Annotated in this window: 46 protein-coding genes, 1 riboswitch and 1 other annotated feature; of the genes, 27 read left to right on the top strand and 19 right to left on the bottom strand. The window is 50.8% G+C overall.

From position 1 onward, the window contains the following. Positions 1-598: 598 nt before the first annotated feature. The 3 genes from ACFPYJ_RS19780 to ACFPYJ_RS19770 form a co-directional block, all read right to left on the bottom strand. On the bottom strand, positions 599-835 hold the full coding sequence (locus ACFPYJ_RS19780) for a hypothetical protein (RefSeq protein WP_379189920.1): 237 nt from the start codon (positions 833-835) through the stop codon (positions 599-601). A 428-nt stretch (positions 836-1,263) separates the two neighbouring features. Beyond that, positions 1,264-2,217 carry an acetylxylan esterase gene (locus tag ACFPYJ_RS19775; protein ID WP_379189919.1) on the bottom strand — a complete coding sequence of 318 codons (954 nt, stop codon included), beginning with the start codon at positions 2,215-2,217 and terminating at the stop codon, positions 1,264-1,266. A 29-nt stretch (positions 2,218-2,246) separates the two neighbouring features. After that, positions 2,247-3,455 carry an MFS transporter gene (locus tag ACFPYJ_RS19770; protein ID WP_379189918.1) on the bottom strand — a complete coding sequence of 403 codons (1,209 nt, stop codon included), beginning with the start codon at positions 3,453-3,455 and terminating at the stop codon, positions 2,247-2,249. Between the two features lie 252 nt (positions 3,456-3,707). Between ACFPYJ_RS19770 and ACFPYJ_RS19765 the strand changes: the two genes are divergently transcribed. Next, a complete protein-coding gene (locus ACFPYJ_RS19765; protein WP_379189923.1) occupies positions 3,708-5,753 on the top strand; it encodes a putative bifunctional diguanylate cyclase/phosphodiesterase in 2,046 nt (681 codons plus the stop codon). Between the two features lie 26 nt (positions 5,754-5,779). Here the strand turns inward: ACFPYJ_RS19765 and ACFPYJ_RS19760 are convergent, their stop codons facing one another. After that, positions 5,780-6,334 carry a GNAT family N-acetyltransferase gene (locus ACFPYJ_RS19760; protein WP_379189916.1) on the bottom strand — a complete coding sequence of 185 codons (555 nt, stop codon included), beginning with the start codon at positions 6,332-6,334 and terminating at the stop codon, positions 5,780-5,782. Between the two features lie 68 nt (positions 6,335-6,402). After that, complete coding sequence (locus ACFPYJ_RS19755) at positions 6,403-10,941, bottom strand: DEAD/DEAH box helicase (protein WP_379189915.1); 4,539 nt, start codon at positions 10,939-10,941, stop codon at positions 6,403-6,405. A gap of 190 nt (positions 10,942-11,131) precedes the next feature. On the opposite strand from ACFPYJ_RS19755, the gene ACFPYJ_RS19750 reads away from it, so the two are divergent. After that, positions 11,132-11,611 carry a hypothetical protein gene (locus ACFPYJ_RS19750; RefSeq protein WP_379189914.1) on the top strand — a complete coding sequence of 160 codons (480 nt, stop codon included), beginning with the start codon at positions 11,132-11,134 and terminating at the stop codon, positions 11,609-11,611. Positions 11,612-11,859: 248 nt separating this feature from the next. Here the strand turns inward: ACFPYJ_RS19750 and ACFPYJ_RS19745 are convergent, their stop codons facing one another. The 3 genes from ACFPYJ_RS19745 to ACFPYJ_RS19735 form a co-directional block, all read right to left on the bottom strand. Beyond that, the gene (locus ACFPYJ_RS19745) at positions 11,860-12,360 is read right to left on the bottom strand and encodes a C40 family peptidase (protein ID WP_379189913.1); all 501 of its coding nucleotides are present in this window, start codon (positions 12,358-12,360) and stop codon (positions 11,860-11,862) included. 4 nt (positions 12,361-12,364) lie between these two features. After that, positions 12,365-12,518, bottom strand: a riboswitch (cyclic di-AMP (ydaO/yuaA leader). A 327-nt stretch (positions 12,519-12,845) separates the two neighbouring features. Beyond that, a complete protein-coding gene (locus ACFPYJ_RS19740) occupies positions 12,846-13,016 on the bottom strand; it encodes a hypothetical protein (protein ID WP_379189912.1) in 171 nt (56 codons plus the stop codon). Positions 13,017-13,191: 175 nt separating this feature from the next. Beyond that, positions 13,192-14,289, bottom strand: a complete 1,098-nt coding sequence (locus ACFPYJ_RS19735) for a CdaR family transcriptional regulator (protein WP_379189911.1) — start codon at positions 14,287-14,289, stop codon at positions 13,192-13,194. 170 nt (positions 14,290-14,459) lie between these two features. On the opposite strand from ACFPYJ_RS19735, the gene ACFPYJ_RS19730 reads away from it, so the two are divergent. The 4 genes from ACFPYJ_RS19730 to ACFPYJ_RS19715 are packed head-to-tail and all read left to right on the top strand — an operon-like array spanning position 14,460 to position 19,164. Then, positions 14,460-15,605 (top strand): glycerate kinase, encoded by a 1,146-nt coding sequence (locus tag ACFPYJ_RS19730; protein ID WP_379189910.1) that lies wholly within the window; start codon positions 14,460-14,462, stop codon positions 15,603-15,605. Positions 15,606-15,643: 38 nt separating this feature from the next. Continuing rightward, the gene (locus ACFPYJ_RS19725) at positions 15,644-16,942 is read left to right on the top strand and encodes an MFS transporter (protein WP_379189909.1); all 1,299 of its coding nucleotides are present in this window, start codon (positions 15,644-15,646) and stop codon (positions 16,940-16,942) included. After that, complete coding sequence (locus ACFPYJ_RS19720; RefSeq protein ID WP_379189908.1) at positions 16,902-18,170, top strand: nickel pincer cofactor-dependent isomerase, group 22; 1,269 nt, start codon at positions 16,902-16,904, stop codon at positions 18,168-18,170. Before ACFPYJ_RS19725 ends, ACFPYJ_RS19720 begins: the two co-directional genes overlap by 41 nt. 22 nt (positions 18,171-18,192) lie before the next feature. Continuing rightward, a complete protein-coding gene (locus tag ACFPYJ_RS19715) occupies positions 18,193-19,164 on the top strand; it encodes an aldo/keto reductase (RefSeq protein WP_379189907.1) in 972 nt (323 codons plus the stop codon). Between the two features lie 276 nt (positions 19,165-19,440). Here the strand turns inward: ACFPYJ_RS19715 and ACFPYJ_RS19710 are convergent, their stop codons facing one another. The 8 genes from ACFPYJ_RS19710 to ACFPYJ_RS19675 form a co-directional block, all read right to left on the bottom strand. Beyond that, positions 19,441-19,632 carry a hypothetical protein gene (locus ACFPYJ_RS19710; RefSeq protein ID WP_379189906.1) on the bottom strand — a complete coding sequence of 64 codons (192 nt, stop codon included), beginning with the start codon at positions 19,630-19,632 and terminating at the stop codon, positions 19,441-19,443. A gap of 196 nt (positions 19,633-19,828) precedes the next feature. Then, positions 19,829-21,418 (bottom strand): extracellular solute-binding protein, encoded by a 1,590-nt coding sequence (locus ACFPYJ_RS19705; RefSeq protein ID WP_379189905.1) that lies wholly within the window; start codon positions 21,416-21,418, stop codon positions 19,829-19,831. 53 nt (positions 21,419-21,471) lie between these two features. Next, positions 21,472-22,359 (bottom strand): carbohydrate ABC transporter permease, encoded by an 888-nt coding sequence (locus tag ACFPYJ_RS19700; RefSeq protein ID WP_379189904.1) that lies wholly within the window; start codon positions 22,357-22,359, stop codon positions 21,472-21,474. Between the two features lie 17 nt (positions 22,360-22,376). Then, entirely contained in the window at positions 22,377-23,291 is a 915-nt protein-coding gene (locus tag ACFPYJ_RS19695; protein ID WP_379189903.1) for an ABC transporter permease, read from the bottom strand. Between the two features lie 51 nt (positions 23,292-23,342). After that, positions 23,343-24,353, bottom strand: coding sequence for a LacI family DNA-binding transcriptional regulator (locus ACFPYJ_RS19690; RefSeq protein ID WP_379189902.1), 1,011 nt, complete (start codon positions 24,351-24,353; stop codon positions 23,343-23,345). Between the two features lie 313 nt (positions 24,354-24,666). Next, positions 24,667-25,680, bottom strand: coding sequence for a LacI family DNA-binding transcriptional regulator (locus ACFPYJ_RS19685; protein ID WP_379189901.1), 1,014 nt, complete (start codon positions 25,678-25,680; stop codon positions 24,667-24,669). Between the two features lie 160 nt (positions 25,681-25,840). Continuing rightward, a complete protein-coding gene (locus tag ACFPYJ_RS19680; protein ID WP_379189900.1) occupies positions 25,841-26,656 on the bottom strand; it encodes a hypothetical protein in 816 nt (271 codons plus the stop codon). A gap of 517 nt (positions 26,657-27,173) precedes the next feature. Then, positions 27,174-29,177, bottom strand: a complete 2,004-nt coding sequence (locus ACFPYJ_RS19675; RefSeq protein ID WP_379189899.1) for a M1 family metallopeptidase — start codon at positions 29,175-29,177, stop codon at positions 27,174-27,176. A gap of 200 nt (positions 29,178-29,377) precedes the next feature. Here ACFPYJ_RS19675 and ACFPYJ_RS19670 point away from each other — a divergent pair, with 200 nt between their 5' ends. After that, positions 29,378-29,872, top strand: coding sequence for a YwhD family protein (locus ACFPYJ_RS19670; RefSeq protein WP_379189922.1), 495 nt, complete (start codon positions 29,378-29,380; stop codon positions 29,870-29,872). Positions 29,873-30,146: 274 nt separating this feature from the next. On the opposite strand, the gene ACFPYJ_RS19665 is transcribed toward ACFPYJ_RS19670, so the two are convergent. Beyond that, a complete protein-coding gene (locus tag ACFPYJ_RS19665; RefSeq protein ID WP_379189898.1) occupies positions 30,147-30,329 on the bottom strand; it encodes a DUF2524 domain-containing protein in 183 nt (60 codons plus the stop codon). A gap of 169 nt (positions 30,330-30,498) precedes the next feature. Between ACFPYJ_RS19665 and ACFPYJ_RS19660 the strand changes: the two genes are divergently transcribed. From ACFPYJ_RS19660 to ACFPYJ_RS19640, 5 genes are all read left to right on the top strand, one after another. Then, complete coding sequence (locus ACFPYJ_RS19660; RefSeq protein ID WP_379189897.1) at positions 30,499-32,265, top strand: ABC transporter ATP-binding protein; 1,767 nt, start codon at positions 30,499-30,501, stop codon at positions 32,263-32,265. Then, entirely contained in the window at positions 32,262-34,040 is a 1,779-nt protein-coding gene (locus tag ACFPYJ_RS19655) for an ABC transporter ATP-binding protein (RefSeq protein ID WP_379189896.1), read from the top strand. Before ACFPYJ_RS19660 ends, ACFPYJ_RS19655 begins: the two co-directional genes overlap by 4 nt. A 155-nt stretch (positions 34,041-34,195) precedes the next feature. After that, positions 34,196-34,471, top strand: a complete 276-nt coding sequence (locus tag ACFPYJ_RS19650) for a CehA/McbA family metallohydrolase domain-containing protein (protein ID WP_379189895.1) — start codon at positions 34,196-34,198, stop codon at positions 34,469-34,471. After that, the gene (locus tag ACFPYJ_RS19645) at positions 34,426-34,935 is read left to right on the top strand and encodes a CehA/McbA family metallohydrolase (protein WP_379189921.1); all 510 of its coding nucleotides are present in this window, start codon (positions 34,426-34,428) and stop codon (positions 34,933-34,935) included. Before ACFPYJ_RS19650 ends, ACFPYJ_RS19645 begins: the two co-directional genes overlap by 46 nt. Beyond that, positions 34,925-35,365, top strand: coding sequence for a hypothetical protein (locus ACFPYJ_RS19640; protein WP_379189894.1), 441 nt, complete (start codon positions 34,925-34,927; stop codon positions 35,363-35,365). The genes ACFPYJ_RS19645 and ACFPYJ_RS19640 overlap by 11 nt, the downstream gene beginning before the upstream one ends. 115 nt (positions 35,366-35,480) lie before the next feature. On the opposite strand, the gene ACFPYJ_RS19635 is transcribed toward ACFPYJ_RS19640, so the two are convergent. Further along, a complete protein-coding gene (locus ACFPYJ_RS19635) occupies positions 35,481-37,577 on the bottom strand; it encodes a transglycosylase domain-containing protein (protein ID WP_379189893.1) in 2,097 nt (698 codons plus the stop codon). A gap of 212 nt (positions 37,578-37,789) precedes the next feature. Here ACFPYJ_RS19635 and speE point away from each other — a divergent pair, with 212 nt between their 5' ends. The 6 genes from speE (at position 37,790) to argS (ending at position 43,413) form a co-directional block, all read left to right on the top strand. Next, positions 37,790-38,617: a polyamine aminopropyltransferase gene (speE, locus tag ACFPYJ_RS19630; RefSeq protein WP_379189892.1), complete on the top strand. Its 828-nt coding sequence runs from the start codon at positions 37,790-37,792 to the stop codon at positions 38,615-38,617. Positions 38,618-38,645: 28 nt separating this feature from the next. Further along, positions 38,646-39,515, top strand: a complete 870-nt coding sequence (gene speB / locus ACFPYJ_RS19625) for an agmatinase (RefSeq protein WP_379189891.1) — start codon at positions 38,646-38,648, stop codon at positions 39,513-39,515. Positions 39,516-39,658: 143 nt separating this feature from the next. Continuing rightward, the gene (locus ACFPYJ_RS19620) at positions 39,659-39,910 is read left to right on the top strand and encodes a DUF7667 family protein (protein ID WP_379189890.1); all 252 of its coding nucleotides are present in this window, start codon (positions 39,659-39,661) and stop codon (positions 39,908-39,910) included. Positions 39,911-40,112: 202 nt separating this feature from the next. Continuing rightward, positions 40,113-40,616, top strand: a complete 504-nt coding sequence (locus ACFPYJ_RS19615; RefSeq protein ID WP_379189889.1) for a DNA-deoxyinosine glycosylase — start codon at positions 40,113-40,115, stop codon at positions 40,614-40,616. Positions 40,617-40,763: 147 nt separating this feature from the next. Further along, positions 40,764-41,026: a binding site (T-box leader), on the top strand. Between the two features lie 125 nt (positions 41,027-41,151). Beyond that, positions 41,152-41,613: a YwiB family protein gene (locus tag ACFPYJ_RS19610; protein WP_379189887.1), complete on the top strand. Its 462-nt coding sequence runs from the start codon at positions 41,152-41,154 to the stop codon at positions 41,611-41,613. A gap of 120 nt (positions 41,614-41,733) precedes the next feature. After that, positions 41,734-43,413 carry an arginine--tRNA ligase gene (gene argS, locus ACFPYJ_RS19605; protein WP_379189886.1) on the top strand — a complete coding sequence of 560 codons (1,680 nt, stop codon included), beginning with the start codon at positions 41,734-41,736 and terminating at the stop codon, positions 43,411-43,413. Between the two features lie 37 nt (positions 43,414-43,450). Here argS and ACFPYJ_RS19600 read toward each other — a convergent pair whose 3' ends face one another. Further along, positions 43,451-44,584, bottom strand: coding sequence for a S8 family peptidase (locus ACFPYJ_RS19600; RefSeq protein ID WP_379189885.1), 1,134 nt, complete (start codon positions 44,582-44,584; stop codon positions 43,451-43,453). A gap of 471 nt (positions 44,585-45,055) precedes the next feature. On the opposite strand from ACFPYJ_RS19600, the gene rpoE reads away from it, so the two are divergent. The 9 genes from rpoE (at position 45,056) to ACFPYJ_RS19555 (ending at position 54,308) form a co-directional block, all read left to right on the top strand. Beyond that, complete coding sequence (rpoE, locus tag ACFPYJ_RS19595) at positions 45,056-45,631, top strand: DNA-directed RNA polymerase subunit delta (RefSeq protein ID WP_379189884.1); 576 nt, start codon at positions 45,056-45,058, stop codon at positions 45,629-45,631. Between the two features lie 218 nt (positions 45,632-45,849). Next, on the top strand, positions 45,850-47,454 hold the full coding sequence (locus ACFPYJ_RS19590) for a CTP synthase (protein ID WP_379189883.1): 1,605 nt from the start codon (positions 45,850-45,852) through the stop codon (positions 47,452-47,454). Positions 47,455-47,613: 159 nt separating this feature from the next. Further along, positions 47,614-48,012, top strand: coding sequence for a response regulator (locus tag ACFPYJ_RS19585; protein WP_379189882.1), 399 nt, complete (start codon positions 47,614-47,616; stop codon positions 48,010-48,012). A 270-nt stretch (positions 48,013-48,282) separates the two neighbouring features. Continuing rightward, positions 48,283-49,137 carry a class II fructose-1,6-bisphosphate aldolase gene (gene fba / locus ACFPYJ_RS19580; RefSeq protein WP_379189881.1) on the top strand — a complete coding sequence of 285 codons (855 nt, stop codon included), beginning with the start codon at positions 48,283-48,285 and terminating at the stop codon, positions 49,135-49,137. Between the two features lie 197 nt (positions 49,138-49,334). Next, complete coding sequence (locus ACFPYJ_RS19575; protein ID WP_379189879.1) at positions 49,335-50,588, top strand: UDP-N-acetylglucosamine 1-carboxyvinyltransferase; 1,254 nt, start codon at positions 49,335-49,337, stop codon at positions 50,586-50,588. 113 nt (positions 50,589-50,701) lie between these two features. Then, positions 50,702-52,036 carry a transcription termination factor Rho gene (gene rho, locus ACFPYJ_RS19570; RefSeq protein WP_379189878.1) on the top strand — a complete coding sequence of 445 codons (1,335 nt, stop codon included), beginning with the start codon at positions 50,702-50,704 and terminating at the stop codon, positions 52,034-52,036. 188 nt (positions 52,037-52,224) lie between these two features. Then, positions 52,225-53,475: a radical SAM family protein gene (locus ACFPYJ_RS19565; RefSeq protein ID WP_379189877.1), complete on the top strand. Its 1,251-nt coding sequence runs from the start codon at positions 52,225-52,227 to the stop codon at positions 53,473-53,475. 101 nt (positions 53,476-53,576) lie between these two features. Beyond that, the gene (rpmE, locus tag ACFPYJ_RS19560) at positions 53,577-53,774 is read left to right on the top strand and encodes a 50S ribosomal protein L31 (protein ID WP_379189876.1); all 198 of its coding nucleotides are present in this window, start codon (positions 53,577-53,579) and stop codon (positions 53,772-53,774) included. Between the two features lie 84 nt (positions 53,775-53,858). Next, positions 53,859-54,308 (top strand): hypothetical protein, encoded by a 450-nt coding sequence (locus ACFPYJ_RS19555; protein WP_379189875.1) that lies wholly within the window; start codon positions 53,859-53,861, stop codon positions 54,306-54,308. Positions 54,309-54,423 lie beyond the last annotated feature (115 nt).

Below are 54,423 nucleotides of genomic sequence, written 5' to 3'. Positions count from 1 at the left end.
CCTCGACCTTTTTATTTTAAGTATACAGGTCTTCCATTAAGGCGTGTCTACTAAATAGTCTAACTGCATATCCAGTTATTACAGCCAAAGTAGGCTCCCTATCAGCCATCGGGGTTGATATAACTGTATGAAATGCAGTATAGCTGCCCTCTAGATTCAAAATCACTCTCTATACTGTATGAAATCCAGTTTAGTTAGCGGCTAGGAGAATATGTGAGGTGTCGTTCGGAGAATCGCACAAGCAGTTCTGCCTGGCACAGGTGACATGGATGGGCATGCCCATCCATTCAGGGCCGCGTCCCCAGAAAGCATTCACAGGCATCTGCCGGAGCCCAACCCGTGACAACGAGTCACGCTGGACTTCGTCTACCGGCATCACCGACTGTTTGCCAGCACCTGAAACAAACGCGTACAAATAGGCATTGGGGCCGGGTTGCCACGGAATTGTATTTCAATGATAGAGGTCTTCCTAGTTTCGCCCATTAAAAAATCCCCTCCAAGTAAACTGTAGTGCGCTTGTTATACGCTGTCTGCTTAAAGGGGATCATTCAGCACTGCCGCGACTTATTTGCACTCTTATTCTACACGAGGAAATCCTTTAACTGCTGGGGTCAGGCTCTGTGAAAGAGAAAGAGACGACGTAGTCGAATAGAATATAGGTTTCTTTGCCGGTATCGCTTGTTAACGTCAGAAAAGTTGGATTAAAAGCATGCAGCAGTCCGTTTGCCATACCGGCTGTCGTCATCACGTCCATCTGCTTACCTTTGTTTCTTTGAAGAAGTGCATGCAGGATGGTCCCCGGTATGACAAGCTTGGAGGTTGACTCCAGTGCCATAGCTTATCCCCTCTCTATTTGTTCTTCTCGGATGCAGGCGGACATACCAAGGCGGCGCAAACGCCAATTCAGTGACAGCCGCCGATTTCGGTTATACTTACTCAGCCGTGCGCAGCGCAAGGTACGCTTGACTTTGTGAATGCGCATACTCCGGGCTAAGGATCGTTTCTTCTCCCAATTCCTCCGCTTATTAACAAGCAAACTTATCGCCTCCCCCAGATAGCTGCTGCTATATCGTATCGCTTCAAGGCAGGAACGAACTAGGGAAGTCCCTATCTTTTAGAAAAATGGTTGTTTGCCTTCACTGTTCAATGGTCTAAGCTGCTGCTCAAACCCACCAAACCCATCAGACGCAAAAAAGCTATCCCCCGCAGCCAGCTGCCGAAGGATAGCTTTTTCATTTCTTGTCCATCACAGGTTTTACAGTCTTACTTGAACAGACTGCTCAGAAACTGGATCCGCTCCCGGTTATGAAACTCGCCGACCTCATGGCCGTTGAACGGATAATCGTAGATTCTCTTATCGGTATTAAGCCGGTTGTAGACGGCATAGATGGTTTCCGGCAGACAGACGGTGTCCTTCCAACCAACAGACATCAGAACTGGAGCATGGATGCGCGGAGCCAGGTTGAGCATATCGAAGTAGGCCAGTGTTTCCAGCACAGGTTCAAGCTGATCGGGATATCGCTTCAGGTGCTGCGCGATTTCCGTCAAGGAGCCGGTTGAATGGAGGACTCCGTAATCCATATGGCACATATTCGGAATGTCGGCGATGATTGCAGCGACACTGCTGTGGAGCGCACCTGCAAGCAAGGCCAGACCGCCGCCTTGGCTGACGCCGAAGACCGCAATTTTATGGCGATCCACCTCTGGAAGCTGTGCGGCAACATCGACGGCTCTGACGGCATCGATCGTAATGGCTTGATAATAGGAATGCTCCTTATCGGCTAAGCCCATCGAGACCCAGCCTTTGGACGAGCCTGCTGCCTCGGGCAGCCGGTTGCCGGTCTCTCCGCCTTGACCCCGAACGTCCACAGCCAGAACCGCATAGCCCAGCAGCAGCCACTCGGCATATCTCTCCGGATAGCCTTTATCTCCGGTATACCCTGGGAGTGTGACGATGCAGGGCAAGCCCTGGCTGTGTTTCTCCGCGGGTACCATATACCAACCGTGGATAGGCGTATGATCATAGCCTTCATAGGTTAGCTTCTGAACGGTAACGGAAGGGAACGGAGAATCCGAAGGTTCCAGCTTCACTTGAAGAGGCTTGTCCTGATAGGCTTGCAAAACAGAATCCCAATAAGCTTCAACTAGTTCCGTTTCGATGGTCAAATCGGGCATATACTGCTCCAAATCACGCTTGCGACGGCTTATAGCATGCATAGGCAACCTTCTTCCTGTTCAATGTATAACTACTGTCCGATACCTACCTCAATGACTTTCACGGCTTTCGTACTGCGGCGGACGGAAGCGCTCGCCCACATCATAACGAGCAGCAGCACCAGCGCTGTCGCAGCGAAGAACCAGCGTACAGCCTCCGGTCCTTGCTGATCCAGCAGCCAGCCTGTACCCTTGGGCAGAAGAGCGCCGCCGATGCCGCCGAATGCCATAAGCAGGCTTGTTGTACGTTCCGTCATGCCGGGCGCTGCGCGATTAGCAAAGACAAGCGCAATGGCGAACATACCTGACATGGACAGCCCGGCCAGGAAAGTGAGCACGAGTGTCGGTGCTGTTCCCGTCATTAAAGTCATCAGCATGAAGAGCACACCTGCAGTTAGGCAGGCGGCAAACAAATAGACGGACCCTCCAACCCGATCGGCAATCTGGCCGGATACCATACGTCCGATAACCATGGCTCCCCAGAAAATGCTTAAGGTGAGCGCGGCCGTGGAATCCGATAAGCCGTTGCCTAGAACGAGAACAGAAGGCAGATAATGAATATAGCTCATCTCCAGCCCTACATAAATGGCGAAGAATAGCGCACAAGCAGCAAGAATCATGAATGTCCGCTGCTTTGGCGGGTGGTCAGCTGAGCGCTTGTCCGGCGTTTCCTTCATCTGCGCCAGTGCCGGACTGTCAAGAATACCCGGCCAGCAAAGTGCCCATAGAATAAGCGTTGCGGTCGACAGTAAGCCGACAATGCCGAATGAGAGCTTCCAGTAGCCGGACTGGATAAGTGCAGCTCCCGCAAAAGGGATAAGCAGCGCGCCGACCCCGAAGAAGGTTTCTACGCGGCTCATCGCCGTATTCGCACGTTCTCCGGAAGCGCCGATAATAAAGGAGCCGACCACCGTCTCCGTCATCCCAATCCCGATTCCGGCAATCGGGGCAATCGTCAGCATAATGCCCCAAGGCGGAAGCAGCGTATACAGAAACTCCGCTGCGGCCATCAATCCCAGCGCCAGAAGCAGAACAAACTTTTTGCCGAATCTCTGAATGCACCAAGGCGCGCAGACAATACCGAATAGTCCGCCTAAAAACTGATTCATAACCAGCTGCCCGCCATCACTGTAATCAATGCCGTAGGCATGTACCATAGGCTCCATAATAGATCCGACAACAAGCTGACCCAGACCGACGATCAAATAAGCAATGCAACCCAAGAAGATAAGCCGGGTCATGATATCCATCTCTCCCCACACGTTAAACTCGGTATTAACTTTATCATAAAATTAGGAGGGATAACGATAATAAAATAATGTTTTGCTCATCCTGATTTGGAATATTTTTATGTTTTAAAATCTCTTATGAAATTGTCGAAAAATAGCGTTTTTTTCTTAGTTTTACTTTTTGTTAAATTATAATGATGAGTGCTGCTTCAAAAAAGAAAAGTTACGATAAAGTCGGTAAAGAAGGTCGTGCAGTTGAATCTTATGAATGGGCATTATAACGGTATGACGGTGCTGCTATCCTTTCTAATTGCAGCAGCGGTCTCATACTCAGCGCTCAGTTTAGCCAATAAAATATCCCGCGAGAGCGGGAAAAGCCAGAGGGCATGGCTGGTCTCAGGCTCCTGCGTTGTAGGCGTGGGGGTGTGGTCCATGCATTTTGTCGGTATGCTCTCCTTTCATATGAGAGTGGCCGTGGATTATAATCCGCTGATTACGCTGCTATCGATAGCTGCAGGTATTACGGCTTCCTTTATTGCTTTCCGCTTTACGACCGTCTCAGAGGCAAGCATCCGCCGTGTTATTCCTGCGGGCTTTTTTATGGGCAGCGCAATATTGGCTATGCATTATTTCGGGACGGCAGCGATTAAACCGCCCATTCTAGTCTCCTACCGTTATCAGGATATTCCTCCTGCTATCCTCATAGCTTATGCCGCTTGCTATGGTACCCTCTATCTGTTCCGGCGGGCCCGGAATACACCAAGTATTCATATGCCAATGAAGATGCTATATGCGAGTATGCTGGGGCTGACGATATGCGGCATTCATTATCTGGCGCTGGAAGCGACTGAATTTCGGCTTGATCAGACGAATGGTCCGCAAATGTTAGATTATATGGCGGAATCCGAGCCGTTCCTGCTCGTCGGTGTCGCCATAGCGACCTTTGTGCTGCTGGCGATCTCATCCGGTGTTATTTTCTTTGACCGTAATGTGCTTGAACGGATGGCGTATACCGACTCGCTTACCAGCTTGCCTAACCGTCATCATCTGACCCGGTATTTCGAGTCCTCTTTCCCGGGAAAAGAAAGCGGGTTTCTGCTGTTTATCGACCTGGACCGCTTCAAAACCATTAATGATACGCTGGGACATGACGCCGGTGATTTATTGATTAAAGAGGTTGCCATCCGGCTCAAAGAAGCTTCATCCGGCGATCAAACCGTATTTCGGCTCGGCGGCGATGAATTTCTGATCGCCTCGGCCAAGGGGAGAGAGCCGGAAGCATCCGCGCTTGCCGATGTCATCATTGCAGGTATCAAACGGCCGTATTCGATTCTTGGGAACGAAATTTATGTGACCTCCAGCATAGGCATAAGCTTGGCGCCTGAGCATGGCATGAACCGGACGATGCTGCTGAAGGCGGCCGATATGGCGATGTACCGGGCGAAGGGTGCGGGCAAGAATCAATATAAGCTCTTTGATAAAGAGACGGACCGGCTGCTTGTCCGCAAAATGGAGCTCGAGCGGGACCTGCGCAAAGCGCTTGTGAATGAGGAGCTGGAGGTTTATTATCAGCCCAAATGGGATGCGGAGAGTAATCATGTATCCGGCATGGAAGCATTGATACGCTGGAATCATCCCCGGCTTGGCGTGGTTATGCCGTCTGAGTTCATCCCAATCGCAGAGGAAACCGGGTTGATCGTAGCGATGACCCGGTGGATGATTCACGAAGTATGCAGGCAAAATACAGCATGGCAGTCTCTTGATCTTCTGCATATCTGCATTTCTGTTAATATGTCGATTCGCGTCTTTGAGAGCGGCTTACTCGGCGAGATGGTTGAAGAAGCTCTTCAAGAAACCGGAATAAAGCCAGACAACCTTGAGCTGGAAATCACCGAAACGATTGCCATGTATGACCTGCAGGATACGATTAAACAGCTTAAGCAGCTCAAGCAGCTCGGCGTGCGAATCTCGATGGATGATTTTGGGACGGGATACTCCTCGCTGGGAAGTCTGGATGAACTGCCGATCGATGCCTTGAAGATTGACCGATTATTTATCCGGCAAAGTGATTTGACCTCCAAGCAAGCCATTATTAGCGCTATTATTACGATAGCAGGGCAGTTGAATTTGGAGGTCATCGCCGAAGGCGTGGAAACAGAGGAGCAAATGAGCTTCCTGAAGTCGCGCGGCTGCCGTGTCATGCAGGGTTATTATTACGGGAAGCCGATGAATGCCAAGGACATTGAGAAGTGGCTGGAGCAGCCCGATAACTCGAAGCAAATCAAGCAAATACAACTGTCGGATCAATGAGGATGCGCCGTATGACGGCAGATGAGTTAGATGGATTTAGTCATAAGGATTTCGAGAGGCTCATGATCGAGCAGCAGGCATCCGGCATCAAGGTAGCCTAATTTTCTGTAAAAGTGCTGAGCCTCTTCACTCGCCAAGGTAGAGGTCATGACGCGCTTACAGCCTTTTTCCTTCATTTCATTCTCCCACCATAAAACGACTTTTGTTCCAATGCCTTTGCCCCGGCAGCGTTCATCCATCCAAATCATATTCATAAAAGGCGTGTTGTCCCAGAAATATCCAAACCTCATAAAACCGAGATAGATCCCTTCTTGGTCACGGATGATGGCTATTTCTTTTTCTGTTATTTTCCTGCCAATTAAGTCCGACATTATATGGTGATCCTGCTTGGCGATGTAGTCAAAATCCAGCTCCGTTGCGTAGTCAATTTCATTAGGGTAACCGCTCCTTTTAAGAACAATATAACGAAGTGAAGTCCCTGAAGATAGCAGCAGACCGATCAGGGTTATTTGCTGCGCAAAAAGCCTGCTGAGCAGTCTCTCAGGCGAGCTATATGCATTTATGCCACATAGACTTTGCATAGAACGAATCACACGATTCCTGATCGGTTTATCCTCTATATACGGCTTCCTCTTTCTTTCTCCCACCTTTATTGGAGCTGACTTGGCCACAGCACGAGACTGCGGTTATCCCGCTCTGCGCCGATGGCCAGCAGGGGGTTAGCCGCGGTGGATTCGATGACAGGCTCCCCGTTCCAAAATTCGATTTTGATCTTGCTGAGGTGCTGCTGCCGGAGTACGGTACCGAAAATATGTTTGAGACGCTTCTGATGATCTGTACCCGGGGCATCCTTATGCGCGGCAGCGGGATTGATTTCCACGATTTTACGCCCCTTATTCTCGATCCAAAAGCGCCACTCCCCTTGGTATAACACCAAATAGTTGCCGCTCTTGCGCGAGAAGGATGCACCTGCCGCGGATGGCCAGTCGATGGCCAGCCCATAGGGATTGGCCGGATCGACAGCGGCAACCAGCGTAACGGCTTCTTCGTCTTGGCCTGGAAAAGGCTGACGCACCGCGGCAATTTGCTCGCGCCGCGCAAACTGAAGCGTCGGTACGCCGCGGAGAAATAACCCTCTTGTAACGACCCCCCAATGCTCCAGCTGCTTAAGAACAGGAAGCAGCTCCTCCCAGCTGAAGGGAGACAGCTGGGCGATCAAATCCTTGGACAGAATGTCGTAGCTGTCCAGCAAATGCTGCGTCCAGTGAAGCGCAGATTCCGGCAGATCCGTCTGCTTCAATCCGGCAAAAGCAGAAGCCGCTGCGGAGACCGCACCACCGGCTGCGGTTGGTTCCTCCCTCTCGCCGGACCTGGACGGATGCTCATCAAGCGATCCCGTCCAATACCATCGTCCAAGCCCGGATCCGGTCCTGGCCAGCTGTTTGCCTTTGGTTGCCAGCTGCAGCCGGAGCGGTGCGAACTGATCGTTCGAGACGCGGCCTTCCCAGATAAGATCGAGCAGGTCGGTCAGCAGCTCGGACGGCAGCTTGCCATAGTCGCGGCTCAGCCTGGTGAGGAAGCTTGCGCCTCCTTCTTGGAGAAGCTTGAGCAGCGCAGGATGCTTGGAAGCGGCCCCCTCTAATGAACGGTTAATATAAGGCGAGTAGAGGGGTTTCGAATCGGTAAGGAAGAAGGCGATTTTGCCTTCCTTCTCACTCTCTTCCTTACGGCCCAGCCAGATGACCTCGCCCGAGGCGCACAGCAGATCCAGATCCTCCTTGCGGTAACCCGTCAATCTGGCGGGGAAGACGATGGACTCCCAGTGCGATGCGGGCAAATAAAAGCCCTGCAGCTTGCCGATAATCGTCCGCAGTCCGTCAATTCCGCTCAGCTGCGTACCGGGTAGTGCATGCTGAAGCATCGACATATGGGCGCACCAACGGATCGGCTCGATCGGCTCGGCCTGCTTGCGGGCTTGCTCAATGGTAAGACGGATAAGCCGCTTCGCTACATTCCGGCTGGTCCAGATCCGTTCGTCATCATTTGCGGCGAACGGGGCCTGCTCAATGCGGTCCAAATCAAGCAGCAGCTGAATAATACGCCCGGCAACGGCAGCTGTAACAAAAGGATAGCGGCTGCAAAGCTCATCTTCGGTAAAGGAAAGCCGGTGCTCCGCGAACCGCCCGGCAACAAAGGCAATTGCGCTGTCCTTCGCGGGAAAATCCTCATACATCTCTTGTTCATCCACGCATATCCATCTCCCTGAATACCGCTCCTTCTGAAGCTGAACCACCCGTTCCTGCTGCTGAAGGGCAATGAGCCAGGAGTGGACATCTTCTCCCGCAATGCCGGCCAATTCCTCCGTGCTCAAATCCCCCCGATGCTTAAGCAGTGTATAGAGTTCATTGGCAGTTGCAGGGGGAGCGCTGCCGATCTCCAGCCGCTCTGCTTCCTTGCGTGCAATAACTGGGTCGATAGCCTGTCTCACCGCCTCCACGCTAAACAGCTCGCTTGCAGCCGATTTACTAAGGCTCATAAGCTGGAGCTGTGTGGTCTCGCTTAAGCCGTCGCCCTCATAAAGCTGAGCGGTGGCATAATCAGATAAGAACTGGACGGCAAATGGAGAGGGGGTCTTCGTTTCCTTCACGACGATCTCGATCTGGCCGGAGGAGACCGCCTCAAGCACCTGCTTCAGGCCGCTTGAATCCATAAACTGGTGCAGGCATTCCCGCATCGCTTCATGCAAATAGGGAAAATGCTCCGCATAGGGAAGGGCCTGCTTCAGAAGCTCTTCGGAGCGGAACCGCTTCTGCCACATTGGCGTTCTCGTGAAGCTGCGGGATAACAGCAGCGAGGTTTCCGCAATGCGGCGGAAGGCAACGCCGAGCAGCGGTGATCCGGTAATCGCTTCTGTAAGCAGCGGTTCCACGCTGCCTGGCGTAATATGCCACAGCGTCTGCAGCCAAGAGGCGTCCCAGTCGGGAATAACGAGATCAATGCCGTTATCCTTGGCATTTCCGAACATTTTATAAGGCAGAGCATCAAACTGCCGCTCAATCGCAAGCAGCCATGACCGGTTCACCCGCCTTCCGAACGGATTGTGAATAATGACATGGGTATGATTCATGAGGTCCTGATAATGCTCGATAACGATACGCTTGTCAGTCGGCAGGCCAATTGCCCGGTGCTGCGCCTCTACAAGCTCGATGAGTGCTTCGGAAGCGACCCGATCAACCCCGTAATCGGCATCCAGCCAATCCGAGGCGGCTTGCTCCGTCTGCTTGGAGGGGACTTCTCCGCCGGATTGACCGGCGGTTAATCCGAGCTTATCGGAGAGCTGACTCAAGAACCGCCCGAGCTTGCGGCCAAGCTCATAGCTGCGTCCGCCGGGCTCGGCATTCCAAAAAGGGATTTCGCTGAAGCGGTTCGGCGCTTCCTTCACATATACACGGTCGTTCTCGATGCTGCTGATCATCCATGAGCTGGTTCCGAGCTGGAACACATCGCCGACGCGGCTTTCCCCGATGTATTCCTCATCGAGTTCTCCAAGGTGGATGCGGCTCTGTGCATGGTGAACGGGATAGGCTGAGGTTTGCGGGATGGTGCCCGCGCCTGTAACGGCTGCCATCGCGGTGTTGGCTCTCTTCGACAGCAGGCCGCTCTTGCGGTCCCACTCGATAAGCGGTCTGGCAAAAGGGTAAAAGCCAGCCAGTACCTTCAGCGCTGCATCCAGGCGTTCCCGGGGAAAACGCCGGTAACATTCACTGCGAAGCAGCCGTGCATAAAGCTCGTCTGCGGTGATCGTTTCAGCTGCAGCCATTGCGGTTATCTGCTGTGACAGCACGTCCAGCGGCTCATGCGGCAGTGTGATCTCTTCGATATCACGAAGCGCAATGCTGCGGCATAAAACGGCCGATTCGGGCAAGTCGCCCCGGTGGCGGGCGACGATGAAGCCGCGGCTGACGTCGCCCACGGCATGGCCCGCGCGCCCGATGCGCTGGATACCGGCAGCGGCCGCCTTCGGCGAGTCCACTTGAATGACCACATCGATGTGACCGACATCGATGCCAAGCTCCAGGGAAGAGGTGGCGACCAAGCAGCGCAGCTCGCCTGCTTTGAGCATGCGCTCGACCTCAAGCCGGCGCTCGCGGGACAAGCTGCCATGGTGGGCGCGCGCCATTTCGCCGCCCGCATGCTCATTTAAGCGCAGGACGAGCCGCTCACACAGGCGGCGGCTGTTTACGAACAGCAGCGCAGACCGGCAGCCGTCCATCAGCTGCATGAGCCGCTCGACAATCGGCACCCACACGCCTTCACGCGTCATAGCGGGCTTGCTGAGGTCAGGCATGGTGACGCGAACCTGGATGTTCTTGTTCATGGCACTCTCCACAATTTCGACCGGGCGGGGGGAATAGCCTAGTGGATGGGGCTGCTGCTGGCCGCCCGCTTGAGGAGGCGTCGAGGATGCTGAACCGGAATCCCAGCCTCCCAAGAACAGGGCGACGCGTTCGAGCGGTTTCTGCGTGGCCGATACACCGATTCGCTGGACCGGCTGCTCAGCCAGTGCGGTTAAACGCTCAAGTGTGAGCGACAGATGGGCGCCCCGTTTATCACCGGCCAGACTGTGAATTTCATCAACAATGACGGTTTCCACCGTTTGGAGCATCTTGCGTCCTTTATCCGAGGTAAGCAGCAGGTACAGGGATTCGGGTGTCGTGACGAGTACGTCCGGCGGCCGCCTTAGCATTTTGGCACGTTCATGGGAAGGGGTATCTCCCGTCCGCACAGCAGAACGGATGCCAGGCCAATCGGGCATGGATTGGGATTGCAGGGGAGCTTGGGAGGAATGACGCTCGAGCGCTTCAATAAACCCAACCAGATGATACTGGATGTCATTGTTCAGCGCCTTCAGCGGGGTGACGTAGAGTACACGCACACCCGGTGTCCAGGTGCGGCTGCGGTGCTGAGCGGCAGTAATTTTGTCATTGGCCAGCTTATCCAGGCAGGGCAGCAATGCGGCTAGTGTTTTGCCTGAACCGGTAGGCGCGGCAATTAAGGTATGCCGGTTATCCCTGATCGAGGCCCATGCTTCAAGCTGGACGGGCGTCGGGTCGCCGAAGGTTTCGAAGAACCAGCCGGCGAGCGTGGGATGGAAGGCGGCTAGGGCCGGAGAAAGCCGTGAGGACATGATTCAACAGCTCCTTTATATGGGTGAGAGATGTATCGGAATGGGTGAGGCCGGCTGTACGCAATACGAAGGGACAGGAACGACCCTCTTGTGGTTTATTATACCTGTTTCTGGTCAGTTTGCGAGCGGAGCGGCATAGGTATAGAACAAGATACACAGCAGCAGGAATGCATCACACGGGAGGTAGGCTATGGTGGGATTGAAGGAGAGCTTGGATCAGAGATGGAGCGAGTGGAAGCGGGTCGAATATGCCGTGACCAAGACATTAGCAGGCAGAAACGTGCTTCGCGTTTCCGGGCCGCGAACGCCGCGGATTACGACACCGGCTGTCAAAATGGTGCGTTCATCCGAGCTGACGAGCGTTGCGGGCTCTTTTGAAGCGGGGCTTGCGTGCTTTTGCTTAGGAGAGCTTGCGCCTGATGAGAGGTCCGCTTTCCTGGAAGCTTGGCATGATCGCCTGCGTACGGGAGCTACGGTCGTGATTGCAGACCGCCGCGGTGAAGGCTGCGGGACTGCATATGAGCTCCATGAACTGCTCAACCCGCTCGGTGTGCAGCTCGATGTCCAGATCGGACGCGCCTTCTGGTGGGCCCGCTACCAACTGCGCCCGCAGTCTGATCATGAAAAGCGGAAATCGGGCATTCCCAATCCTCATCGCGGAGGTGCATGAACCGATAATAGGCTGCCGCCCTTAAGTATGGGCGGCAGCCTATTATAATTCCGCGGCGTTTAATCGCCTCAAATGCGCGCAAATGGTTTGAACAGAGGTCTTTTCGGTGTATATAAATACAAGGAGCACACTCTGCCCTTCTATTGTCTAAGCCGGCGCACAAAATAATAAAGCCGCAGGCATTCGTCCCAAAAGGGACGAGCACCTGCGGCCCACCTGCACATCGCGGCAGCGATGCGGAGCAGTTTTTAATCGGAGTCGCCTCCGCCGTCCAGCTCATCAGACGGGTCATCTGCATATTTCTCGTAACTGGTTTGGCTCATAACACGGCGCGCAGTAACATAACGTTTAACGTAGTAGGAGTCACTGAGTGCGCTGATTGTTACGCCTTTGCTGGAGGATGCATGTGCAAACTTGCCGTCTCCAACATAAATGCCTACGTGGGAAATACTTTTGCCGTTCGTATTGAAGAATACGAGATCGCCAGCAATCAAATCGCTCTTCGCGACTTTTTTGCCTAGACCTGCTTGCGACCGGGAAGCGTGCGGGATGGAGACGCCGAGTTTATTAAACACGTACATCGTAAATCCAGAACAATCGAATCCTCTTGTGGTCGTGCCGGCTGTTGCATAAGGTGTTCCGATTAGATCGGTAACGACGCCGTCCAGCTTGGAGTCTGCAAAAACGCTCCCGGCTTGGAAAACAAGCAACATCGCTAAACCGATCAGTGCTGCAGAGATCTTTTTCAAAACAGGAAACTCCTTCCGGTGCCTACGAGGTTAGCTGTGGGGTTCGGTTGAAGGCTCCCTATGATCGCCTCTGGCGTCCGTGCTAGCGGACGTCGGGATCAATTCACCCAAAATGGTTCCCCCGTTTCCCAATGGCGGGAATTCGGCAAATTTTTCATTCTGGCTACTTATTCGTGTTTTTCCACGATTATCCTTCCAAGTTCACAACTTGTTCACAAATTAGAATTCTAAGAGTGAAACTTTTTGACAAGATCATTCGTTATACGGGCTGCAATTACAGAGGAAGCGATCCAATTCCACTACAATCTGCTTGCGGGAAATCACTATGCTTGTCTGATTATGAAGTGAAAGGGGCGGAAGAGCAGGATATGTTGTTTCGCTGAATTGAGCGTAGTCGCAAAGACACCCATCAAAAATCCCTGCCCCTTGCTCAAGCAAAGGAACAGGGATTTTATTGCGCGTTCAGTCCTATGAAGGAATACCTATTACGGCTTGAATGGCTCATACATAATCCAGAAATCGATACCGGCCACATAACCGCTCGGGTTAGCGGTCCCTTGAGGCGTCTTCGTTGATTTCTCCAGCAGCGATTGAAGGGTCGACGCATAGGTTTCGATCTGTTTGGGCGGGATCGGCGATTTTGAACTCGGCCACATACAGGTCAGGTGTCTCCATCGACCACAGCTGGTTTGCTTTTTTTATTTAATTGGATGAGCTTATGGGGATAGATTACAAGTGGATGAGATGGAAATTGAAGCATTAGAAGAATCAGGGGTTATAAAGAGGTAAGCGATAAAGCCGTAGAATTTGCAATCCAATCAAAAAATATATTTATTTCTTTCTCATGGTATATATCCATACGGCTAGCTGCAGAGAAACGGCATCTTGGAACAATTGCGGATTATAGCCTGTATCCTCTTTGATTTTCTTGATGCGGTAAATCAGCGAATTACGATGAATATACATCGCTTTTGCCGTCTCGCTGATGTTGAGATTGTTTGCAAAGAAACATTCCAGAGTCTCTACCATCTTATCGGGCATCTGCTGCAGTATGCGTTCGAGATATTGCTGCTTAATGCGAGCATCGACCCTTTCAATAAGCGCTTTCGTTTCAATCTCCGCATAAGCAATAAGTTTCTGTTCTCCGTTTCCGAGCAGCAAGGAGATTTCGGATTCTTCAAGGGAATAGCGGATCAATGCAGGGTTTTTAACGGAAGACCCAAGTCCGATCCGGAATGCGATATTCATTCGCTGCAGCAAGTCCATGGCCTGATTTAACTTTCTTTTGAAAACTCCCTCCGTGATCCCCAGTGCGAGAAGGAATAAACGGTTCACGTTCAAAGATCCGATCATGACGCGTTTTTCATTAAAGATTTCTTCGAGCTTTCGAATCAATTCTCGATTCATCAGGGGTCGATCGGAATTGTCGATCTCCAGCAGTCCAACCTGGCAGGGGGTCCCTACTTTCATGCCGAGCAGGTTGAGTCTTTGTTTTACCGTTTCAAGGTTAGGCTCCTCCTGGACCCATTCATCGAAGATGAGTTCTTTCAATCGGTGCCTCCACTCTTCCTGTGCAGTCAAGAAAGACTGGTTTATCATCATTTCGGTGATCATCTTAACCAGTGCGCCAAACTCTTCAATTTCCTCCGGGTTTCCGGTAATGCCAATTACGCCGATCATCTGACCCTGGAATTGAATCGGCAAATTAATTCCCGGCAGAGCCCCTTTCCAGTGCTGCTTATTCTTTTTCGTTACGGTAATCGGTTTTCCGGTGCGCAGTACGTCCAATGCTCCTTCATGAAGCTGGTTGATCCGATCCGGGTCTCCCGACGCGATAATGGTTCCGTCATGGTCCATAATATTAATATTCCGATTTAATCGGGTCATCGTTTGTTTAATAATTTCACCAGCAATTTCTTTCGTTAACATAATATAGGTAAACATCCTTATATTGTAGAATTTATATTATTATTTATGCACAGAAAATGATCCTGATTTCAATAGAATTTTTGTTTATTATAACCGATGTGTGGGAGGAGTTAAATAAAATATAATTAATCTATAGAAATGGAAAGCGGTTTCAAGGAGATGAAAGTGCAATGAAGGTTGTGATCGCACCCGATTCATTCAAAGGGAGCTTGTCGGCTTTGGAAGCGTCTGAAGCCATTGAAAGAGGAATAAGGAAAGTCATGCCGGAAGCGAGTACGGTTTTAGTGCCGGTTGCAGACGGTGGAGAAGGGACGATGGACAGCTTGGTTTCCGCAACAGGCGGAAGAAGGATGGAGGTGATAGTAACAGGACCGCTTGCATCTCCGGTTCAGGCATCATATGGCATACTTGGCGATAACAAAACTTGCGTCATTGAAATGGCCAGCGCTTCGGGCTTGTATTTGATCCGAGCGGAGCAGCGGAATCCGATGCTAACGACGACATTCGGCACTGGACAATTAATTAAACATGCGTTGGATGAAGGGTGCCGACAGTTTATTCTTGCCATTGGCGGAAGCGCTACTAACGATGGAGGCATCGGTATGCTTCAGGCGCTCGGGATGAGATTGTTGGATGCCGAGGGAAACGACGTCGGTTTTGGAGGAGGCGAGCTGCGCCGAATTGTGGAGCTGGACGTTCGGAACTTTGACCCGAGGGTGGCTGAAGCTGATTTTCTGATTGCATCCGATGTTCAAAATCCGTTAATCGGACCGCAAGGGGCATCTCACGTATTCGGCCCTCAAAAAGGGGCAACCGAAGAAATGGCGAACAAGTTAGACGAATATGTAAGGCATTGGGCTGATCTGATCGAAAGAAAAACGGGAATTCATTTGCACGACAGACCGGGAGCGGGTGCTGCTGGTGGAATCGGCGGAGCATTCCAGGCGTTCTTTCCAACGAAGATGAATCGCGGCATCGATGTTGTGATCGAGTACACAAAGCTTACGGACAATCTTGAGGGAGCGGACCTAGTCATTACCGGGGAAGGCCGGATTGATTCCCAAACCGCTTCGGGGAAGACGCCGATGGGTGTCGCGCAGGAAGCGCAAAAGAAAGGAATTCCCGTTATTGTTCTTGCAGGTTCAATCGGCAGAGGGATCGAGACGTTGTATCAATATGGAATACACAGTTTTCACAGCATTGTAAGCGCTCCTATGACGCTTGAAGAAGCGATGGAACAGGGATCTGAATTGCTTGAGCTTGCGGCGGAGCAAGTATTCCGCACATATACAGCATCATACAGTCAGAATTGTTAGCGTCTACACAAAATTTTAAATAGAAAGATGGAGAGCGTATGAGTTCCTCAAAATGGCTGAAAATCATTCCCGTAGCCTTTATCATGTACATGTTGGCGTACATGGACCGTATCAATGTCGGTATCTTGATCCCTTACATTCAAGAGGATTTAAATTTGAACGCTTCGGCGGTCGGCGATATTGCAGGGATCTTCTTCTGGGGCTACATGCTCCTGCAAATTCCCGGCGGGCTGCTTGCCAGCAAATGGTCGGCGAGAAAAGTCATTTTTATTCTGATGGTATTGTGGGGAGTTGCTGCCATTGCATGCGGCTTTGTGCAAACCGAAGCGCAGTTAAGAATCGCGCGTTTCTTTCTCGGCGTGGCCGAGGGCGGCGTTTGGCCTGCGGTATTGGTATTGTTGGCAAGATGGTTTACACTAAAAGAGCGGGCGCGGGCAAACGCTTTCTGGATGGCTTGCCTTCCGGTATCCGCTGTGCTAATGGCTCCTTTGTCGGGAATATTGCTGCAGCATTTTGACTGGCACACGGTGTTGGTTATTGAAGGATTTCCACCGCTGATCTGGGCGTTCGTTTGGTTGTTCGTCGTGAAGGACACTCCGGAGCAAGCCTCTTGGATGAGTGCGGAAGAACGTGAAAGACTGGACAACGAGTTAGTGGAAGAGCAGAAGAAAGCGGTTAAATCCAAAGGCTACGGGGCTGCATTCAAGAACAAAACCGTTTGGGGTCTGGTTGTCATGTATTTCTTCTGGATGACCGGCTTTTACGGATATACGCTTTGGGTGCCGAGTGTTGTAAGAACATTTACTGAAGATCCTGCAGCTATGGGCTGGTTAACGGCGATTCCTTTTACCTGCGCATTGATAGGTATGGTTCTTAATTCTTATTGGTCCGACCGCCGTATGAATCGGCAGCAGCATGTCATTATTCCGTTGTTAATCGCCGCAGCCAGTATGGTCGCCGGACAGTTCGTTACTGATCCTTACTTGCAAATGGTGCTGCTTTCCATTACCGCGATCGGGGTATACGCTCCTTACGGACCTTTATGGGCGATTCCTACGGCGGTTGTGCCGGCCAGTATCGTCGGCGCCGCTCTAGGCTTGCAGAATGCCATCGGAAATTTGGGCGGCTATTACGGTCCTAAGTTTGTAGGTGTATTGAAAGATGCGACAGGCGACTTTCATGCGGGTTTTTATTTCTTGGCATCGTCCTTAGTATTGGCCGCTATTATGACCTATATTATAAGCTTAACCATGCGAAGCAGCGCATCGCCGAGCACTAGAACGGAGGGAAATCGAAATGAAATTGCCTCGTATGGCAAAAGTAAGACAATCGTTTGAAGGACCTGTTGTTACAGATATCGAAGCTGAAGTATTCGCCCAATTGGATAAAGCGGGAATTCAAGACAAGATCAAACCAGGAATGAAGGTAGCGATAACTGCCGGCAGCAGAGGAGTTGCCAACATCGCCGTCATCATTCGTTCTATAGCGAGTCGATTGAAGGCGTGGGAGGCGGAGCCGATTATCGTTCCGACCATGGGAAGCCATGGAGGCGCGACGGCCGAGGGGCAAGTCGAAGTGCTGCATAGTTTCGGCATTACGGAGGAGTTCTGCGGGGCGCCGGTCGTCTCTTCCATGGATGTGGAACAAATCGGCGAAACTCCCGCCGGCTTGCCCGTATATACCGATAAGAACGCGCTCTCGGCCGATGCGATCATACTGGTAGGACGCATCAAAGTGCACACCGATTTCAAGTCGCCGATCGGCATCGAAAGCGGCTTGATGAAGATGGCGGCCATCGGCCTCGGAAAGCATAAACAGGCGCTTCTGCTGCACAGCTACGGCGTTCATGGAATTCGTGATATCATGCCGGAAGTAGCCCGTGTAATGCTGGAGAAGCTGAATATTTTGTGCGGAGTGGGCATCGTGGAGAATGCTTTCGAGGAAACCGCCGTTATCGAGGCGATTCCCACTGCCAATATTCCTGAGCGAGAAGCGGAGCTGCTCCGTTTCTCGGCATCCTTGATGCCTAAGCTGCCGGTAGAGGATATTGATGTTCTGGTGGTTGATGAGATCGGCAAAAACTACAGCGGTACAGGCATGGATACGAATATTATCGGCAGAATTCGAATTCTTGGCGTCGAGGAGCCTGAAAGTCCAAGCGTCAAGTACATTGTCGCGAGCGATCTTAGCGAGGAATCGCACGGCAATTCGCTCGGAATCGGCTTGGCAGATTTAACCACGAAGCGATTATATGAAAAAATAGATTTGCAGAAAATGAACGAGAATGTCGTCACCAGTACGTTCCTTAGCAGAGCTATGATTCCGATTGTGTTGGAGAACGATAAAGAAGCCCTTCATGCCGCGCTTCGATCGAACTGGGGCGTGGCAGCCGAACAGGCGAAAATCGTCCGAATTCCCAATACGCTTCATCTGGAATATTTGTATGTCTCGGAATCCTTGCTGCCTGAAGTTATGAAACTTCCACATGTGGAAGTCATCGAGAAGCTTGCGGACATGACATTTGATTCTGAAGGATATTTGAAGAAATCCGATTTTACCCACTAAAGATATAGAGAGGAACCGCTGAATGAATTACAGAACCGTTGGCAAAACAGGAATCAAAGTGTCTCCCTTGTGCTTCGGCACTATGACGTTCGGAAGCGCTGCGGACGCCGAAACTTCCAAAGCGATGTTCAACAGCTGCAGGGAACTAGGAATTAACTTCTTCGATACGGCCAATGTTTATAACGGAGGCAAATCGGAAGAAATTCTCGGCGGTTTGATCGCCGATTGCCGGGATGAGCTCGTCTTGACAACGAAAGTATGTTTGCCCACGGGGTCAGATGTGAACGCGCGCGGATTATCGCGCAGACACATTATGCTCAGCGTGGAAGAAAGCCTACAACGTTTGGGTACCGACCGCATCGAATTTTATTTCGTACACCATTTCGATTCAGACACAGCGATGGAAGAAACGCTGCGCGCTTTGGACGATTTGCAGCAGCAGGGCAAAATCTTATATCCGGCCGTCAGCAATTGGGCGGCATGGCAGATTGCGAAGGCACAGGGCATCTCCTCAAAAGAAGGGCTTGCCCGCTTCGAGATGATTCAGCCAATGTATAATCTAGTAAAACGCCAAGCCGAAGTGGAAATTTTACCTATGGCGGAAGCGGAGCAAATCGGAGTAATTTCGTACAGTCCTTTAGGCGGAGGCTTGCTCAGCGGAAAGTACAGCGCGGGCGAAAAATCGAGTGGAGGCCGATTGGTAGAACAAGAGATGTACTCGCGGAGGTATGGCGAGGAGTTGTATTTCGATATCGCTCAACGTTTTACCGAATACGCCAATTCGAAAGGAATGCACCCCGCTACACTCGCTGTCGCATGGGTCATGTCTCATCCCGGCATTACGGCTCCCATTATCGGGGCACGCAATCTGGATCAGCTGAAGCCTTCCTTGGATGCGCTTGAGCTGGTGATGACGCCAGAATTGAGGGATGAAATTACCGCTTTATCCGTTACCCCTCCTCCGGCAACCGACCGCAGCGAGGAAATCAAGTAAATATAAACTCGTAGAGGGCTGTCCTTGAAGTCTTAAATGACTAAGGGTAGCCCTTCTTTTATTTCAGCGTTCCCTGCAGCAGCATAGCGCTTACAGCCCGCATTCTCGCCTGCCGGGTACCTTGCAGCAGCAAACAGGAGAAAATAGCGACATTAAAATAACGTTGGTCATGACCTCATGAAAATGTGGAAAAAGCTGGAGCCAATTTTAATTGATTTGTATGCTGGGAAGAAATTAAAGCTATGGTTAACACGGTAAAATCTTATATCAAACAATTTAAAGGAGAATCTTCGTCCGCTGCCGAGGCTCGAATGAGGGAACGGGGATGCCGTTTTGGAAAGCGACTTTCGTTCCGTCTATCGGTTTTAATGACAGAGTTGTCTGCAAATAAGGACCTTCTGATTGTTTAGGGATGGGGTTCAAGAGCGCGGTTTGTCTCCCCTCAGTCCCCGTTTGATGTGCTGCCACGATGATTCCTCCTCCTGCCGCGATTACAGCCGTGAGCCAAAGCCAAAACGTCTTTCTGCGAAGAGAACGCAACTTTACCATGGTTCATGACTCCAGACTTTAATGGGTTGGATCATAAAGAAGAGGGACGATCAGACCATGGCGACCAGCCATCATCCACCATCCCCCAGCCTTATGATTTATGAAGATTCACAGCTTATTTAATCCCTTTTTCATCGTCATATTTGATCGCTTCCGTCTTTACATAATCAACCACTTTATCCACGCCTGCCTTCGTGAGCTGTTCTCGGAAGTTGGCCAGCGCCTTGTCCACATCCGGAACCAGACCCATCATAAGCGGCTTGCCATACTGCTCGAACACTTGATTCAGAGCGGCCTGATTGGCTTTAACCGGCTGGTAGTCCAGCAGGATCGGCGCAAAGATGTTCGGCTTGCTCTCTGCTTTGAACTCCTCAAGCAGAGGATCGAAGCCTGCCCAGCCAGCAGCCTGCTTGACGCGGGACATGGAATCCACTCTCCAGCCCCAGCTGGCGATATCGTAGCCTTTAAAGTCTTTCTTGCCCTCCATGCCCTTCGGAGGGGTAACAACCGTTTTGCCGTCGTCTGCAATCGAATAATGTGTGCCTTCAATCCCGTACGTCATCAAATCATAATATTTGGGATCATTCCGCAGCTTGTCGAGTACCATCAAAGCACGTTCCGGATTAGCGGCTCCTTTAGGAATCGCCATGGCATTGTTAACCGACAGGGTAGGCATGACATAGTTGTGGAAACGGTTGAACGGGAAGTAGCCCACTTTAATATCCGGTTTATTTTTACCGAGATCAGTAATGAATCCGCCAGCTGCAGGAGCATTACGCAGGTAAACGGCGCCTGTACCGATTTTGATTGCATCTCCAGGCTCCTTTTGAGAAGCCAGCGAGTCGGATGCCCAGAAGCCTTTGTCCGCCCAGGTTTTCATCCGTTTGACCCAAGCTTCAAATTCCGCCGTGAACGGATAAGCTATAATGTCTCTTGGCGTATCATAGGATTTGGCTACGACAACGCCGCTGTCGCCCCCGATTTGCTCGTATCCGTTATAGCTTTTGAAGAGCGAGAACACTTCGTTCCAAGCTTTTCCGTTAATAGGCGTCACATTAGGCTTCGCTTTTTTAACCCCGTCCAGATAAGCTTCGATGGAGTCCAAATCTTTAATTTCAGGGAGATTAAGCTCTGTTCTCCAGTCTTCCCGGTAGACGAGGCCATCCGGCGTATACTCGGGGTAGGTTGCAGGTATGGCATAGATTTTACCTTTGACGCTTGCTTCGTTCCAATCCTGCTTCGGTACCTTGCTCCATGTATCAGGTGCATAGGTTGGCAGCAGATCATCAAGCGGCATAAACGCGCCTTGGTTGGAGAATTTATAGAAATCCGCCCAGGTGGAGGCAAAAATCATGTCCACTTTCTCGCCTGTTGCAAGCAGCAGATTATATTTGGTTTGCCAGTCGCTCCACGTTGTGAAGTTCAATTTGACCGTCGTGTTCAAATCCTTCTCCAGCATCTTGTTCCATTGATCGACAACCTTCTGGGAGTCCGCGCTTGGATCGCCCAGCAGGTACCACACTAATTCCACTTTGTCCGAGATATCGGGCTTGCCCGGATCTGCTTTTGTGTTGGTGGATGCCGATCCTCCCGGTGCTTCTGAATTTCCTGAATTGGAGCTGTTGTTACCGCAAGCTGCCGCAATCGTGCCGCACAGCACTAGAGAGAGCAGAAGGGAACCGACCCGCTTCATCTTTCTGTTCATATTGACGCCTCCTTTTTATGGACGAGCTAAATATGTTAGCCGGCGAGCCGGTTCTAACCTTTGACCGCTCCGATCGTTAAGCCTTTGACAAAAAAGCGCTGCACAAAAGGGTAAAGGAATACAATCGGACCTGTAACGACGACGGATGCCGCCATCTTTAACGTTTCTGCAGGCGGTTTCATATCCGGCGATAAATTGCCGGCGATATCTGTTTTCAGGACAGCCGCACTTGCAAGAATTTTGTAGAGCAGATACTGCAGCGGGAATTTGTCCTCCGTTGTAATGAAGAGATTGGCCAGGAACCAATCGTTCCAGTAAGCCAAGGCCATGAACAGCCCGATGGTCGCAAGCCCAGGCGCTGACAGCGGTAAGATGAGGCTCCAGAATATCCGGAAATCTCCGGCGCCGTCTATTTTTGCGGACTCGGCAATCGAGTCTGGAATCGATTTGATGAAATTTTTCATGAGGATGATATTCCATGCACTGATGATGAAAGGAAGAAGCAAGGACAGGTAACTGTCTTTGAGATCCATATATTTCACGATCAGGATGTACCACGGAATCAGACCGCCGCTGAACAAGGTCGTAAAGTAGATGAAGAAGGCCAGGCCGTTCCGATACTTGAACTCCTTCCGGGACAGCACGTAACCTGCCATAGAAGTAAGGAACAGGCCGACTGCCGTACCGACGAGAGTAAGGATAATCGTCACTTCGTAAGCTCTCAGAATCTGGCCGGGATTACTGAACACCGACTGGTAGGCCTCGATCGAGAATTGACTCGGCCACAGCTTGAAGCCCTCGGCAATAATCTCCATCTCCGAAGTGAAAGAACCCGAGAGAATGACCCAGAAGGGCAGCAGACAAGCAAGTGTCAGCACCGTCATAACTGTAAAACCAAGGATATTAAATACTACCGTCGCTTTTTCTGTTTGCAGTTTCATTTGCGCTTCCTCCTTTCCTAGAATAGGGCGTAATCATCACGGGTTTTCCGGATGATATAATTGACTGTCAGCACGAGAACAAGGCCGAAGAACGACTGATAAAGCCCGGCTGCCGTTCCCATCCCGATATCGAAGTTGACGGCCAGCGAACGGAATACATACGTATCGATGACATCCGTTGATTGGAAGAGCATGCCGTTGTTTCCGATAATCTGATAGAACAGGTCGAACTGCCCTTTCAGAATTCCGCCCAGGCTCAGCAGAATAAGCAGAATGAAGGTCGGCACCAGCATAGGGATCGTAATGAACCGCATCCGGTCAAAGATGTTTGCCCCGTCGATCTTGGCAGCCTCATGGTACTCGTCACTGATGCTCATAATCGCAGCCAGATAGATAACCGTTCCATAGCCGATTCCTTTCCAAACACTGAAAAAGACGATGATATACTTCCAAGGCTCCGTATGCATATAGAAGTCATAGGACGGCAGGCCAAGCTGTTCCAGCAGCGTGTTGACAAGCCCGTTGTTCGTGCTGAACAAGTTAAATACGAAAGCGCCTACAAGAACGAAAGAAACGAAGAACGGCAGGAACATGATGGACTGTGACATTTTGCGGAACCATTTCCCCGGCAGCTCGCTGAGGAAGATCGCACTCATGACTTGAAGGGCGTTGCCGATGAGTATAAAAGCGAGATTATACAGAATCGTGTTTTTGGTCAGGCTCCAGAGCGTGCCGGACTGGAATAGAAATTTGAAGTTCTCCAAGCCCACGAAAGGGCTTCCAAACAATCCGCCGTCGAAATTGAAATTGGTAAAGGCAAAGTAAACGCCCACCATGGGAACATAAGCAAATATGGCAAAGAACAGCAGGGCGGGGAAGATCATGAGAAACAGCACTTTATTTTTACGAAGTTCCTGAATAAATCCGGACATAGAAGCCACCTCCACAGAGCGGTAGAAAGTTGATATGGAAAATGTAATCGATTACTTTTTGCGGTGCGATGAGCCTCGAATGAGCAGCGTGGAATCCACCTTGAATCTCATTTTATCGGTATATACATTATCGTTGAGCTGGTCGATCAGTTTCTCCGCGAGCAGAGCGCCCATGGTAAACTTCGGTTGATCTACCGTGCTCAGCTTCGGAGAGATGTACTTAGAGATCCGATTATTATCGACGCCGACGACGGCCATTTGGGAGGGGATCTCAATCGATAATTCTTCGCACGCTTTGTAAACGCCTAATGCCATTTCGTCGTTAGCCGCGAATACGGCAGTGAACCCGATGTTCTTGGCCAGCAGCCGCCGGAATGCATCATAACCCCCTGTTTCATTAAAATTCCCATTCTCGATTAGTTCCGGAATGAACGGCCTTCCGGCATCCCGCAGCGATTTCATGTACCCTTCGAGCCGCTCGTAACTATCGACGGCATCTGCGTAGCCGCTGAGGAAAGCTATTTTCTCGTGCCCTTCCTCAATCAAATGGTTCACGACCTCATGGGATGCTTTGACGTTATCCGTGTAGATACAAGGGATGTTCGGGTGATCGATGAACCTCCCGACAATGCCGATCGGATAGCCTTCTTCAGCTAAATGAATAAGCTCCTGATTGGTTAAGAGCGGGGCAACCAGGATCATGCCGTCGACGGTACGGTTCTTCACGAGCGACATGTACTCCAGCTCTTTTTCCTTACGGTTTTGTGCATCGCAGATAAGAATGTTGTAATGGAATGGAATGGCCGTATTCTCGATGCCTTTGATGATCTCCGCATAATAAGAGACGAGAATATCCGATACGACAACGCCTAAAGTCATCGTTTTGGAAGACCGCAAATTTTTGGCCATTGCATTGGGAGTGTAATTCATTTCTTTAATCGCTTTCAGCACGCGGGTCTTTGTTTTTGGACTAACTGCACTGCTGCTGTTAAGTACCCGAGAAACCGTTGCTACAGAAACTTTGGCTCTTCGGGCTACGTCGATGATTGTGCTATCATTCATGCCCCTCACTTACTCTCTTTCATTAGTGTTGTCGATGGTAAGGTCCGGGTTAACCTTATCCCTATGAACCAGTACGGCTGTTGTCATTATAAAAGAAAATGTAATCGATTACAATAACTTTTTCATCTGGATGGTAGACTCGTACAGAAATTATTGAAGAAGATCAGTTAATACAAGGATTTGGGCGGATTTGTTTTCAGGAAAAAGAAGATGTTAGCTGGCCTGATCGATGAGTAAAATGAAATCGATTCCATCTTAGCGGAAAATAAAGCTGCCCTACCTTATGAAGGACAGCATCATTAAACTTCTGCCGCTATAGAAAAGAATGCAGGGAGGATCCCCGGACCAGTAGCTCCGAATCCACTTTGTATACCCGCTGCCCAGCCAGCCCGTTCTCATTGATTTGATCGATAAGTTTGTTGGCCAGCAGTGTTCCCATTGTGAATTTGGGCTGTTCCACCGTGCTCATCTTCGGAATTAAGTATTTGGTCACACGGTTATTGTCTACGCCGATAACCGCCATTTGAGAAGGGATAGGCATCATTAACTCGTCGCATGCCCTGTAAACCCCGAGTGCCATCTCATCATTGGCTGCAAATATAGCTGTAAACGGATGCTTGTTCTCCCGAAGGCGCATGAATGCGGCATATCCGCCTTCTTCATTAAAGTCGCCGTTCTCGATCAGACCCGGTACAAATGGCAGGCCCGCATCCCTAAGTGCTTTCATATAGCCTTCCAGCCGTTCATAGCTGTCTACCGCATCCGCATACCCGCTGAGAAAAGCAATGTTGCGGTGCCCCTGCTCCAGCAGATGGCTGACGACGTCCTTTGCCATCTTTACGTTGTCCGTGAAGGTGCAAGGGATGCTGTCATGTTCGATATAACGGCCGACTACCCCAAGGGTGTAGCCATTATCCGCGTAAGCTTCCAATTCTTTGTTCGTCATCTGAGGCGTCACCAGAATCATCCCATCGACGGTTCGGTTCATCAGCAGCGACATATATTCAATTTCTTTGTCTTTTTGATTCTGAGCATCGCAGATAATGATCTTATAGTGCAGCGTGTTGGCAATGTTCTCAATGCCTTTGATGATTTCGGTATAGTAGGAATTCAGGATATCTGAAACAATAACCCCGAGCGTCATCGTTTTTTTGGATCGAAGGTTTTTGGCGGAGGCATTGGGGGTGTAGTTCATTTCATGTATCGCCAGGTTCACTTTGGCTTTCGTTTTCGGACTGACCAGGGGGCTGTCATTTAAGACCCGTGACACCGTGGCGACAGATACATTCGCTCTCTTGGCTACGTCAACGATGCGGCTGTCTATCATAAACTTGGGTCCCCCCTCATGGATTTATTTTATTATACTTGAATTCCAATTCGGCCGCTAGGACTTGGAACGGATAGAAGCCCTGCACTTGGTATTAAAAAACCGTATGGAACGCGGTGCCGCGTTCCATACGGTTTATATTTGATTGTCCGGACTTAAGCTACACCTGCTTGGACTGCCACACATCATATTGGGAGGCGACCGTCCATACTTTCATAATGGTGCGGATGAGCTGGTAGCCTTGATGAAGGATGAGCGCGATCAGCCCGGCCCATACGAGTGAAACGGTGACAACGGTAAGGCTCAGCAGGGCGCCGATGCCCCACATGATTATGGAAATGCCGGCAAAAGGAAGGAAGTGCCGGATGCTGCTCCAGAGTGCCTTCAGTGGACCGCTCCCGGATACGGAACCAAACTGCATGGCCAGGAAGAGCAGATGCAGGAGCACCGCCCATGCCAGCCAAGCGCCCGCCCATGGTCCGATGATATGCAGCATATCCATCATATTGCCGCTGCTAAGCAGCGTATTCAATGCCCGCGGGAGAAGCCAGAAGAGTGGTGTAAGCACAAGAGCCGTCTCAATGACGTAGAGCAGCGCGATGGGTTTCCATGCGGCACGGATTCCTTGGAAGAAGCGCGTGCCTGTGTCGTCGGTCGTGTGGTGCAGCGAGTGAAATAATCCGGCGTTCAGAAAAGGGGTAATGAGCATACGGCCAACGAGCAGTCCGGCAAACAGCCAGATGTAGGGGCGAACGAGATCGGTCTTCAGCAGCTGAAACTGCGCCTCGGTCAGGAAGAGCTGGACGGCACCTTCCGATCCGTAGCTGTCGGGAAAACGTTTGAGCAGCGGCACAACGATTCCTTCAATCGTCCGATAAAGGAAGAAGCCCCACAGCAGCTCGTACAGAAACAATAGAATAATAATATAAAAATGTTTAATCATCAGGCGCCAGCCCTGTTTCATATGAAGTTTCATGGTTTTGCACCTCCTTAGAGTTTTCCGAAGGAAAACTCACTTCAATTTAAACAGCCTCACTGCTTGCCCTCAAATGCTTGATTCCTCGCGCCATTGACTCCAGCTTAGACGCTATACTGGACAAATACAGTTATTTTGGGCTTTTTCCGTTCGCACGCATGGCTAAACTGGATATTTCCAGTTAAAAAACCTGAATTGAGCACAAATTGGCCTTGTCGAGTCGATTTAACTGTATCAAATCCAGTATAGCTGCCACTGCGAGCGTAAATCGGCTCCTATACTGCATGAAATCCACTATAGGCACCAGCTGCCATATGAGCGTGCGAACAGCATGAGCAACAAGGGCGATAAGTAGGTAAGAGCGCCTCGTTGGCTGCCACTGCGAGCGTAAACTGAATTGCTTCTGCGATGACAGTAGATTTGCTATCTAGCACGCAGCCATCGATTCTACGGTGGCTCAAGCTGTGACTCTCCCGCGGCTAAGCCTTGCACACCAGGCAAGTAACCAAAGACGCATTTACCAGGCAAGTGAAGCAAAAATGGCTTCAATGACTTTCGTGACACCGAGGCTCCAACGCGTTCGGGTTTTTTCCGCAAGCTCGGCTTTCATAAAGTTGTTAATATGCTTGTTATCAAGCACGTTATCGTTCTTCGGGTCGATCACCGCATATACAAGCGGTGAGGAATGCACCAGCTTATACTGGATGTGCGCTTGCTGGCCGTCCCATACTTTCGGGGTAATCGTGCCGTCGGCAAACTGGAATAGAATCGTGACAGGACCGAAGCTGCCGCCCTGCTTACGGATAAGCACGGTAGATTCGTATTGCGTTGTCCCATTCTGCTTGACCGGCTGGAGATGAATCGATTCTACGGAGTAGTCGGCCATCTCTTTGCCGTACACAAAATGACTGAAGTACTCATTCCACTTCGTCTTGGTCACCTTCTCCACGACATGCTGGAAGTCGACTGTGGAAGGATGCTTGAACTTGTATTTTTGAAAATAAGTCCGCATGATCTTGCGCATGGTCGGCGCCCCGACCTGCTTCTCGATGCCGAACAAGACGAGCTTGGCCCGCATGTACACATTTTCCGCATAGTTGCTGTGACTGTGATAGGACCAGGACAGCTGCTTGAGCGGCGAAGGGTCGGTCATATAGCTGGATTCGACGGGCAGGTTGGGTTCAACGCCGTATTCGCTTTCCATTACTTTGTCTTCAGCGTATGAGGTGAAGCCTTCATCTAACCAAGCTTCCTCAAATTCATTCGATGCGACCATCCCATACCAATACTGATGCCCGATCTCGTGAACGACGGTCCGCTCCAGGTCATAGCCGGGGTTGTCATTCTCGGCGGCGAATGCCGTGATCAGCGTCGGATATTCCATCCCGCCTGCGCCGTTGCCGCCTTTTGGCGGAACTACAACGGAGAGGGTAGAGTAGGGATATGCGCCGTACCACTGCGCGTATTTAGCCAGCGCGGATTTGGCGGCATGCATGTAGCGGTCTTTGAATTTGGCATGCAGCGGGTCGAGATAAAGCTTAATCCGTACACCGGGAACCCCTTCGGAAGAGAAAGGCTCTTCCGCATAGACGAAGTCCGGTGAAGCCGACCAGCCAAAATCATGCACGTCATCCGCGTAGAACTGGTAAGTTTTTCGCCCGTTAGCGATGACGGTCTGTTTCGTTTGGAATCCGGTTGCAGCCACCTTATAAGTAGAAGGAACGTTGATTTTCACACTATAGATGCCAAAGTCGCTGTAAAACTCTGAATTTCCATGATATTGATGGACATTCCAGCCTTCAGTTGTTCGGCCTCTTGTGCCGGCTGTTTCATACACACAGAGCTTGGGAAACCATTGTCCTGCCATAACGAAATTGCCGGAATAGCCCATGCGTGCGAACACTTCAGGAAGCTTCACCTCGAATTTCATTTTGAGCGTCGTGCTTGTGCCGGGAGCTACCGAGTAGGGCAGTCGGAGCTTGGCCAGCGTCTGATCCTTCGCATTCCCGTCGTCAGGCTGTACGTAGTGAAGCCGGGGCAGCAGACTTTCACCTTCTGTTGTCGTAAGCGATAGAATGTGCATGTAGCCGAAGCTGGCTGCTGTTGCTTTGTCGTTCCGGAGCTGGCCGCCCGACTCGCGCATGAAGGTGGTGTCCATGGACTGAAAGGCGTTGGGATAGAGGTGAAAATAAAGCTCGGACACCTGCTGCTTGCCGGGGTTTGTCCAGGTTACAGTCTGCTCGCCCCGCAGAATATGGGCATCCTCCTGCAGCTGTACATCGATGTGGTACTCGGCCACGCGGTTGCTGAGTGCTATAGGCTTCGGCTGCATGACAGAGTCGGGCTCCTGCGTTCCTTGCGACGGTGCTGGTTTTACAGCCGTATTGGGTTTAGCTATGGGGGCGGAGGCGAAAGTATATTGCGAAACCCAGGCATCTCCGAACCCTTGCTGGGCTGTCACGCCAAGCAGCACGGCGATAAGCGCAAAGAGCAGTAAATGTTTGGTTTGACGTGACTTCATGGATCAATTACCTCCCGTTGACAAGCATCTAAAGCATGTATATGTTTGCAATTCACGGATTATTAGCTAAAATGGAATTAAGTTGTGGACAGGCGAGAAAAGCTTGATTTTACGGAGCAATTAGGGAGATAGGGGTGAACAGAGTGACCGATCAAGACCAAGGGCAAGGACAGAATCAGCCTCAGAACGAAGCGGCGGAAGTGCCGGTGAAGAAAGAGAAGAAGCAGCTCTCACTTAACGTGGTCAGCAATAAAGAGCATAGAGGTTTTGGAGCGGGTACAATTGATCTAAGCGCGGTATCCTGTGTGATGATTGATAACGGAGAGGCTTATATAGATGTAGGCGCGATGCACGCCAAGAGCAAGATCGAGAAGGGCATTAAATTCTCTGCGAACAAAGAGGATGTGCCAAATGGCCGTCTGTGCTGGATTGTATGGGTTGCTGTAGATCGGAATGAAGAGGGTTCCTACTACGCCGGCGCAACGGCTTGCCCGATGCTCATCGATACGGAAGCGCGCAGAGGCTGGAAAATCCTCGCTCAGCATGTGAACAATCTCGATTATGCAATCAAACGCAGATTTGTGCTGGATGAGCTTGGTGCGGAAGAGAAAGCAGCGCTCAAGGGCCTGCTTGTTGCCCATAACGCCGAATGGTGGGATCGCTCGCCAGAGGTTCTGAAGGAAGCGTTGAACTAATCAACTAGGCAATGCAGCCGCGGAATAAGAAGTAAGCATGTAACTATATATGATTATTTTGAAAATGAATGCTAGTCGGCCAAAGGCCTGATGCTGATGGAAGAAGTGCTGGCTTCTTCCGGGACATTAAGCACAGTGGCTTTCCAGCTAAAGGAAGAACTTCTGAAGTTTGACGTTTAACATAAGAATCACTTCTCTTAGCGAGCAGGCAAAACACCTCATTCCCAGGAAAGTCGGGCAATGAGGTGTTTTTGTCATCGATTCAGCTGCATGTTTAATGATTGATATCGCATTTGTTTAGAATAAAAGAGATTTGGTTCTCGAGCCGGTTAATGGTTTGCTGCCATTCCTCGTCCTGGGCGTCCTGGCCGCGAAGTGAAGCGAGTTCGCTTTTGAGCTGGTGGAGATCTTCTCCGGCATTGGCGCAATTGTAATTGCTTTCGAGATTATGGATCATGGTGCATCCTCCATTCGTTAGGTGTACTTCACTATTATGGAGAATTTGGCGAAGCTTATTCCTGACAAATCGTAACTATTTCCTTCGTTCTACTATTCGAATAAAGCCCCTTGTGGTATATTCATCTAACCGGAACATTTGTTCTAAATCTGGGAGGAGTTACCATTTTATGAAGGCAGAGAGAAAGAACACCCGTAAACATTATTTGGAACTGCTTGGCAAATATTTGCTTCCACAGCGCCAGACTTTGATTGGCTTAACCGTACTGCTGTTCATCTCCATCGGGATGCAGCTCATTAACCCGCAGATTATCCGTTATTTCATAGATACAGCCGGCAAGCAAGGCGATATGGCGCCATTGTTCATCGCAGCGGGTTTATTTATGGTCTTCTCGCTTATTCAACAGGTTGTATCTGTCATCGCCACTTATCTGAGCGAGAATATCGGCTGGAAAACGACCAATTCGCTGCGCGGTGATTTGGCGGCGCACTGCTTGTCCCTGGATATGTCTTTCCACAAATCCCATACTTCCGGCGCCATTATTGAACGGGTTGATGGCGATGTGAATGCGCTTGCAAGTTTCTTCTCGAGCATGATCATTCATTTATTCGGCAATCTGCTGCTGATGATCGGAATTATTGTACTCTTATTTCGGGAAAATTGGCTGATCGGCGCGGGGATGACGGTGTTCCTTTTCTTTGCCGTCTTCGTCATTCAGCAGATCCGTAAATTCGTGGCGCCTCTGTGGGGGCAATGGCGTCAGGTAAACGCGGAATTCTACGGGTTTATCGGTGAACAGGTGGAGGGAACTGAGGATATTCGCGCCAATGGCGCCGTCAATTATGTCATGGGACGCTTCTATATGCTGCTGCGCCGCATGCTTCCGCTTCGGATGAAAGCTTTTTTTGGTTTTGCGTCCATGTGGAGTACGACGATTCTCGTGTTTGCCCTTGGCAACGCGATGGCATTCGCGATTAGTGCGTATTTATGGAAGACGAGCGGGATTTCGATCGGAACGGTGTATCTGATTTTCTTCTATACCGAGCTGCTGGCCAAGCCAATTGAGAAAATTCGTACTCAAATTGAAGATTTGCAAAAGGCGGACACCAGTATTTCGCGGATCCGCGAGCTCTTCGAGATTCGCTCGGCAGTCGCGGACGGACCGGGCGCCGCGCTTCCGGACGGTCCGCTTAGTGTGGATTTTCGGAATGTAGTCTTTCGATATGACGACGGGCAGGTGGGGCAGCCGACGATTGACGGTCTGCAGTTCAAGCTGGAGCCCGGAGCGGTGCTTGGCCTGCTCGGGCGGACCGGGAGCGGGAAGACGACGCTTGCCCGTCTGCTCCTGCGTTTCTATGATCCGCAAAGCGGTGCGATTGCGCTTGCAGATACCGACATCCGGGATCTCAAGCTGCAGCAGCTGAGGAAACGGGTTGCAATGGTTACGCAGAGTATTGAGATTCTGGAAGGAACGGTCAAGGATAACCTGACCTTCTATGACGATTCGATACCGGATGCCCGCATTATTGAAGTCATGGGCGAGCTCGGTCTTGAGAATTGGCTGAATTCGCTGCCGGACGGATTGAATACGAGACTGGCTTCCGGAGGAAGCAGTTTGTCTGCGGGCGAGGCTCAGCTGCTGGCGTTTGCCCGTGTATTCCTGACGAATCCCGGACTTGTGATCATGGATGAAGCCTCTTCCAGGCTTGACCCGCTGACGGAGCAGCGAATCGAGAAAGCCATTGAGAAGCTGCTGACCAATCGGTCCTGCATTATTATTGCGCATCGCCTTGCAACGGTGCAGCGTGCGGATTATATTCTGATATTGGAGAACGGGCTTGTCGTTGAATCCGGCAAACGGACGCAATTAACGGCGGACCCGGAGTCCCGGTTCAGCCGGATGCTGGCTACCGGGCTTGAGGAGGTGCTGGCATGACGACCTTTCAATTTCTATGGCAGGTAACGATGTATCGCCCCTTCCGTTATTGGATAAATGCAGTCGTATGGACGCTTATCTACCTGGCGCCCATTGCGCCGGGCTTAATAACGAAGCAATTTTTTGATACCCTGTCGGGGGATTCGGCTGTTCATTACGGTGTATGGGGGATTATTGCCCTGCTGATCGGAGCGGCGTTCGCCCGCATCGCTTTGATCTATATCGGATTTATTACGGACATTCAATTTCGCTTCCGCATTGGGATGATGCTAAGGCGCAACTTGCTGCGGCATATACTGAAGCAGCCTGGGGCAAGAGCGATCCCCTGCTCTCCGGGTGAGGCGATCAGCCATTTCCGCGATGATGTGGATCAGACGGAGGAAGCGGCGAGCTGGTCGGTGGATGCTTTCGGCATGACCTGTTTCGCAGCTGTATCGAGCTATATTCTAATCAAAATCGATGTACAAATGACGCTGCTCGTATTCCTGCCGCTCGTCGTTGTGGTGACAGCCGCGCAGATGGCGACATCGAAGCTTCAGAAATACCGGGCGGCCAGCCGGGAATCGACCTCCCGCGTAACGGGTGCGATCAGTGAGATGTTCAGCAATGTGCAGGCCATTCAAGTGGCGGGCGCCGAGGAGCGGGTGATCGAGCGGTTTAAGCATTTCAACGAGGAACGCCGCAGGACAATGATCAAGGACCGGTTGATGGGCGAGGTGCTGGACTCTGTCTTCTCCAACTCCGTTAATATCGGAACGGGCTTGATTTTGCTGCTGGCAGGCCACAAGATGCGGGCGGGCGCTTTCTCTGTCGGTGATTTTGCTTTGTTCGTTTATTACCTCACTTTCGTCACGCAGTTTATTACGAACTTCGGTAAATTTCTTACGTATTTCAAGCAAATGAGCGTTGCGCTCAGCCGGTTAACATCACTGATTCAGGGTGCGCCCGCCAGAGTGCTGACCAAGAAGAGCTCGCTTCAGCTAGGAACGGGCGGCCGGTCTGCGGAGGAAGAGGCCGAAGAAGCGGATCGAAACGCCCAAACTGCGCCTTTGCATCAATTGGATGTGTCCGGACTGACGTACCGGTTCCCGGATACCGGCAGAGGTATTGCGGATGTGCGGCTCAGCCTGAAGAGAGGCTCGTTCACCGTCGTGACGGGAACAGTCGGTTCAGGGAAGACCACTTTAGTCCGGACGCTGCTCGGTCTGCTTCCCAAGGATGGAGGGACGATCGTTTGGAACGGCAAGCCGGTCGATGATCCAAGCACGTTCTTTGTGCCGGGCAAAAGCGCTTATACCGCGCAGGTCCCGCGGTTGTACAGCGATACGCTGCGCAATAATATTTTGCTTGGGCATCCATCGGATGCAGGGGCGTTGAAGCAGGCGCTGCATGCCGCCGTCATGGAATATGATATTGATCATTTGTCGAACGGGCTGGAGACCGTAATCGGCCCGCGCGGCGTGAAGCTCTCGGGCGGGCAGGCGCAGCGGACGGCTGCCGCCCGCATGCTCGTGCGCGATGCGGAGCTCTATGTATTTGATGATTTATCAAGCGCACTGGACGTGGAGACGGAGCAGAAGTTATGGGAGAGGCTGTTCCATGAGCGGGGTGAAGCGACCTGCCTCGTCGTTTCTCACCGCAGAACCGCGCTCGCCCATGCGGACCATATTATCGTGATGAAGGATGGCCGGGTGGAGACGGAAGGGTCTGTTGAAGAGCTGCTGGCGACAAGCACAACTTTCCAAGAGCTGTGGTACGGGGATGAACGTTCTTAACGCAGAATAACCAATCGAAATCTGACCGGCCCGATCATAAAGGGCGAATGGGCGGTGCTGCTCGGTGCGTACAAAATTCCAGCGGAAGGCTGCAAAGTGATTATTGAGCTGCGCTTGTTCAGGCTTCCGGCCGCTGGATGAAGGGGGATCTGCATATGCACAGCCTGCATAGCGACGGATCTTACACAATTGCCGAAGCCGTCGCGTCATGCAAGGAACGCGGCTTAGCATTCATGGCCTTCGCAAATAAAGCCGCCCTCGCAGCTGACGAATCCATGCTGCTTATCCCCGGCGTGGAGATGACCAGCTACTTCGGTCATGCCAATGTGCTGGGTATGCCTGACGCGCTTCAGGACTTCCGCGTGGTTACGCCGGAAGCGGCGTCATCGGTGCTGGGGCGGCGAGGGAGCGGGGCGGCTTTGTCTCGCTGAACCATCCCTTCTGCCCTGCTTGTCCGTGGGAGTTGGGATTTGATGTGCCTTTTGATGCGGTTGAAGTGTGGAACGGTCCATGGCGGAAGCTGAATGAACAAGCCGTCCGCTGGTGGCAGAGCCAGCTTTCGCTGGGGCGGCGAGTGGTCGCTCTGGGCGGAAGCGATACGCATCGCCCGGACCGTTTCGTTAAGCACGGGCGGCCGGCCGCCTCCGTGTGGACAGAGTCCGATACGGTGGGCGGGCTGCTGGCGGGCATCCGGAAGGGGCGCGTCGTTCTCTCCTTCGACCCGGACGAGTCGTTCGTGACCCTTGCGTCCGGTGAATATCAAATCGGCGATACGATTCTCAAGGACGGCGCCCCCGGCACGGCGGTTCCGCTTCTCATTGACGTTCAAGGAGCCAGAGGAGACCTGCTCACGCTGTGGTCCGACCGCGGGGTTGAGGCAAGCGTTGGCCGCTGATTCCTCATCTGCGGAATTGGAGCAGGCTGCGGCAGAGGGCGGCTGGACGATACAGCGCGAAATGGCTGCGCTTGCGGCATTGAACCGTGCCGAGACAGAGCGGAAATCTTCGCTGCCTGGGGGAGCTGCCGATGACTGCGCTGTGAGTGAGGCTGCTGTGAATACGACTGCGCCTCAAAGGGCAGACGCTTCCCATCATGATTCAGCGGCTGGTCTTGGTCTTCAGCCGGTGCTGCCGCCCGGTGAACCTATTCCTGTGACAGCCGCAGGCTCCAATACACAGCTTCACTTCGAGGGATCGGCAGACCGGTTGTTCTACCGGGTAGAGGCGCGCAGAGCCGTGAGCGGTCTTGGCTTTGCGATCATGACCTGTATGACGAATCCGATCTATATCGCCTCTGACAATCCGGCAGAGAGCAGATTTAACTAACAACCTATCCATAAACATGGCACATATGGTGCAAAAAGAAGCCTTCGCCCGCGCGGTTCATCCCGCTCGTGCGAAGGCCTCTTTTAGAGAAACAGCTGTAGACGCCAAAAACCGGTTAATTCGCCCACCAACGCTTGAACTGCTTCCACCATGTATTGGATTGCGCATCCCGCGCGGCTTTATCCGCAGAAACCGGCGAATCGGCATGCTCGCCGCAAACCTCCGTAGGCTGCGATCCGCTGACGAATGATTCAAGCCGTTTACTCGGACAAGTAGAGGCCGCCAGTTTGCCGCTCTTCGGATCAATATAGACCGAGACAACGCCATCCGGGATCGCGAAGATCTTCGGAGGAATGCTCGCAAGTGCTTTCTCCGTATAAGCGGCGAAGATCGGCGCCGCCCGGTGCGCCTCCGCCTGCGTCAGCTTGCGGCCCTTATCATAGCCGACCCACACGGCTGTGGTGAGCTCCGGCGTATAGCCGACAAGCCAGGCATCTGTGGCGGTTGTGCCTGTTTTGCCCGCAACAGGCCGATTAATCATCCCCGATACCCGGCTGCCGGTGCCGCCGGTATCAAACACGCTTTCCATTAAGCTTGTAAGCACATAAGCATATGCCGGATCCACTACCTGCGCAGTGTTTGGCTTGGCTTCATATAGAACGCTGCCTTTGCTGTCTTCAATACGCAGGATAGCGGTCGGCTCGACATGCTTGCCGCCATTTGCGAAGGTGCCGAATGCGGAAGCCATCTCGAAGGGGCTGACCGGGAAAGTGCCCAGCGCAAGCGACGGCAGCGGCTTAAGTGTGCTCTCGATGCCAAGCTTCCTCGCCATCTCAATGACACGCTCAGGGCCAACCTTCATAATCGTATTCACGGCATAGATATTATCGGAGCTTGCAATCGCCTGCCGCATATCAATGAAATCATTTACGTACTTGTCATTGTAGTTGTTAGGAGCATAGGTTTTACGTCCTTCATCGTAGGTGAAGGTTGTCGGCGCACTCTTGAACTTCGATACCGGCGTCATGACTCCGCCCTGCAGCGCGGTCAAATAGACAATCGGCTTGAAGGAAGAGCCTGGCTGACGGGTTTGCGCGAAGACGCGATTGAATTGATTCGTTTTGTAATCGCGCCCGCCGACCATGGCTTTGATGTAACCGGTGCGCGGATCAATGGAGACAAGCGCAGCCTGCTGTCCGGAGTCTGCCGGCATCCCGTCCGCGACGGCCTGCTCCGCCGCACGCTGCGCATCCGGATCAAGCGTCGTATAAATCCGAATACCGCCCTCGCTTAGCAGCCGCTCATCGATCCCCAGCTTATCGACAGCCATATAATGAACATAATCGCGAAAGAAAGGTGCGATCCCGTCTTGTTTACTGGAGCCGAGCGGCTGGAACTTCAGCAGCTCCAGTGCCGCAGCATCTGCATCCGTCCGCGGAATGATCCCCTGATCCGCCATCGTATGCAGAATCGTCTTCTGCCGATCCTTGGCATTCTTCATATCCATATAAGGGGAGTAATACTTAGGTCCCTTCGGAATGCCAGCCAGCATTGCGCTCTCGGCGAGGGTCAGCTCGGAAGCATGCTTGCCGTAATACTGTTCGGCGGCCGCCTCGGCGCCGTATGCACCGTGGCCGTAGTAGATTTGATTCAAGTAAAGCGACAGAATCTCATCCTTGGAGTAATGCATCTCCAGTTGAATGGTATACATCGCTTCCTTCAGCTTGCGTGACCATGTCCGCTCATGTGTCAGATAGAGGTTGCGGGCCAGCTGCTGTGTCAGCGTACTGGCGCCCTGCTTCGTCGACAGATGCTCTACGTTGACGAGTGCGGCGCGGGCCATTCCTTTCATATCGAAGCCGAGATGATCATAGAATCGCTGATCCTCGATCGCGAGCGTGGCTTCAATTAAGTACGGTGATATATCCTTCAGCGGAACGGACTGACGGTTTTCTCCAGCGTGAAAAGAGTCAATGACATTCCCCCGCAGATCGAGCATCTGCGAGGATTGGCTGATGGAGGAAGCGGGCAGTGACTGTGTGCGCAGATAGAACAGGAAGCAGAATGCGGCAGCGAGCATAACAGCGACGGCCGCCCCCGTATAGATGGCCAGACGTTTGATGACCCGAAGCTTTGGCATCCATTTCTCGATGCGTACGCGAAAAGGCAGCCGGCGTTTTGGGCCGTTCTGCCGAAATTTGAGTAATTTCATGATAGAGGTCCCCTTACCGTGTAACCTTGTTATTTCTTTAGTATGGAAAATAGTGGACGAACCTATTCAGCCTCAGTGAAAGGGAGTGTGAAATTTTCGTGCAGATCCGCCAAAAGGTTGCATTTTCCCCCCGTTAACTTATAATACAGAATGAACCATTGACCTAGTGATCAAGCGCAACTATTACATAAACGAAAGCAGGGATATAACCCATGGAATTGTGGTATACCGAGAAACAAACGGACAGCTACGGCATCACGGCTAAGATCAAAGAAACGTATGTTAGCGAGCAAACGGAATTCCAGAAGCTCGACATGATCGAAACCGAAGAATTCGGAACGATGCTCGTTCTTGACGGCATGGTTATGACGACCGATAAAGACGAGTTCGTCTATCACGAAATGGTGGCTCATCCTGCGCTATATACGCATCCGAATCCGAAGCATGTCCTGGTTGTAGGCGGCGGCGACGGCGGCGTAATCCGTGAAATTCTGAAGCACCCGCAGGTGGAAAAAGCCGTTCTTGTCGACATCGACGGCAAAGTTATCGAGTATTCGAAGAAATACCTGCCGAACATCGCTTGCGGCCTTGATGATCCGCGTGTTGAAGTCATCGTTAACGACGGCTTCATGCACATTCATGATCACAAGAATGAATACGATGTGGTTATGGTGGATTCCACAGAGCCGGTTGGTCCTGCGGTGAACCTGTTCACGCGCGGCTTTTACCAAGGCATCTACGATGCGCTTAAAGAAGATGGAATTTTCGTTGCCCAAACCGATAACCCATGGTTTAACTCGGAGCTTATTGCCAGCGTCAACAGTGATGTGAAGGAAGTATTCCCGATCGTGCGCGTATACTGGGCGAACGTGCCTACTTACCCAAGCGGTCTGTGGACTTTCACAATGGGCAGCAAGAAATACGATCCGCTTGAGGTGGATGAAGCGTCCATTCCTGAGCTGGATACCAAATACTACTCGCCTCGTCTTCACAAAGCAGCTTTCGTGCTGCCTAAATTCGTAGAAGATCTGGTTAAATAAGAACCGTTACAGGAGGCACAGTCCATTCATGAAACTCGATCAAAAATATTCCGGTAACGTGTTTATTCTCAGCTCTGATGACTACTCATCCTCGAAAGCCGTTATTTACGGGATGCCGATGGATTTCACCGTATCCTTCCGCCCGGGCTCGCGTTTTGGCCCGCCGCGTATCCGCGAGGTGTCCATTGGACTTGAGGAGTACAGCCCGTACCTCGACCGCAGCTTAGAGGATATCGAATATTTCGACGCCGGCGATCTGCTGCTGCCATTCGGTAATGCAGCGCGCTCGCTCGATATTATCGGCGAGTTCGTTCGCGGCGTCCTGGAGGATGGCAAAATACCGATCGGATTAGGCGGCGAGCATCTCGTATCCTGGCCGATTTTCCAAGAGGTTTATAAGAAATATCCCGACATGGCGATCATTCATTTCGATGCGCATGCCGATCTTCGCGAGCAGTATGAAGGCGAGCCGCTGTCCCATTCGACGCCGCTGCGCAAGGCAGCAGGACTGATCGGCGGTAAGAACGTGTACCAGTTCGGTATCCGTTCCGGCTCACGCGAGGAGTGGGAGTTTGCCAAAGAAAATATTAACTTCCATCCGTTTGAAGTGCTGGAGCCTTTGAAAAAGGTGCTTCCAGAGCTTGCCGGACGTCCGGTTTACCTGACGATCGATATCGATGTGCTGGATCCTTCGGCTGCTCCTGGTACAGGTACAGCAGAAGCAGGAGGCATCACATCGAAGGAATTGATCGATGCGGTTCACGCGATCGCGCGTTCGGGTGTTAACATTGTCGGCTGCGACCTTGTAGAGGTAGCGCCTGCTTACGACCCAACGGAACAGACCCAGATCGTGGCGGCCAAAGTCATCCGCGAGATGCTTCTTGGCTTTATTAAGTAAAATATCGACCGGCCTTGTGGGTAATTACCATGCAGAGGCCGGTTTTTTACATAGACTTTGCTCGGCGGAGTTAATTTCACCGGGAATTCGTATGGGTTTACGCTCGTTTTGGCCATAATGGCAACTAAAGGGGGTAGACAACCTTGGCGATTTTACCCATTCATGAACGCCTTGCGGAGCTTTGGACGAAGAGAAGCCGGCATCGTTTGACTGCCGAGGAAGAGATGGATCTGGAGCACTGCCTGCAGGTTAACGCAGAATACTGCCGCCAATTGGCGAATTTATATAACCTCTCGCTGGTCGCCTCCATGACAGGCGATATCGAATGGCAGCATGATATCTGCCGCAAAATCGAGAAGTTTGAGGGCAGGCCGCCTGCTTCGCCGCAGCCTTGAGCGGATAACCTGGCCGATTAGGCGCTCTGCAAGAAATATCGAAGTATCGCAAACCTAAGCGTATGCTTTCGAAGCAGTTTGGCTCGCGGGGAAGCCTCTTAAGAAGTATCGCAAACCTAAGCGTATGCTTTCGAAGCAGTTTTGCTGCGATGATAAGTCAGGAGGAAACGCTCCGCAAAACTTTTAGGAGGTGCCCTTCATATTGGTTCACTCTTTTCCTCCTGTTATTCGGGCCGATGCGAGGGTGCTTGTGCTCGGGAGTATGCCGGGGACGGCGTCTTTGGAGAAGCATCAATATTACGGGCATCCTCGCAATCATTTTTGGCCGATCATGTATGGACTGTTTGGGCAAACGCCCGATGCCGACTATGAGAAACGCCTTGCTTTTGCTCAGGAGCGGGGGGTTGCGCTGTGGGATGTTATCGGTTCCTGCGAACGGGAGGGCAGCCTGGACGCCAACATTCGTAATGCCAAGCCTAATGATCTAACTGGTTTATATGCCCGGTACCCAGGGATAGAATGTCTGGCGTTTAACGGAAATAAGGCTTTCGACACCTTTAAAAAGCATTTTGAAGGACATCCCATTTGGAATGGCCTGCAGCTGCTGAAGCTGCCTTCCTCAAGCCCGATTCCTAACAACCGGATGCGTACGACCGCTGACCGAATAGCGGCTTGGAGCGTTCTGCTGCCTTACTTGAAGAAGTAACAGCTGTCAGTTCTTTGATAGGCCCGCCGATGGTCTCCTGGAGATCTTCGCCCCTTCCTGGCGTAAGCAAAGTCAAGGCTTTAAGCGTGCAGACCGCGGATTCCGCTTGCATTTTTCCACAGGTTGCATATAATAGGGACAATAACGCTACAAACGATGAACGGGACAGTACCTAACAGATCGAAGTTAGCAGCGAGCCGGGACGGTGAAAGCCGGTACAGCGATGGTAGGGAAGCGCACCCATGAGTTGATTGACTGAAAGCGGCTGGGCTGCCATAGGTCAATCCGGTCACTCCGTTACCGTGTTTAAGAGGCATCTTGATACAGGCGCAGTGCTCCGATAGGGAGCTTGCTTTCCTGGAAGGGATGCTAGAAGAGTGGTACCGCGGATATCTACCTCCGTCTCTTTATTGAGACGGGGGTTTTCTTGTTTTTTAGCGCTTTAAGCTCTCTATTAACGTGATGTAAAACGTTGATATTCGTTGTTTTCCTGTATATAGTGGGGACATAAGACTTACGGACGGGAGACTACAGAATGGCTGACAGAGCACGGGTAAGGGTAACGCTGGAGAGTGAAATCGACGGGGAAAAGCAATCGAATACCTTTGACGGCGAATGGTTCCGCAAGGAACGCTCCATCTATGTCCGTTATGAAGAGACCGATGAAGGAGGCAGCGAGGTTCGTACCATCGTCCGCTGGCGTGATGGAGAGCTGAGTGTCACAAGACGGGGCGATGTGGTATCTGAACAGACTTTTGCGCTCGGCCAGCGCAGATCCGGTCAATATGAATCGCCGCATGCAAGGTTCCGGTTAGAAACCGAGACCAATCTGCTGTGGGCTCAGTTTGGCGGCATTGCAAATGATGATTTATCATCAACGGAGCCGATTACCCCATCGCTGCCTATGCTTCTGGAGTGGCATTACACCTTATGGGTTGAAGACGAGCAGACGGATGATTTCATTCTCCGGCTGCGTGCGGAAGAATGGAGCGAGTAATTTGGCTAAGCAAGCCGCGCAAAAACAAAGATTGTACTTACGAAGCGAGTTTGTGCTCTATCCTGCTGGATTCCAGCAAGCTTAGGTAAAACCACGCAAAACTTTTGGGAGGATCCATCCATGAAACTCAATGTCATTGAACAACTGAATCAAAAAGTCAAAGAAGCGATTGCCGATGCCGTCGTAGCGGCAGGACTTGTCACCCGCGAGGAGCTCCCTGTCTTTGTACTGGAGGTGCCGAAGGAGAAGTCGCACGGAGATCTGGCATCGAATGCAGCCATGCAGCTGACGAAGCTCGCCAAGAAGAATCCGCGCCAAATCGCGGAAGCGATTATTGCGAACTTGAATACCGAGCGAGCCTCTATCCAATCGGCAGAGATTGCAGGGCCCGGCTTTATCAACTTCCGCATCGACAAAAGCTATTTGTACCCTGTTATTGCCGAGGTCGTAAGTCAAGGCGAGGAGTACGGCCGAATCGACAGCGGCAAAGGCCAAAGTGTTCAAGTCGAGTTCGTAAGCGCGAATCCGACAGGAAGTCTGCATCTTGGACATGCACGCGGCGCTGCAGTCGGCGATGCGCTGTGTAACGTTCTCGATTTCGCCGGCTATAAGGTCACTCGTGAATACTACATTAATGATGCAGGAAACCAAGTGGCGAATTTGGCTCGTTCCATTGAAGCGCGCTATAAGCAGGCGCTTGGCCAAGAGGTGCCGATGCCTGAAGACGGCTACCATGGCGAGGATATTGTCGGGTTTGCCAAAGCGCTTGTAGAATCTGAGGGTGACCGTTTGCTGGCGCTTGGCGATGAGGAGCGTTTCACCTATTTCCGTGAATATGGCTTGGAGCGTGAGCTTAACAAGATCAAACGCGATCTTAAAGCATTCCGTGTCGAATTCGATGTCTGGTACAGCGAGACGGCTCTTTATGAGAGCGGACAAGTTGAAGAGGGACTCGAGGCGCTTCGTGCGAGCGGTTATATCTATGAAGAGGAAGGCGCGACTTGGCTGAATACGACCGTTTTTGGCGATGACAAGAACCGCGTGCTTGTAAAAAATGACGGCTCGTACACCTATTTGACGCCGGATATCGCGTACCACCGTGACAAATACAGCCGTGGATTCGACCGGATGATCAATATTTGGGGCGCTGATCACCATGGTTACATCCCGCGTGTCAAAGCGGCTATGGAAGCGCTCGGTAATGATCCGAAGAAGCTTGTCGTACTGATTGCACAGATGGTCAGCCTGTTCCAGAACGGCGAGAAAATGAAGATGTCCAAGCGTACCGGCAAGGCGGTTACGATGGAGGATCTTATGGAAGAAGTCGGTCTTGACGCAATCCGCTATTTCTTCACGATGCGCAGCATGGATTCACACCTTGATTTTGATATGGATCTTGCGATTTCGACATCCAATGAGAATCCTGTTTTTTATGTTCAATACGCACATGCGCGGATCTGCAGCATCTTCCGTCAGGCTGAGGAGCAGGGCATCACTATTCTCCCTCTGGAGTCGGTGGATCTGAGCAAGCTTGCGACGGAGCATGAATTTGATCTTCTTCGTAAAATAGGTGAGCTTCCGCAAGAAATCGCCGAAGCTGCCGAGCAATATGCGCCGCATCGCCTGATTCGCTATGTATACGAAATCGCTTCATTGTTCCACAGCTACTACAGAGCGGATCGCGTTATCACGGAGGATGCTGCCCAGACACAAGCCCGTTTTGCGCTTCTGGCTGCTGCCCGTATCACGATTGCCAATGCACTGCGTCTTGTCGGTGTGTCTGCGCCTGACCGCATGTAAGCTTGTCTGTGCAAGCCTAAAAAGTCAGGCCGGGGACCTACCGGTCCACGGCCTGCAGCATACGCAATACATCAAGCTCCCCGATTAATCGGGGAGTTTTTGTGCCTCGAAGCGGCATCATCGACCGTTTTAGAATTGATTTGATATCACCCGGCGACAGGCCGGGCTTATGTGCCAGGAGCAGGGCGATGGCTCCGCTGACATGAGAGGTAGCCATTGAAGTGCCGCTCATTTCGTTATATTTGCCGCGCAGCCAGGAGGAGAAAATTTTATCTCCCGGTGCATAGATATCGATATACAGCCCGCGATTGCTGAACGGGGCAATCCGCCTTAGGCGGTTGGTGGCACCGACCGCGATTGTTTGCGGATATCTGGCAGGGTAATCGATGGATTTGCGCTTACCGTCATTTCCCGACGAAGCCACGATAATGATCCCGGCGTTATACGCATTCGTAACCGCATTAAGCAGCGATTTGCTGCGTGTTTTCATTCCGAAGCTCATGTTAATGACATCTACCCGGTTGCGGACACACCAATCGATGCCGAGTATAATATCGGATACGAAGGCGCTCCCGTTCTGATCGAAGGCTTTAACCGGATAAATAGTTGATCGTGGCGCGACGCCGATCATACCTTGCAGCTGGTTAGCCGCTGCAATCGTACCCGCGATATGCGTGCCATGACCATTGTCGTCATGCGGGAGAGCGGCTCGGTTAAGCAGATTGATGCCTCTGGTAATCGAATGCTTCAGATCGGGGTGGCCAAAATCGATCCCGGTGTCGATGACTCCGACTTTGATGCGGTGACCGGTTGTTAAACTCCAAGCTAGCGGCGCTTTGATCTCCTGCACGCCCCATGGAATCCCTTTATCCCTTGCAGCTGGTTTATAGACAGTGGCGTGAACGGTTACCTGAGAATCGTCTTCTGTCCATATGCTTCCAGGCAGCTTGAGGGAAGGCTGTGCATTTGATATGGGGAGAGAGAATGCCTTGATCAAAGGGATATGTCTGACGGCCTGCGGGGAGGCGGTATTCGCGTAAAGCTTCGACCATTCATGAAGGAAACGCTCATAGTCGCCGCTCTGCTGGAAGCGGACGATCCGGCGTTTCGAATTATGGGCATGACAAGATTGCGCGGTGTGCAGACAACGGAGAATTTCGGTTCTGTCCAAATTTGGCGTCCCCTCCAAGCAGATCATGCTGAGGTATTGTATGAACGAGCGTAACAAGCTGTATAAGCAAGTTGCCTTTTTTCATATAATTAGGCGCAAAACCGTGTCATTCGCCGTGCGGAGACATAATATAAATCAAGAGTCAGCACACGGCTCTAACAACCGGAACGGCCCTAAGCCTGATCCGGAAGGATACAGTCAAAGCGGAGATTCTTTCTTCGCTTTTTCTTTTTTTGTTTGCGTACGATAATGGCGCCTTTGTCCGTTACGGATCAAGCGGCATTCATCGCCCGATGATTGGTTTGTCATTCGAACAGGACAAGCAGCGAACGATGAATGGTAGGACGGGTACCGCTAATTATTCGCCTGCGAAGAGCAGGCTTGCTTTTTTAAAGGAAATAGGTTTTACTATAGGTTGATAATGGATTGCTTGATATTCAAGCAGATTCGCATGAGAGGAAGTGTCCCGTAATGAGCAGCGAGATTACTTTGAAAATCGACCCGGAGCGCATTAAGGAAATGCCGATGGTAGATTTAGCGTTTGAATTGCTGAAAGCGGCTAATACCCCGTTTTACTATCGCGATATTATGGCTGAAATTGCCAAAATCCGGGGATTGTCCCAAGATGGAATCAACCAAGTGATTGCGCAAGTATATACAGAAATTAATATCGACGGACGTTTTGCGTGTGTCGGCAGCAACATGTGGGGACTGAAACGCTGGTACCCTGTTGAGAAGAACGAAGATCCGGTGGGCAATGCCAAACGTACCCGTATCATCAACGATGAAGATGATGATGAGGAAGTGTACCCGGACGAGGAAGAAGAAACCTACGCAGCGGATGAAGATGATTTCGATTCTTACGATGAGGATCAGGAGCTCTTCGACGAAGCGGAAGAAGAAGCGGAAGTTGACGAGGAAGTTCTCATCGACGACGAGGAGCTTGAAGAGGAAGCAATCGACGAAGAAGCTGAGGTTGAAGGCGACGAAGACGAAGAGGATTCCTCAGACGACTTTGACGACGAGGACGACGAAGACGAGAAGTAAAAATAGCCCAGAAAACCTCCTGTCATGTTAGCTTGACAGGGGGTAGTCCTGCGGAGTAAACTATTGCATGGGCTTCAAGATCGGACATGTATAGAAATAGCCAATTTACGAAAGTGCCCCGTTTATACGGGTGTCACTTTTTTCTTTTTTACGGGCCATTTTTCGTCTCAAAATGGGCAACCCTATACTTTAACCTAGCAGCGTGGAGGGTATTATCAGTGACTAAGTACATTTTTGTGACCGGTGGTGTTGTATCATCTCTCGGTAAAGGAATTACGGCAGCATCACTTGGTCGTTTGCTTAAGAATCGCGGCCTGAAAGTGACTATTCAAAAGTTTGACCCTTATATTAACGTCGACCCGGGAACAATGAGTCCTTACCAGCACGGGGAGGTTTTCGTAACCGATGATGGAGCGGAAACCGATTTGGACTTAGGTCACTACGAGCGGTTTATTGATATTAATCTCTCCAAGAACAGCAACGTAACTACAGGGAAAATTTATTCCACCGTTATTACCAAAGAGCGCCGCGGCGAGTATCTTGGCGGTACGGTGCAGGTTATTCCGCATATTACGAATGAAATCAAGGACCGTGTTTTCCGTGCAGGCAAAGAAACAGGTTCAGATGTCGTCATTACGGAAATCGGCGGCACCGTCGGTGATATTGAGAGCCTTCCGTTTCTTGAGGCCATTCGCCAAATCAAGAGTGATATCGGCCGCGACAATGTCATGTACATCCACGTTACACTGATTCCTTATATCAAAGCGGCGGGTGAAGTGAAAACCAAACCGACGCAGCACAGTGTAAAAGAACTAAGAAGCATCGGAATTCAGCCGAACGTGATCGTTTGTCGGACCGAATACCCGCTGGCTGACGATCTCAAACGCAAAATCGCGCTGTTCTGCGATATTGATGCGAATGCAGTCGTTGAATGCCGCGATGCATCCACCTTGTATGAAGTGCCGCTGAATTTGCGCGAACAAGGTTTGGATGAGATCGTCGTCAATCACTTGAAGCTGAATACATCGCAGCCGGATATGACGCAGTGGGAAGATCTCGTAAGACGCGTGAAGCAGCTTAGCCGATCGACTGAGATTGCTATTGTCGGTAAATATGTTGCACTGCATGATGCTTATCTGAGTATTGTCGAGTCGCTAAGTCATGCCGGATTCGATGCGGATGCAGATGTGAAGCTGCGCTGGGTCAATGCCGAAGAGCTGACCAATGATAATGTAGCGGACAAACTTCAAGGCGTTCACGGAATTCTGGTGCCGGGCGGCTTTGGCGATCGCGGTATTGAAGGAAAAATCACAGCGATTCGCTATGCGCGTGAGCAGAAAGTGCCTTTCTTCGGTATTTGCCTGGGCATGCAGGTAGCGGTTATCGAATATGCTCGTAACGTGCTTGGACTTCAAGATGCCAACAGCTCCGAGATCAACCCGTCTACCCCATTCCCGGTTATCGACTTGCTCCCGGAGCAGAAGGATATCGAGGACATGGGCGGAACAATGCGCCTTGGCTTGTACCCTTGCAAACTGGTTCCTGGCTCGCTTGCTGAGCGTGAATATGATGATGAGCTGGTGTATGAGCGTCACCGTCACCGTTATGAATTCAATAATGAATACCGTGAGCAGGTGGAAACAGCCGGCCTTCGCATTACAGGTACGTCGCCTGACGGCCGCCTTGTTGAAATGGTGGAATATCCCGATCATCCATGGTTCCTGGCTGTTCAATTCCATCCGGAATTCACTTCTCGCCCGAACCGTCCGCAAAAGCTGTTCCGTGGATTCGTAAGGGCAGCGCTGCAGGTAGCTGAAGGTTAATTGTAAAGGAAGATATTTATTTTTTTTCCAGCAAGAAGCAGGAGAATGGATATTGAGGCTCGAATTAATTAACGAATATGGGAAAGCTCCCCAATTGAATGTCATTGGGAGCTGTCCAATACATGTTACGGAGACTCATGTATCTGGGAGGGCTTCAAGTTGGATAAGAATAAAGTATTGATCGTGGATGATCAGAATGGTATTCGTATCTTGTTAATGGAAGTATTCAGCAGTGAAGGGTATAATACTTCCCAGGCTTCCAATGGCAAATTGGCGCTTGAAATCGTTAGAAATGATGAGCCGGATCTTGTTCTGTTGGATATGAAAATTCCAGGAATGGACGGGCTTGAGATTTTAAAGCATATCAAAGCCATCAATAAAGAGATCAAAGTTATTATGATGACCGCTTATGGTGAGCTGGACATGATCAAGGAAGCAACGGATCATGGTGCTTTAATGCATTTCACGAAGCCCTTTGACATCGACGAGATGAGAATGGCCGTTAATCTTCAATTGCGCGGTGGAGAATCGAATAATTGGTATGCGACAGGGACCTGATTAAGGTCCTTGTTTTTTTTGGCTCTATTCCTGACTGGATGCCGGAATTGGAGATTTTTGAGCGGTTTTAAAGACCTGTACCAAACAACTTTTGGTTGTGGTATAATAACACGGTATGAGATATCAGAAGCGTGAATAGAGATTACTTTTCAGCGTATGCCTAATGGCGATTACTTTCGTGGAAAGTGAACCGGGGCTTCACTGAAAACAATCACAAGCATACGAAGCAAGCCTAACTTCTTCGTACAAATTTAGGAGGAATAGAGAACCATGCCACTCGTTTCTATGAATGAATTTTTGCCAAAAGCAAAAGCGAACAAGTTCGCTGTAGGACAGTTCAACATGAACAACCTTGAGTTCGCGCAAGCGATCGTTGAGGCTGCAATCGCTGAAAAATCGCCATTTATCTTTGGTGTATCCGAAGGCGCATTGAAGTATATGGGTATCGAATTTACAGTAGCTATTGCTGAAGCAGCAGCTAAAAAATCCGGTTTGCCTATTGCGCTTCACCTTGACCACGGCAGCAGCTTTGAAGTTGCAATGAAATGTATCCGTGCGGGCTTCTCCTCCGTTATGTTTGACGGATCCCACTATTCCCTGGAAGAAAACATCGCAATCACTAAAGAAGTTGTTAAAGCCGCACACGCAATGGGTGTTTCCGTTGAGGGTGAGCTTGGAACAATCGGCGGTGTTGAGGATGACATCAGCGTAGACGAAGAGCATGCGTCGATGGCTAAACCAGAGGAAGCTATCCGCTTCTATGAAGAAACAGGTGTAGATTGCTTGGCAATCGCTGTTGGTACAGCTCACGGTATGTACAAAGGCGAACCAAAAATCCACTACGATATCATTCAAAAAGTATCCGATGCTATTCCGGTACCGGTTGTTTTGCATGGCGGTTCAGGCGTTCCTGACGAAGCGATTCGTTTGTCCATCCAAGCCGGCGTAGGTAAAATCAACGTGAACACAGAGAACCAAGTAGCTTGTACAAACACAATTCGTGAAGTGCTGGGCGGCAACGCGACCGTATACGATCCGCGTAAATACCTGGTGCCTGCACGTGCAGCAATGCAAGCCGTTGTCCAAGAGAAAATCCGTTTGTTCGGCAGCAGCAACCAAGCGTAACAACCGGAACAAAGAATCAAACCGCCTGTCCAATCCTGACTTAAGCCGGCGTATTTGTTAAAGAGCAGCCCTCATGCAGCGCTGCGCTGGCTTATCAGCATAATACCGCCGCTTGGTTTCGACTAGGCGGCGGTATGTGCGCAGGGTAACAGCGGTTTTTCCTTTGTTCCCTTCCGAATGGGAGGATAATGAGACTGATGGAAAAATTAATGATACGCGGTGGACGGCCACTGCGGGGAACCGTGCAAATAAGCGGGGCCAAGAATAGCGCTGTTGCCCTTCTGCCTGCAGCCATATTGGCAGAATCGACAGTTACGCTAGACAACTTACCGCATTTGAGTGATGTAGCAGTTTATAGTGATATTTTGCAAGAGCTTGGCGGAACAGTGACTTGGAATGGGGATACAATTGTTATTGACCCTTCAGCTATGAAGTCTACTCCAATGCCTAACGGGAAAGTAAAATTACTGCGTGCCTCTTACTATTTGATGGGTGCCATGCTTGGCCGGTTCGGCGAAGCGACCATAGGTTTACCGGGCGGCTGCAACTTTGAGCCAAGACCGATTGACCAGCATATTAAAGGGTTTGAAGCGCTTGGTGCTGTGGTAACGAATGACCATGGTTCCGTACGAATCGTGGCCAAAGAGCTGCGCGGTGCGAAGATTTATCTGGATGTCGTTAGTGTCGGTGCAACGATTAACATTATGCTTGCTGCCTCTCGGGCAAAAGGCTCCACAATTATCGAAAATGCGGCAAAAGAGCCTGAAATTATAGATGTAGCTACTCTTCTAAACGCCATGGGCGCGAAAATTAAAGGAGCCGGAACGGAGACGATCCGAATTGAAGGCGTCGATAGTCTGCATGGCTGCCGGCATTCAATCATTCCTGACCGCATTCAAGCTGGAACGTACATGATTATCGCAGCAGCAACACGCGGTGATATTTTAATTGATAATGTCATACCGAAGCATATGGAAGCGATGACGGCAAAGCTGCAAGAGATGGGTATTCATGTGTATGAAATGGATGAGTCTATTCGAATTGTTGGACAACCCCACTATGAAGCCATTGATGTAAAGGCGCTCGTATACCCCGGTTTTGCCACAGATCTTCAATCCCCAATGACCAGCCTGCTGACGCAATCGCAAGGTGTTAGTATTCTGAGTGATTATGTCTACAGCAACCGGTTTAAGCATGTACCGGAGCTTACCCGCATGGGTGCGAATATCCGTGTTGAAGGCCGATCCGCTATCGTTGAGGGAGGACCTCTGAATGCCGCCAAAGTGCGTGCCGCCGATTTGCGTGCGGGTGCTGCTCTTGTAGTAGCTGCGCTAACCGTGCCAGAGGGCATTACAGAGATTGCCGGCGTTGAGTATATAGACCGGGGCTATGACAATTTGGTAGACAATTTAAGAAGACTCGGCGCTGATGTTTGGCGGGAGCAGGAGTAACATTTGCAGATGTCCCTTAGGTAAAGAATTGGCACGGGAATAGACTGTGCCAATTCAGGCAATGATGGAACAAGTTAGTCTATATTGAACATTGATAAAGAAGTGGTGATAATATGTCCGAACTTCAGATCACGGATCTTGAAGTGATGAAGCTCACAGAGCTTTATAAGCTGGCGAAACAACATCAGATCCCCTATTACGGGAAGCTGAATAAGAGAGAATTGATTTTTGCTATTTTGCGAGCGCAGGCTGAGCAGAGCGGCCTCATGTTTATGCAAGGTGTGCTTGAGATTTTATCGGAAGGCTTCGGCTTTCTTAGACCGATTAATTATTTGCCGAGTCAGGAAGACATTTATATCTCGGCCTCACAAATTCGTAAATTTGATTTGAGAACGGGTGACCTCGTTTCTGGTAAATGTCGTGCACCTAAAGAAAATGAACGTTATTTTGGATTATTGCAAGTTAATGCCGTTAACGGAGAAAGCCCCGAACATGCTGCTGAACGACTTCACTTTCCTGCCCTAACTCCTCTCTATCCTGAAAAGAAGCTTGTGCTCGAGACAGCGCCTAACAAACTCTCAACGCGAATTATGGACTTGCTTGCACCTGTTGGACTTGGCCAACGCGGATTAATTGTTGCCCCTCCCAAAGCAGGTAAAACCTTACTGCTCAAGGAAATTGCAAACAGCATTTCTACTAATAATCCTGAGATTGAATTGTTTGTTCTGCTTATTGATGAGCGCCCGGAGGAAGTTACGGACATGTCGCGTTCCGTTAAGGGAGAGGTTGTAGCCTCTACATTTGATGAGCTGCCGGAGAATCATATAAAGGTTGCAGAGCTTGTACTTGAGCGTGCCCTTCGCCTTGTTGAGCATAAGAAAGATGTCGTCATTCTGCTGGACAGTATTACGCGGCTTGCTCGTGCCTATAACTTGGTCGTTCCAGCATCGGGACGTACGTTAAGCGGCGGTATAGATCCGGCGGCATTTCATCGTCCTAAACGGTTTTTCGGATCCGCCCGTAATGTGGAAGAGGGCGGCAGCCTGACGATTCTGGCAACCGCGCTGATTGAAACGGGTTCGCGTATGGATGACATCATTTATGAAGAATTTAAAGGTACAGGCAATATGGAGCTCCATCTAGACCGTAAGCTTGCTGAGCGCCGGATCTTCCCGGCACTTGATATTCGCCGTTCCGGCACGCGCCGCGAGGAAATGCTGCTTACGAAGGAAGAGCTTGATAAAGTATGGGCAATCCGCAAAAACATGAACGATTCCATGGAGTTTGTAGATGGTTTCTTGAAGAAGCTTGCGGACACGAAAACCAATGAGGAGTTCCTCATGTCGCTTGATACATCGGCTGCTCCAACACCGCCGCCAAGCCGGACGCAAAGCTCCGGAGGCACGAGTGCAGGCAGACGCCCATCTCGTACGACCCCTGTCACCTAGTGTGGCGGTTCTGTAGGACTTGGCTTACATTAGTGAGTGCTGCTCCGCAAAACAGAGTATATGCTTACACAGCGAGTTTTGCATTCACCAAAAACAGGCTTATGTTTACGAAGTGAGTTTGCTGCGTAAAAAGGTGGATTATGCTTACGAAGTAAGCTTACGCAGTAAACTCTCAGGAGGTAACGAAAATGAATCTTGTATACGCAGACGAACAGGGCAACTTGTTCGACCATCCTGATTGGATCGGCCTTGGACGCAGTGGGGATATGGTAGTAGAGCTGATGGAGGATGAACTGATTCCGCTGCCGGAAGGAGCTACATTAGTCGGGCTACCCTATACGCGGCCAATCGGCATTCATGCGGCATCTGGAGAGATCCGTCCTCTGCCGGGCGATGTTCAAGCTGTTGGGGCATTACTGCCGCAGGGCTTTACCCGTCTTAATATTCCGAGTTACGTGAAAACAGATAAGACGCAGGTGCTCCCTTTGTTTGGCTATTCGGCTGTCGTATGGAAGGACGGAGGGTTTTATGTAGCCGCTCATAAGACCGATGATCCGCAGAGATGGAATCCGCTGAACTGCGATCCGCAGGAATTGAGTCTTCAAGTTGATCGGCTCTTAGCCAAATATCCGGAGAACCGCCTGTATAAGCATCTTTCGAACTGTGCGCTTGGTTATGAATGCCTAACGGCATCCAATACCTTCTTACAGCGCTGGGAAGGGGCAGTACCGGTGTCCTACTCCTGTAATGCAGGCTGTTTCGGCTGCATCTCGGAGCAGCCGGAAGACAGTGCATTTCCTGCGCCTCAGACGCGAATGGATTTTAAGCCAACCGTATCGGAAATCGTCGATATTATGATGGAGCACCTGATCACGCCGGACTCCATTATTAGTTTCGGTCAAGGCTGTGAGGGAGAACCCTCTACACAAGCGAAGATCATTATCGAGGCGATGCGTGAAGTGCGCAGCCGTACATCGCTCGGCCATATTAATATTAATACCAATGCAGGATTAACCGATCACATCCGCGGTATTGTAGATGCTGGCCTGAGCTTGATGCGCGTAAGTACAATCAGCGCTCTGGATGACCATTACAATGCTTATTATAAGCCGCGTGGTTATACGCTGGCCAACGTAGAGAAATCACTGCGTTACGCAGCCGATAAAGGGGTGTATACCTCCATTAACTATCTGATCTTCCCGGGCGTTACAGACCGTGAGGAAGAGATTGAAGCGATGCTTGGTTTCGTCAAACGGACAGGATTGAGATTTATCCAAATGCGTAATCTTAACATAGATCCAGAGAGCTATCTGTCTTTAATTCCCAAGGCTCAAGGTGAGATTTACGGGATGAAGCAAATGCTGGAGATTTTTGCGGATGAGGTGCCGGATGTGGTCATCGGTTCGTACACGCATGTTCCTCCGGCAGCGGTGAGATAATAATCATGCATTGCAACAAATAGGCTGTCCGTGCTATAATCTAATAGTATGTATTTAACTCTGTGTCAACACGGCTCAGGGCAGAAAAAGAGGTGAACGCAATGAAACAAGGTATACATCCGACATACCACATCACTACAGTTACTTGCGCTTGTGGCAACACTTTCGAGTCCGGTTCGATTAAAGAGAACCTTCGCGTAGAGGTTTGTTCCCAATGCCACCCATTCTATACGGGTAAACAGAAGTTCCTGGATGCTGGCGGCCGCGTGGACAAATTCAAAAAGAAATACGGTATCTAAGGTTATCCAACCTTTTCTGCCGAAAATTAGCAGAATACAAGAACCTCCCTCAGCCATCCTAATGGTTAAAGGGAGGTTTTTTTATTGGACGATTTGAAGGGTCGATCAGCCTTGCGCGGTCGGATCCATGAACGTAATACGAAGCAAACCTATAAGAAGCTTTCTCTGGCTGCATTAGCACTCTTTGCAGCAATCTCATTATCTGCATGCGGCAATAAAAACAGCAGCAACAACATGAATTCCAATTCCTACGGTAATGACGGATATATGGGATTATCCAACAGCAATCCGCACTTGCCGAATCGTAACGGGCAATTTCTTAATTACAATGATGATGGCAAGTTTGCGGAGAAACAGCTCAAGGATCATGTACAAGGCATAGCGGATGCCTCTCTCATGTTTCAAGGCCCCAATCTGTATGTGAGAATCAAGACCAAGCCTGGATATGACGAGGCTCAGGTGCGGCAAAAAGCGATATCTACACTTCGGTACAATATGCCGAGGTATACGATTCATGTGATCAACGTTCGTTAACGGCCACACAGAAAAAAAGCTGCAGCATAGGGTCCGGTTAATCGCTTTGATATGCTCCCCTTACGGTAGACAGGTGAAATAATAAAACCTGTTATCGTAAGGGGAGCTTTTTCAT

It is taken from the genome of Paenibacillus solisilvae, assembly GCF_042656405.1.
Taxonomy (GTDB): Bacteria; Bacillota; Bacilli; order Paenibacillales; family Paenibacillaceae; genus Paenibacillus_Z; species Paenibacillus_Z solisilvae.
Note: the sequence above shows the minus strand (reverse complement) of the source record. Positions and strands in the feature narration are given on the sequence as shown.

Bases quoted from the DNA above. Each gene is read 5' to 3' on its own strand.
- ACFPYJ_RS19765 (WP_379189923.1), top strand. From the start codon at position 3,708: ATGAATGGGCATTATAACGGTATGACGGTGCTGCTATCCTTTCTAATT.
- ACFPYJ_RS19750 (WP_379189914.1), top strand. From the start codon at position 11,132: ATGGTGGGATTGAAGGAGAGCTTGGATCAGAGATGGAGCGAGTGGAAG.
- argS (WP_379189886.1), top strand. From the start codon at position 41,734: ATGAAACTCAATGTCATTGAACAACTGAATCAAAAAGTCAAAGAAGCG.
- ACFPYJ_RS19680 (WP_379189900.1), bottom strand. From the start codon at position 26,656: ATGAAACTTCATATGAAACAGGGCTGGCGCCTGATGATTAAACATTTT.
- ACFPYJ_RS19725 (WP_379189909.1), top strand. From the start codon at position 15,644: ATGAGTTCCTCAAAATGGCTGAAAATCATTCCCGTAGCCTTTATCATG.
- ACFPYJ_RS19735 (WP_379189911.1), bottom strand. From the start codon at position 14,289: ATGTTAACGAAAGAAATTGCTGGTGAAATTATTAAACAAACGATGACC.
- ACFPYJ_RS19780 (WP_379189920.1), bottom strand. From the start codon at position 835: ATGGCACTGGAGTCAACCTCCAAGCTTGTCATACCGGGGACCATCCTG.
- ACFPYJ_RS19770 (WP_379189918.1), bottom strand. From the start codon at position 3,455: ATGACCCGGCTTATCTTCTTGGGTTGCATTGCTTATTTGATCGTCGGT.
- rpmE (WP_379189876.1), top strand. From the start codon at position 53,577: ATGAAACAAGGTATACATCCGACATACCACATCACTACAGTTACTTGC.
- ACFPYJ_RS19675 (WP_379189899.1), bottom strand. From the start codon at position 29,177: ATGAAGTCACGTCAAACCAAACATTTACTGCTCTTTGCGCTTATCGCC.
- ACFPYJ_RS19660 (WP_379189897.1), top strand. From the start codon at position 30,499: ATGAAGGCAGAGAGAAAGAACACCCGTAAACATTATTTGGAACTGCTT.
- rho (WP_379189878.1), top strand. From the start codon at position 50,702: ATGTCCGAACTTCAGATCACGGATCTTGAAGTGATGAAGCTCACAGAG.
- ACFPYJ_RS19610 (WP_379189887.1), top strand. From the start codon at position 41,152: ATGGCTGACAGAGCACGGGTAAGGGTAACGCTGGAGAGTGAAATCGAC.
- speB (WP_379189891.1), top strand. From the start codon at position 38,646: ATGAAACTCGATCAAAAATATTCCGGTAACGTGTTTATTCTCAGCTCT.
- ACFPYJ_RS19740 (WP_379189912.1), bottom strand. From the start codon at position 13,016: ATGTGGCCGAGTTCAAAATCGCCGATCCCGCCCAAACAGATCGAAACC.
- ACFPYJ_RS19575 (WP_379189879.1), top strand. From the start codon at position 49,335: ATGGAAAAATTAATGATACGCGGTGGACGGCCACTGCGGGGAACCGTG.
- ACFPYJ_RS19700 (WP_379189904.1), bottom strand. From the start codon at position 22,359: ATGAAACTGCAAACAGAAAAAGCGACGGTAGTATTTAATATCCTTGGT.
- ACFPYJ_RS19705 (WP_379189905.1), bottom strand. From the start codon at position 21,418: ATGAACAGAAAGATGAAGCGGGTCGGTTCCCTTCTGCTCTCTCTAGTG.
- ACFPYJ_RS19685 (WP_379189901.1), bottom strand. From the start codon at position 25,680: ATGATAGACAGCCGCATCGTTGACGTAGCCAAGAGAGCGAATGTATCT.
- ACFPYJ_RS19655 (WP_379189896.1), top strand. From the start codon at position 32,262: ATGACGACCTTTCAATTTCTATGGCAGGTAACGATGTATCGCCCCTTC.
- ACFPYJ_RS19775 (WP_379189919.1), bottom strand. From the start codon at position 2,217: ATGCATGCTATAAGCCGTCGCAAGCGTGATTTGGAGCAGTATATGCCC.
- ACFPYJ_RS19720 (WP_379189908.1), top strand. From the start codon at position 16,902: ATGAAATTGCCTCGTATGGCAAAAGTAAGACAATCGTTTGAAGGACCT.
- ACFPYJ_RS19715 (WP_379189907.1), top strand. From the start codon at position 18,193: ATGAATTACAGAACCGTTGGCAAAACAGGAATCAAAGTGTCTCCCTTG.
- rpoE (WP_379189884.1), top strand. From the start codon at position 45,056: ATGAGCAGCGAGATTACTTTGAAAATCGACCCGGAGCGCATTAAGGAA.
- fba (WP_379189881.1), top strand. From the start codon at position 48,283: ATGCCACTCGTTTCTATGAATGAATTTTTGCCAAAAGCAAAAGCGAAC.
- speE (WP_379189892.1), top strand. From the start codon at position 37,790: ATGGAATTGTGGTATACCGAGAAACAAACGGACAGCTACGGCATCACG.
- ACFPYJ_RS19635 (WP_379189893.1), bottom strand. From the start codon at position 37,577: ATGAAATTACTCAAATTTCGGCAGAACGGCCCAAAACGCCGGCTGCCT.
- ACFPYJ_RS19650 (WP_379189895.1), top strand. From the start codon at position 34,196: ATGCACAGCCTGCATAGCGACGGATCTTACACAATTGCCGAAGCCGTC.
- ACFPYJ_RS19565 (WP_379189877.1), top strand. From the start codon at position 52,225: ATGAATCTTGTATACGCAGACGAACAGGGCAACTTGTTCGACCATCCT.
- ACFPYJ_RS19690 (WP_379189902.1), bottom strand. From the start codon at position 24,353: ATGAATGATAGCACAATCATCGACGTAGCCCGAAGAGCCAAAGTTTCT.
- ACFPYJ_RS19695 (WP_379189903.1), bottom strand. From the start codon at position 23,291: ATGTCCGGATTTATTCAGGAACTTCGTAAAAATAAAGTGCTGTTTCTC.
- ACFPYJ_RS19755 (WP_379189915.1), bottom strand. From the start codon at position 10,941: ATGTCCTCACGGCTTTCTCCGGCCCTAGCCGCCTTCCATCCCACGCTC.
- ACFPYJ_RS19760 (WP_379189916.1), bottom strand. From the start codon at position 6,334: ATGCAAAGTCTATGTGGCATAAATGCATATAGCTCGCCTGAGAGACTG.
- ACFPYJ_RS19665 (WP_379189898.1), bottom strand. From the start codon at position 30,329: ATGATCCATAATCTCGAAAGCAATTACAATTGCGCCAATGCCGGAGAA.
- ACFPYJ_RS19730 (WP_379189910.1), top strand. From the start codon at position 14,460: ATGAAGGTTGTGATCGCACCCGATTCATTCAAAGGGAGCTTGTCGGCT.